At 72.1% G+C, this 57,671-nt stretch carries 51 protein-coding genes (1 of these 51 running past the window's edge); 21 read left to right on the top strand and 30 right to left on the bottom strand.

The genetic code is table 11. The features are described 5' to 3' along the window. Window positions 1–542: the 3' portion of a PfkB family carbohydrate kinase gene (locus ABZS42_RS20390; RefSeq protein WP_355147476.1), read on the top strand. It extends 358 nt beyond the left edge of the window; only the last 542 of its 900 coding nucleotides appear in the window; its start codon lies beyond the left edge, outside the window; it ends in the stop codon at window positions 540–542. Between the two features lie 150 nt (window positions 543–692). On the opposite strand, the gene ABZS42_RS20385 is transcribed toward ABZS42_RS20390, so the two are convergent. Beyond that, window positions 693–1,049, bottom strand: a complete 357-nt coding sequence (locus ABZS42_RS20385) for a DUF3099 domain-containing protein (RefSeq protein WP_355147510.1) — start codon at window positions 1,047–1,049, stop codon at window positions 693–695. A 130-nt stretch (window positions 1,050–1,179) separates the two neighbouring features. Between ABZS42_RS20385 and ABZS42_RS20380 the strand changes: the two genes are divergently transcribed. Together ABZS42_RS20380 and ABZS42_RS20375 are read left to right on the top strand one after the other, a co-directional pair. Beyond that, entirely contained in the window at window positions 1,180–1,467 is a 288-nt protein-coding gene (locus tag ABZS42_RS20380; protein WP_355147474.1) for a hypothetical protein, read from the top strand. A 12-nt stretch (window positions 1,468–1,479) separates the two neighbouring features. Then, window positions 1,480–1,791, top strand: coding sequence for a hypothetical protein (locus ABZS42_RS20375; RefSeq protein WP_076471355.1), 312 nt, complete (start codon window positions 1,480–1,482; stop codon window positions 1,789–1,791). 58 nt (window positions 1,792–1,849) lie between these two features. On the opposite strand, the gene ABZS42_RS20370 is transcribed toward ABZS42_RS20375, so the two are convergent. Then, window positions 1,850–2,428, bottom strand: a complete 579-nt coding sequence (locus ABZS42_RS20370; RefSeq protein WP_355147472.1) for an HhH-GPD-type base excision DNA repair protein — start codon at window positions 2,426–2,428, stop codon at window positions 1,850–1,852. A 216-nt stretch (window positions 2,429–2,644) separates the two neighbouring features. On the opposite strand from ABZS42_RS20370, the gene ABZS42_RS20365 reads away from it, so the two are divergent. Beyond that, window positions 2,645–4,129 (top strand): methyltransferase, encoded by a 1,485-nt coding sequence (locus ABZS42_RS20365; RefSeq protein WP_355147470.1) that lies wholly within the window; start codon window positions 2,645–2,647, stop codon window positions 4,127–4,129. 109 nt (window positions 4,130–4,238) lie between these two features. After that, window positions 4,239–4,661, top strand: coding sequence for a D-aminoacyl-tRNA deacylase (gene dtd / locus ABZS42_RS20360; protein WP_355147508.1), 423 nt, complete (start codon window positions 4,239–4,241; stop codon window positions 4,659–4,661). A gap of 91 nt (window positions 4,662–4,752) precedes the next feature. On the opposite strand, the gene ABZS42_RS20355 is transcribed toward dtd, so the two are convergent. After that, the gene (locus ABZS42_RS20355) at window positions 4,753–5,541 is read right to left on the bottom strand and encodes a sporulation protein (RefSeq protein ID WP_355147468.1); all 789 of its coding nucleotides are present in this window, start codon (window positions 5,539–5,541) and stop codon (window positions 4,753–4,755) included. 256 nt (window positions 5,542–5,797) lie between these two features. Here ABZS42_RS20355 and sigB point away from each other — a divergent pair, with 256 nt between their 5' ends. Then, window positions 5,798–6,802: an RNA polymerase sigma factor SigB gene (gene sigB / locus ABZS42_RS20350; RefSeq protein ID WP_355147506.1), complete on the top strand. Its 1,005-nt coding sequence runs from the start codon at window positions 5,798–5,800 to the stop codon at window positions 6,800–6,802. Window positions 6,803–6,964: 162 nt separating this feature from the next. Next, window positions 6,965–7,372 carry a VOC family protein gene (locus ABZS42_RS20345; RefSeq protein WP_355147466.1) on the top strand — a complete coding sequence of 136 codons (408 nt, stop codon included), beginning with the start codon at window positions 6,965–6,967 and terminating at the stop codon, window positions 7,370–7,372. Between the two features lie 63 nt (window positions 7,373–7,435). On the opposite strand, the gene ABZS42_RS20340 is transcribed toward ABZS42_RS20345, so the two are convergent. The 3 genes from ABZS42_RS20340 to ABZS42_RS20330 all read right to left on the bottom strand — a co-directional run bounded on the left by ABZS42_RS20340 (window position 7,436) and on the right by ABZS42_RS20330 (window position 12,167). Next, window positions 7,436–9,988, bottom strand: coding sequence for a GNAT family N-acetyltransferase (locus ABZS42_RS20340; protein ID WP_355147464.1), 2,553 nt, complete (start codon window positions 9,986–9,988; stop codon window positions 7,436–7,438). Window positions 9,989–10,008: 20 nt separating this feature from the next. Continuing rightward, window positions 10,009–11,190 carry an acetoin utilization protein AcuC gene (locus ABZS42_RS20335; protein WP_355147462.1) on the bottom strand — a complete coding sequence of 394 codons (1,182 nt, stop codon included), beginning with the start codon at window positions 11,188–11,190 and terminating at the stop codon, window positions 10,009–10,011. Between the two features lie 131 nt (window positions 11,191–11,321). Beyond that, window positions 11,322–12,167 carry a sulfurtransferase gene (locus tag ABZS42_RS20330; protein ID WP_355147460.1) on the bottom strand — a complete coding sequence of 282 codons (846 nt, stop codon included), beginning with the start codon at window positions 12,165–12,167 and terminating at the stop codon, window positions 11,322–11,324. Between the two features lie 150 nt (window positions 12,168–12,317). Here ABZS42_RS20330 and ABZS42_RS20325 point away from each other — a divergent pair, with 150 nt between their 5' ends. Next, window positions 12,318–13,016, top strand: coding sequence for a metal-dependent transcriptional regulator (locus tag ABZS42_RS20325; RefSeq protein WP_355147458.1), 699 nt, complete (start codon window positions 12,318–12,320; stop codon window positions 13,014–13,016). A gap of 196 nt (window positions 13,017–13,212) precedes the next feature. On the opposite strand, the gene ABZS42_RS20320 is transcribed toward ABZS42_RS20325, so the two are convergent. The 3 genes from ABZS42_RS20320 to ABZS42_RS20310 form a co-directional block, all read right to left on the bottom strand. Continuing rightward, on the bottom strand, window positions 13,213–13,761 hold the full coding sequence (locus ABZS42_RS20320) for a hypothetical protein (RefSeq protein ID WP_355147456.1): 549 nt from the start codon (window positions 13,759–13,761) through the stop codon (window positions 13,213–13,215). Between the two features lie 88 nt (window positions 13,762–13,849). Next, window positions 13,850–14,134, bottom strand: a complete 285-nt coding sequence (locus ABZS42_RS20315; protein ID WP_355147454.1) for a DUF5522 domain-containing protein — start codon at window positions 14,132–14,134, stop codon at window positions 13,850–13,852. Window positions 14,135–14,162: 28 nt separating this feature from the next. Continuing rightward, window positions 14,163–15,152, bottom strand: a complete 990-nt coding sequence (locus ABZS42_RS20310) for an asparaginase (RefSeq protein ID WP_355147452.1) — start codon at window positions 15,150–15,152, stop codon at window positions 14,163–14,165. A 143-nt stretch (window positions 15,153–15,295) separates the two neighbouring features. Here ABZS42_RS20310 and ABZS42_RS20305 point away from each other — a divergent pair, with 143 nt between their 5' ends. Both ABZS42_RS20305 and ABZS42_RS20300 read left to right on the top strand, forming a co-directional pair. After that, complete coding sequence (locus tag ABZS42_RS20305) at window positions 15,296–16,576, top strand: MFS transporter (RefSeq protein WP_355147450.1); 1,281 nt, start codon at window positions 15,296–15,298, stop codon at window positions 16,574–16,576. A 71-nt stretch (window positions 16,577–16,647) separates the two neighbouring features. After that, window positions 16,648–17,184 carry a dihydrofolate reductase family protein gene (locus ABZS42_RS20300; RefSeq protein ID WP_355147448.1) on the top strand — a complete coding sequence of 179 codons (537 nt, stop codon included), beginning with the start codon at window positions 16,648–16,650 and terminating at the stop codon, window positions 17,182–17,184. A 32-nt stretch (window positions 17,185–17,216) separates the two neighbouring features. Here the strand turns inward: ABZS42_RS20300 and ABZS42_RS20295 are convergent, their stop codons facing one another. Next, window positions 17,217–18,152, bottom strand: coding sequence for a DUF2332 domain-containing protein (locus ABZS42_RS20295; protein WP_355147446.1), 936 nt, complete (start codon window positions 18,150–18,152; stop codon window positions 17,217–17,219). A 186-nt stretch (window positions 18,153–18,338) separates the two neighbouring features. Between ABZS42_RS20295 and ABZS42_RS20290 the strand changes: the two genes are divergently transcribed. Continuing rightward, window positions 18,339–19,451, top strand: coding sequence for an FAD-dependent monooxygenase (locus tag ABZS42_RS20290; protein ID WP_355147444.1), 1,113 nt, complete (start codon window positions 18,339–18,341; stop codon window positions 19,449–19,451). Window positions 19,452–19,605: 154 nt separating this feature from the next. On the opposite strand, the gene ABZS42_RS20285 is transcribed toward ABZS42_RS20290, so the two are convergent. After that, window positions 19,606–22,500 (bottom strand): vitamin B12-dependent ribonucleotide reductase, encoded by a 2,895-nt coding sequence (locus ABZS42_RS20285; protein WP_355147442.1) that lies wholly within the window; start codon window positions 22,498–22,500, stop codon window positions 19,606–19,608. Window positions 22,501–22,536: 36 nt separating this feature from the next. Then, the gene (nrdR, locus tag ABZS42_RS20280) at window positions 22,537–23,037 is read right to left on the bottom strand and encodes a transcriptional regulator NrdR (protein ID WP_355147440.1); all 501 of its coding nucleotides are present in this window, start codon (window positions 23,035–23,037) and stop codon (window positions 22,537–22,539) included. A 625-nt stretch (window positions 23,038–23,662) separates the two neighbouring features. Between nrdR and lexA the strand changes: the two genes are divergently transcribed. Continuing rightward, window positions 23,663–24,448 carry a transcriptional repressor LexA gene (gene lexA / locus ABZS42_RS20275; RefSeq protein WP_355147438.1) on the top strand — a complete coding sequence of 262 codons (786 nt, stop codon included), beginning with the start codon at window positions 23,663–23,665 and terminating at the stop codon, window positions 24,446–24,448. 186 nt (window positions 24,449–24,634) lie between these two features. Here lexA and ABZS42_RS20270 read toward each other — a convergent pair whose 3' ends face one another. Continuing rightward, complete coding sequence (locus tag ABZS42_RS20270) at window positions 24,635–26,362, bottom strand: hypothetical protein (RefSeq protein ID WP_355147436.1); 1,728 nt, start codon at window positions 26,360–26,362, stop codon at window positions 24,635–24,637. Between the two features lie 51 nt (window positions 26,363–26,413). Continuing rightward, entirely contained in the window at window positions 26,414–27,856 is a 1,443-nt protein-coding gene (hflX, locus tag ABZS42_RS20265; RefSeq protein WP_355147434.1) for a GTPase HflX, read from the bottom strand. 272 nt (window positions 27,857–28,128) lie between these two features. On the opposite strand from hflX, the gene ABZS42_RS20260 reads away from it, so the two are divergent. Further along, complete coding sequence (locus ABZS42_RS20260; RefSeq protein WP_355147432.1) at window positions 28,129–29,595, top strand: NAD-dependent malic enzyme; 1,467 nt, start codon at window positions 28,129–28,131, stop codon at window positions 29,593–29,595. 6 nt (window positions 29,596–29,601) lie between these two features. On the opposite strand, the gene dapF is transcribed toward ABZS42_RS20260, so the two are convergent. The 3 genes from dapF to ABZS42_RS20245 are packed head-to-tail and all read right to left on the bottom strand — an operon-like array spanning window position 29,602 to window position 32,169. Further along, a complete protein-coding gene (gene dapF, locus ABZS42_RS20255) occupies window positions 29,602–30,447 on the bottom strand; it encodes a diaminopimelate epimerase (protein WP_355147430.1) in 846 nt (281 codons plus the stop codon). A gap of 7 nt (window positions 30,448–30,454) precedes the next feature. Beyond that, window positions 30,455–31,402 (bottom strand): tRNA (adenosine(37)-N6)-dimethylallyltransferase MiaA, encoded by a 948-nt coding sequence (gene miaA, locus ABZS42_RS20250; RefSeq protein ID WP_355147428.1) that lies wholly within the window; start codon window positions 31,400–31,402, stop codon window positions 30,455–30,457. After that, on the bottom strand, window positions 31,399–32,169 hold the full coding sequence (locus ABZS42_RS20245) for a hypothetical protein (protein ID WP_355147426.1): 771 nt from the start codon (window positions 32,167–32,169) through the stop codon (window positions 31,399–31,401). Before ABZS42_RS20245 ends, miaA begins: the two co-directional genes overlap by 4 nt. Before the next feature lie 152 nt (window positions 32,170–32,321). On the opposite strand from ABZS42_RS20245, the gene ABZS42_RS20240 reads away from it, so the two are divergent. Next, on the top strand, window positions 32,322–33,530 hold the full coding sequence (locus ABZS42_RS20240) for a DUF349 domain-containing protein (protein WP_355147424.1): 1,209 nt from the start codon (window positions 32,322–32,324) through the stop codon (window positions 33,528–33,530). 177 nt (window positions 33,531–33,707) lie between these two features. On the opposite strand, the gene miaB is transcribed toward ABZS42_RS20240, so the two are convergent. Continuing rightward, window positions 33,708–35,186: a tRNA (N6-isopentenyl adenosine(37)-C2)-methylthiotransferase MiaB gene (gene miaB / locus ABZS42_RS20235; RefSeq protein WP_355147422.1), complete on the bottom strand. Its 1,479-nt coding sequence runs from the start codon at window positions 35,184–35,186 to the stop codon at window positions 33,708–33,710. 212 nt (window positions 35,187–35,398) lie between these two features. Between miaB and ABZS42_RS20230 the strand changes: the two genes are divergently transcribed. After that, window positions 35,399–36,307 (top strand): alpha/beta hydrolase, encoded by a 909-nt coding sequence (locus ABZS42_RS20230; RefSeq protein ID WP_355147420.1) that lies wholly within the window; start codon window positions 35,399–35,401, stop codon window positions 36,305–36,307. A gap of 57 nt (window positions 36,308–36,364) precedes the next feature. On the opposite strand, the gene fxsT is transcribed toward ABZS42_RS20230, so the two are convergent. Genes fxsT through ABZS42_RS20205 form a run of 5 tightly spaced genes read right to left on the bottom strand, consistent with a single transcriptional unit; the run spans window position 36,365 to window position 45,452 of the window. Then, window positions 36,365–40,225: an FxSxx-COOH system tetratricopeptide repeat protein gene (gene fxsT / locus ABZS42_RS20225; RefSeq protein ID WP_355147418.1), complete on the bottom strand. Its 3,861-nt coding sequence runs from the start codon at window positions 40,223–40,225 to the stop codon at window positions 36,365–36,367. Continuing rightward, window positions 40,222–41,499, bottom strand: coding sequence for a TIR-like protein FxsC (locus ABZS42_RS20220; RefSeq protein WP_355147416.1), 1,278 nt, complete (start codon window positions 41,497–41,499; stop codon window positions 40,222–40,224). Before ABZS42_RS20220 ends, fxsT begins: the two co-directional genes overlap by 4 nt. Then, complete coding sequence (locus ABZS42_RS20215) at window positions 41,496–42,152, bottom strand: TIR-like protein FxsC (protein WP_355147414.1); 657 nt, start codon at window positions 42,150–42,152, stop codon at window positions 41,496–41,498. The genes ABZS42_RS20220 and ABZS42_RS20215 overlap by 4 nt, the downstream gene beginning before the upstream one ends. A 53-nt stretch (window positions 42,153–42,205) precedes the next feature. Then, the gene (locus ABZS42_RS20210) at window positions 42,206–43,042 is read right to left on the bottom strand and encodes an AAC(3) family N-acetyltransferase (protein WP_355147412.1); all 837 of its coding nucleotides are present in this window, start codon (window positions 43,040–43,042) and stop codon (window positions 42,206–42,208) included. Continuing rightward, entirely contained in the window at window positions 43,026–45,452 is a 2,427-nt protein-coding gene (locus ABZS42_RS20205) for an FxsB family cyclophane-forming radical SAM/SPASM peptide maturase (RefSeq protein WP_355147410.1), read from the bottom strand. Before ABZS42_RS20205 ends, ABZS42_RS20210 begins: the two co-directional genes overlap by 17 nt. A 353-nt stretch (window positions 45,453–45,805) precedes the next feature. Between ABZS42_RS20205 and ABZS42_RS20200 the strand changes: the two genes are divergently transcribed. Then, the gene (locus ABZS42_RS20200) at window positions 45,806–46,063 is read left to right on the top strand and encodes a DUF2277 family protein (protein WP_355147408.1); all 258 of its coding nucleotides are present in this window, start codon (window positions 45,806–45,808) and stop codon (window positions 46,061–46,063) included. Window positions 46,064–46,328: 265 nt separating this feature from the next. Here the strand turns inward: ABZS42_RS20200 and ABZS42_RS20195 are convergent, their stop codons facing one another. Together ABZS42_RS20195 and selD are read right to left on the bottom strand one after the other, a co-directional pair. Next, window positions 46,329–46,808 carry a hypothetical protein gene (locus ABZS42_RS20195; RefSeq protein WP_355147406.1) on the bottom strand — a complete coding sequence of 160 codons (480 nt, stop codon included), beginning with the start codon at window positions 46,806–46,808 and terminating at the stop codon, window positions 46,329–46,331. A gap of 244 nt (window positions 46,809–47,052) precedes the next feature. Next, window positions 47,053–48,042, bottom strand: coding sequence for a selenide, water dikinase SelD (gene selD / locus ABZS42_RS20190; RefSeq protein ID WP_355147404.1), 990 nt, complete (start codon window positions 48,040–48,042; stop codon window positions 47,053–47,055). 196 nt (window positions 48,043–48,238) lie between these two features. On the opposite strand from selD, the gene ABZS42_RS20185 reads away from it, so the two are divergent. From ABZS42_RS20185 to ABZS42_RS20165, 5 genes are all read left to right on the top strand, one after another. Further along, window positions 48,239–48,994 (top strand): amino acid ABC transporter ATP-binding protein, encoded by a 756-nt coding sequence (locus ABZS42_RS20185; protein ID WP_355147402.1) that lies wholly within the window; start codon window positions 48,239–48,241, stop codon window positions 48,992–48,994. Window positions 48,995–49,049: 55 nt separating this feature from the next. Continuing rightward, window positions 49,050–49,934 carry a glutamate ABC transporter substrate-binding protein gene (locus ABZS42_RS20180; RefSeq protein ID WP_355147400.1) on the top strand — a complete coding sequence of 295 codons (885 nt, stop codon included), beginning with the start codon at window positions 49,050–49,052 and terminating at the stop codon, window positions 49,932–49,934. A 41-nt stretch (window positions 49,935–49,975) separates the two neighbouring features. After that, window positions 49,976–50,683 (top strand): amino acid ABC transporter permease, encoded by a 708-nt coding sequence (locus ABZS42_RS20175; protein ID WP_355147398.1) that lies wholly within the window; start codon window positions 49,976–49,978, stop codon window positions 50,681–50,683. Beyond that, complete coding sequence (locus ABZS42_RS20170; RefSeq protein ID WP_355147396.1) at window positions 50,680–51,648, top strand: amino acid ABC transporter permease; 969 nt, start codon at window positions 50,680–50,682, stop codon at window positions 51,646–51,648. The genes ABZS42_RS20175 and ABZS42_RS20170 overlap by 4 nt, the downstream gene beginning before the upstream one ends. 120 nt (window positions 51,649–51,768) lie before the next feature. Further along, window positions 51,769–52,122, top strand: a complete 354-nt coding sequence (locus tag ABZS42_RS20165) for a hypothetical protein (RefSeq protein WP_355147394.1) — start codon at window positions 51,769–51,771, stop codon at window positions 52,120–52,122. Here ABZS42_RS20165 and rny read toward each other — a convergent pair. The 5 genes from rny to ABZS42_RS20140 all read right to left on the bottom strand — a co-directional run. Next, the gene (rny, locus tag ABZS42_RS20160; RefSeq protein ID WP_355147392.1) at window positions 52,103–53,866 is read right to left on the bottom strand and encodes a ribonuclease Y; all 1,764 of its coding nucleotides are present in this window, start codon (window positions 53,864–53,866) and stop codon (window positions 52,103–52,105) included. The two genes, ABZS42_RS20165 and rny, sit on opposite strands and share 20 nt — an antisense overlap. Window positions 53,867–54,844: 978 nt before the next feature. Further along, the gene (locus ABZS42_RS20155) at window positions 54,845–55,546 is read right to left on the bottom strand and encodes a regulatory protein RecX (protein WP_355147390.1); all 702 of its coding nucleotides are present in this window, start codon (window positions 55,544–55,546) and stop codon (window positions 54,845–54,847) included. A gap of 8 nt (window positions 55,547–55,554) precedes the next feature. Further along, on the bottom strand, window positions 55,555–56,601 hold the full coding sequence (gene recA, locus ABZS42_RS20150) for a recombinase RecA (protein WP_355147388.1): 1,047 nt from the start codon (window positions 56,599–56,601) through the stop codon (window positions 55,555–55,557). Window positions 56,602–56,784: 183 nt separating this feature from the next. Then, entirely contained in the window at window positions 56,785–56,985 is a 201-nt protein-coding gene (locus ABZS42_RS20145; protein WP_355147386.1) for a DUF3046 domain-containing protein, read from the bottom strand. Between the two features lie 4 nt (window positions 56,986–56,989). Further along, window positions 56,990–57,671 (bottom strand): MFS transporter (locus ABZS42_RS20140; RefSeq protein ID WP_355147384.1); only part of this gene is annotated, 682 nt, incomplete at its 5' end.

The following is a 57,671-nucleotide window of genomic DNA, read 5'->3' as shown; positions in this document are numbered from 1 at the left end:
GGCACGTCGAGCGCGCACTGGCCGCGGTACCCGACGCGGGACATCTGCACCTGTCCGGGTACACCCTGCTGGACGCCGGGTCGCGCGAGGCCGGGCTGCGGGCGTTGACCGCCGCCCGCGCGCGGGGGCTCACCACCAGTGTCGACGCGGCGTCCGCGGCGCCGCTGCGGCGCGTCGGCGCGATGGCCTTCCTGGCCTGGGTACGCGACGTCGACCTGCTGCTGGTCAACGCGGACGAGGCGACGGTGCTGGCCGGCGGGCTGGAACCGGCGGCCCAGGCGAGGGCGCTGTCGGCGACCGCCCGGCGGGTGGTGGTCAAGCGGGGTGCGGCCGGCGCGGTCTGGGCGGACCGGACGGGGAAGCTCAGCTCGGCGCCCGCCCGCCGGGTTGCCGTGGTGGACGTCACCGGGGCCGGGGACGCGTTCGCCGCGGGCCTGTTGACGGCCTGGCTGGCCGGTGCGGATCCGGATGCGACGCTGGCCCGGGCGGGCGATCTCGGCGCGGTGGCCGTCTCCACCCTCGGCGCCCGCCCGAAGCCCTGATCCCGGCCGTCGAGGTGGGCCGTGGCCCCGACCCCGGCCGGTCTCGCTCGGCGAGGCGGTACCGGCCGGCGGACTCCGCCGAGGCCGTCTCGCCGCGCGATGGCCCGGTCCGCCGCGGCGCTCGTCGCCGCCCTGGCGGCTCGGCCGTGGTCAGAGCTCGGCGTCGATGACCTTGTGCGGCTGTTCCTCGGCGCTGATGCTCATCGGTGGCGAGGCGTCACGCTGCTCGTGCCGGAAGCGGTTGGCCAGCCGGTGCTCCTCTTTCGGCGGCCGATCGTTGGCCAGCAGCACGGCGAGCCACGGAATGAGCACCATGCCGAGGCCGCACAGCGGCAGCCAGAGCCAGAGCAGGGGAGCCTGCGCGCCGACCAGGATCGCACCCACGACCAGACAGGCGACCCTGATGCCCATCATCAGCACGTATCGCCGCTGCCGACTGTTGAGCTGGTCGCCCTGGCTGCGTGAGGCGTCGGTGATCAGGATCGGTTGGTACGCCTGACGCTTCACCACGGACCTCCTCGAGGGGGTTACGCCTCATCCTGTCACTTGACCGCCGTGATCAGCGAAGTTCGGTCCTGGCGGCACTCCGGAAGCACTGTCGGCGGCGTGCGTGTTACGTGCGTGGTACGCTCCGCCCGTGGGCAGCAGGTTCAGCTTCACCGAAGAGGCGCTGGCCAACCTGAAGGTCTACGACGTCACGCCGGGGGAAGTCTGGGAGGCGCTGCACAGCGTCCGGCGGGTGATCCGCCACCTGGGCGACGACGTGATGGTCGTCTACGCCGCCGCCCGGCGGGGCCGCCGGTTGGCTGTGCTGCTCGCGGAGGCCAACGGCACCGACAACGACTGGGACATCCTCTCCGCCCGTGAGCTCAGCGACGCCGAGTCGAAGCGCTACGACGAGGCGGTGCGGAGAGATCGCCGATGAGGAGGCGGTGACATGCACCGTGACGACGCGACCAAGCAGTTCCACAGCGGCGACGACCGGCTCGCGGAACTGATCGACGAGAGCCAGCCGGCGGAGCTGCCAACCCCCGACACCGACGTGCCGATGGTGAGCCGGTCGGTACGGCTGCCGCTGGAGACCTACGAACGGGTGCGGGCGGCAGCCGAGGCGCGCGGCATCGGAGTCACCACGCTGATGCGGCAGTGGATCGAGGCGGGCCTGGCCGACCTCGACGACTCGACCACCGTCTCGCTCGCCGACGTCCGGCGGGCGCTCGCCTCGCTCGCCCACCCCACCGCCGCCTGAGTCCACGCGACGGTCGGCCGGCAACCGCCGCCCCGACCCCGGGCAGGCCCGGCGGCGGTCAGTCGGCAGCCTTCGTCTTGGCCGCCGCCTTCATCTGCTGCTTGTACTCGCGTACCCGGCGCAGCGACTCGCCGTCGGTCACGTCGGCGACCGACCGGTAGGCGTCCGGGTCGCCGTACCCGCCGGCCGCCTCCCGCCAGCCCTCCGGCCGCACGTCGAAACGCTTGCCGAGCAGGGCGAGGAAGATCTGCGCCTTCTGCTTGCCGAATCCGGGCAGCTCGGCGATCCGGTTGAACAGCTCCCGCCCGTCGGTCACCCCGGCCCAGAGCCCGGCGGCGTCGCCGTCGTACCGGTCGACGAGCATCCGGCACACCTCCTGCACCCGGGCCGCCATCGCCTTCGGGAAGCGGTGCAGCGCGGGCGGCTGGGCGAAGACGGCGATCAGCTGTTCCAGGTCGTACCCGGCCAGCTCCCGCGCGTCGAGGTCGTGCCCGAGCCGCTGCGTCAGCACGTACGGCGAGGAGAAAGCCTTCTCCATCGGAATCTGTTGATCGAGGACCATGCCGAGGATGCGCGCCAGCGGATCCCGGTTGAGGAGGTCGTTCGCCGCGGAGTCGATCGGAAGAGCCAACGCCATGTCGCCATGCTGCCAGACGCCGATCGGGTGCCGACGGACACACACGGATGCGCGCGGTGACGCCGCCTCGGCGCGGTCGCGGCCGGCCGATGGCGGCCCGACGGTGACCGCGGAGTCGGCCTCGACTGGGACGGGCGATGTTCGATAGCACCTGCTGGCGGCACTGATGTTCCGGGTGGGCCCGTCCGCTCCGGCGGCAGCAGGCAGGATGGCGAGGTGGCCGAACAAGACATGCTGCTCTCTCCCGCCGGCGTCGAGGCGCTGCGCACCGCGCTGACCCGCGCCCGGTTCACCTCGAACGGCATCGCCGACCGACTCGGTCCGCAGGCGACCGGCGGGGTGGCCCGCAACGACTTCCGCGCCGCCCTCAAGGCGACCGAGGATCGCGACCCGCTCGCCACGCTGATCCGGGTCTTCATCTGCGACCAGACCGAACCGGAGGCCGTGGTGGCCGCCGCGCTCGCGCCGCTCGACATCGCCGAGGCGGTCGACGGCGGGCTGCTCGAACGACACGGCGACGGCCTGCGGGCCGGCGTCGACCTGGAACCGTACGGGGACGAGTGGTGGGTGCTCGCCGACGTGCCGGCCAGCGCCCGCCCGGGTCGCCCGTTGCACTCCGAGCACGTGCTCGGCATCGGCGGGGCGACCCAGACGTTGATCGGCGCGACCATCCGGCGACCGGTCGACAGCGCGCTGGACCTGGGTACCGGCTCCGGCGTGCAGGCCCTGCACCTGTCCACCCACGCGCGCTCGGTCACCGCCACCGACGTCTCCGCCCGGGCGTTGCGCTTCGCCGCCACCACGGCCGCGCTCAACGGCCAGGACTGGGAGCTCCTCCGCGGCGACATGGTGGCGCCGGTGGCGGGCCGCCGGTTCGACCTGGTGGTGAGCAACCCGCCCTTCGTGGTCGGGCCCGGCACCACCACGCACATCTACCGGGACTCCGGCCGGGTCGGCGACGCGATCGGCAGCGAACTCGCCGCGGCCGCGCCCGGCCTGCTCACCGAGGGCGGCACGATGCAGTACCTGGCGAACTGGGTGCACGTCGCCGGCGAGCAGTGGGACGAGCGGGTGGCCGGCTGGTTCGCCGGCACCGGCCTGGACGCCTGGGTCATCCAGCGCGAGGTGGCCGACCCGATGGCGTACGTCAACCTCTGGCTCACCGACGTCGGCGAGGCGGCCGATCCGCAGCGGATGGCCGCCTGGCTGGACTGGTTCGACGCGCACAAGGTCGAGGCGATCGGCTTCGGCGTCATCTCGCTACGCCGCGGCGGGCACGCCGACCCCGTCATCCGGGTGGAGGATCTCCGGCAGCGGGTCGAGCCGCCGATGGGTGACCGCATCGCCACCTGGTTCGACTGCCAGGACTTCCTTCGGGTACGCGACACCGAAGCGCTGCTCGCCGAGCGCTACCGGGCCGCCGAAGGGCTCCAACTGCGGCAGGAGGCGACCATGGGCGACGAAGGCTGGGCCGTGGACCGGCAGGTGCTGGCAATGCCGCGCGGCCTGCGCTGGACCGAGGAGGTCGACCCGCTGGTGTTGGCGCTGGTCGGCGGCGCCGACGGCCGTCTGCCGCTACGCGACCAGCTCGCCCTCCTGGCGGCGGCGCACGACGTGGCGCCCGACGAGCTCGCCGAGGCGGCGGGCCCGATCGTGGCGCACCTGGTGGAGCGCGGCATCATCGAGCCGGTGGCCGGTTGATCAGCTCAGCGGCGTCGCCCTGGCACATCGGGGCGATCCGGCGGAGCAACGAACTTCTGGCGGGCCTGGCCCGGCACGCCGACCGGAACAGCGGATGGAGGACGTGCTGATGCGTGCGGTGGTGCAGACGGTCGGCCGGGCCAGTGTCACGGTCGGCGACGAGGTGGTCGGCGCGATCGACGACGGGCTGCTGGTGCTGCTCGCAGTGACGCACACCGACACCCCGGAGACCGCCCGGACGGTGGCCCGCAAGGTCCACGAGCTGCGCATCCTCGACGGCGAGCGGTCCGCCGCCGACACCGGTGCCCCGGTCCTCGTTGTCAGCCAGTTCACCCTCTACGGCGACGCCCGCAAGGGCCGTCGCCCGAGTTGGACGGCCGCGGCGCCAGCGGAGGTCGCCGAGCCGCTGGTGACGGCCGTGGTCGAGGCGTTGCGCGAGCGCGGCGCCAAGGTGGAGACCGGCCGTTTCCGCGCCCACATGCTGGTCGAGAGCGTCAACGTGGGCCCCCGCACCATCCTCCTGGACCTCTAACCTCCACCCCCGCTCCGCCCCGATGATCATCGAGTGGTCGCCCGTCTGTTCGGCGTGCCGCAGCACCTCATGATCACGGTGGGGGTGGGGGTCAGGAGAAGAGGCCGCGGCGCTGGAGGGACTGGCGCAGCCAGCCGTCGAGCTGGGCGGCCCAGTCCACACGGTCCATCGTGGCGTGGTCGACGGTGAACCGGCCGAACGCGTCCCGCCCCTCCGTGAACAGGCCACCCCGCTTGTCCAGCTCCAACACCACCTGCGTCTGCTGCGGGTCAGCGATGAAGGTGACCTCCAACTGGTTGATCGCCCGGCCGTACTGCGGCGCCGGGTGGAACTCGATCTCCTGGTAGAAGGGGAGCGTCTGCCGCACCCCGTAGATGTGTCCACGTTCCACATCCGCCCGCGCGAAGCGGAAACCGAGCCGCAGCAACGCCTCCAGCAGGCGCTCCTGAGCGGGCAGTGGGTGCACGGCGACGGCGTCCAGGTCACCCTTGTCGACGGCGCGCGCCACCTCCAGCTCCGTACGCAGCCCCATCGTCATTCCGTGCAGGTGCTGCCCGTACAGCTCGGTGACCGGCGTCTCCCACGGCACGTCGAAGCGGAACGGGATCTCGTGCTGCTGCCCCCGCTCCAGCCGGAACGCGCCGGTGACCCGCTGCCGGTGGAACTCCTGGCTGGTGTCGTACTCGTTGTCGCCGCTCTCCACCTCGACCCGGGTGACCAGCCCGAGGGCCACGTACTCGATGTCGACCTGATGGTCACCACCGGTCACCTGGATGCGTCCCTCCAACTGGCCGCCGGGGCGGCAATTCGGGTCGGTCAGCACGGTTTCCACCGACGGGCCACCCACACCCATCGCCTGCATGAGCCGTTTGAAGACCACTGCGCCCCTCCGTAGCCTCGCGGGCCGGCCACGCCGGCCGGTCGAAGGCACGGTAACCGGGCTGGGCAAAGCCGAGCCGGGTCGACACTCCGGCCCTCGATACCTCGCCGACTCCACCGATCCGACCGTATTGCTGTCGGGTCCCCGATCGCCTCACTCCCGTTTTACGCCCCGCCCGCCAAGCTGTTTGTCACCGGCAGCACCGGGCCGGAAACGCACGACACGGACACGGGGAGAGACGAAGATGGCCCTGCAGATGACGGAGCACCAGATGCGCCCGACCGCGGGCACGAACACCGACCCGAGCGCCGAGGTCCTCACCGACCTGGACGCCACCGACGAGCGGGGCGTCTCCACGGACCTCGTCCGGGCGTACCTCAACGGCATCGGCCGGACGAAGCTGCTCACCGCGGCGCAGGAGGTCGAGCTCGCCAAGCGCATCGAGGCCGGCCTGTTCGCCGAGGAGAAACTGGCCACCTGCACCCCGGTCTCCGCGGATCTGGGCGCCGACCTGGAGCTGATCGCCGCGGAGGGTCGGGCCGCCAAGGACCATCTGCTCGAGGCGAACCTGCGACTGGTGGTGAGCATCGCCAAGCGCTACACCGGCCGCGGCATGGCCTTCCTCGACCTCATCCAGGAAGGCAACCTCGGCCTGATCCGCGCCGTCGAGAAGTTCGACTACACCAAGGGCTACAAGTTCTCCACCTACGCCACCTGGTGGATCCGCCAGGCCATCACCCGCGCCATGGCCGACCAGGCCCGCACCATCCGCATCCCCGTGCACATGGTCGAGCAGGTCAACCGGATGGTCCGGGCCCGCCGGGAGCTGTCGGTGACGCTGGGTCGCGAGCCCACCGTCGCCGAGGTGGCTCGGGCGCTCGACGTCCCCGAGTTCCAGGTCATCGAGCTGATCTCGTACGACCGCGAGCCGGTCAGCCTGGACCAGGCTGTCGGCGAGGACGGCGAGAGCGCGCTCGGCGACTTCGTCGCCGCCGTGGACCCGCGCGAGCAGCCCGGCGACGCCGCAGCCAACGGCGAGCTGCGCAACGAGGTACGAATCGTACTGGCCACCCTCTCGCAGCGGGAACAGGCGGTGATCCGGCTGCGGTTCGGTCTCGACGACGGCCGGCAGCGCACGCTCGACGAGGTCGGCCGCGAGTTCGGCCTCTCCCGGGAACGGGTCCGGCAGATCGAGAAGGTGACGCTGCTGAAGCTACGCGCCCCGGAGCGAGCGCAGCGCCTGGAGGCGTACGCCTGCTGAGCAGGGCGCGCGTTCGGGAAGGCCCCGGCGGTTCGCCGGGGCCTTCCGCGCGAGCTGACCAGGCTGCGCCCACCACCACGCCGCCCTGCAGTGGTTGATTCGCCAGGCCGGGCCTGCTAGCAAGACATGACCGGCACCACCCGAAGTGTGAGGGGACGCAGCGTGAACTGGACCTTGGAAGTCGTGGTGGTCCCGGTGTCCGACGTGGACCGGGCCAAGGCGTTCTACGTCGACCAGCTCGGGTTCAACCTCGACCACGACACCGCCGCCGGCGACCTCGGCCGGGTCGTGCAGCTGACCCCGCCGGGCTCCGGCTGCTCGATCGTGATCGGCACGGGCATCGTTCCGGACATGCCACCCGGGTCACTCAAGGGGCTGCAACTGGTGGTGAACGACCTCGAGCGGGCCCACGCCGAGCTGGCCGGTCGAGGCGTGCCGGTCAGCGAGATCCGGGTGCTGGGACAAAGCCCGAGCCCGACCCGGCACCCGCTGGACAACGTCGGCTTCGTCTACTTCTGCGACCCGGACGGCAATTCGTGGGCCGTTCAACAGATCTCCAGCCGCGCCTGACCCCGCTCGGCGTACCTCGGTCCGATCGCCGGCGTGACCTTCCGGTCGCACGGCGAACCGCTCTCACAACCGGCGCGGGCCGGTGTCGGGACGGTCGGCGGCGGCGGCGCCGAGGCGTACGGAGGCGTGCAGCACCGAGAGGCCGTCCGGGCGGGCGAGGACCGGGTTCAACGTGAGGGCGCGTACCCGAGGCTGCTCGTCGGCCAGCCGGCCGACCCGCAACAGCAGCTCCGCCAGGGCGGACCGGTCCACCGGAACGGCTCCCCGGTGCCCCCGGAGCAGGGGGGCGGCCCGTGGCTCGTCGACCAGCTCCTCGGCATCGCGATCGGTCAACGGCACCGCCCGCCACGCCCGGTCACCGAGCAGCTCGGTGGCGACACCGCCGACGCCGAAGCCGACCACCGGCCCGAACGCCGGATCCTCCACCAACTCGATCACGCAGGCCACCCCGGGCGGCACCATCGGCTGCACCAGGACGTCCGCGCCGAAGAGCACGGACATCTCGGCGTACGCCCGGCGGACCGTGGCCGCGTCGGGTAGGTCGAGCCGTACGGCTCCCAGGTCGAGACGGTGCCGCAGCCCGTACGCGGCGGCCTTGAGCGCCACCGGGAAGCCGAGCCGGTCCGCCGCGTCGGCCGCCTCGTCCGCCGAACCCGCCGGCACCGAGTCGACCAGGTCGATCCCGTACGCGGTGAGCAGTCCGGCGGTGTCCACACCGTCGGGACGCAGCGCGGCCCGACCGGCCGCCGAGTCGATGCCGGGCAGCTCCGGCAACATGCCGGGCGACCGGCTGAGCCAGTCCGCGTACCGGTGCACCCGGGCCAGCGCCCGGATCGCCTCCTCGACACCCGCGTACGTCGGCAACCCGGCCAGGGACCGCCCGGCCAGGACGGTCACCACGACGGGCTTGGCGGTGCCGAGCGCGGCGGGCAGCGCGACGGTGAGGTCGGCCTCCGCGGGCTGACCGGGCAGTGGCGGAGCGAGCATCACCGCGAGCGCGTCCACCCCGTCGTCGGCGTCCGCCGCGGCGAGCGCGGCGGCGAACTCGGCCGCGTCGGCGTTCGGCCCGACGTTGCGGGGCCGGCCCTCGGCCAGCGTGAGCCCCTGAGCCGCGCAGGCGCTGGCGGCGAGGCTGCTGAGCGCCGAGGAGTTGCCCACGACGGCCACCCGCGGTCCGGCCGGCAGCGGCTGGTTGGCCAGCAGCACCCCGACGTCCAGCAGCTCGGCGACGGTGTCGACCCGGATCACGCCGGACTGGGCGAAGAGGGCGGCCACCGCCGTCTCGTCCGGGCCGGCGGAGCTACCCAGCCCGGGTGGTCGGGCCGGCGACGCGAGCGCCACCACCGGTTTCTTCCGCCCGATCCGCCTGGCCAGCCGCGCGAACTTGCGGGGATTGCCGAAGGTCTCCAGGTGCAGCATGACCACGTCCGTACCGGGGTCGTCCTGCCAGTACTGGAGAAGGTCGTTGCCGGAGACGTCGGCCCGGTTCCCCGCCGAGACGAAGCTGGACAGGCCGAGGCCACGCCGGTCCGCCTCCGCCAGCAACGCCACCCCGAACGCCCCGGACTGGCTGAAGATCCCGACCCGGCCGGGCGTCGGCAGCACCGGCGCGAGCATGGCGTTGAGGCGTACCGCCGGGTCGGTGTTCGCCACGCCGAGGCAGTTCGGGCCGATCACCCGCATCCCGGCGGCGTGTGCGGCCCGGACCAGTGTGCGTTGCGCGGCGGCACCCTCCGGCCCGGCCTCGGCGAACCCGGCCGAGACCACCACCAAACCGTGCACGCCGGCGGCGGCCGCGTCGGCGACCACGGCCGGTGCCGCGCCCGGCGCGACCGCGACCACGGCCAGATCCAGCGGTACGCCGGCGTCGACCGCGTGCGGATACGCGGGCAGCCCGGCGACGGTCGGAGCGGTCGGATGCACCGGCACGACGTCACCCGTGAAGCCGCCGTCGCGCAGGTGCCCGAGCACGGCCGCACCCACCCCCTGTCCGGTGGCGCTGACGCCGTAGACGGCGACCCCTCGGGGGGCCAGCAGGCGGGCCATCGAGCGGGCCTCGGTGCGATGTTCCCGGCCACGTTGCACGGCCAGGGTCGCCTCGGTCGGTGCGATCGGGAAGCTCAGATGCACCACTCCATCGGCGAACTGCCGCCGCACCTGGTAGCCGAAGTCCGAGAAGACCCTCAGCATCGCACCGTTGGCCGGCAGCACCTCGGCGACGAAGTGCACGATGCCGACCCGGCGGGCCGCGTCGGCCAGGTGCTCCAGCAGCACCGAGCCGATCCCTCGGCCCTGATGGGCGTCCTCCACCACGAAGGCCACCTCGGCCTCGGGGGCCTCCGGCCCGAGCCGCTCGTACCGGCCGACGGCGACGATCCGCCCGCCCGCCAGGACCACGAACGCCTCCCGGTCGTGGTGATCGACGTTGACGAAGCGTCGCAGGTCCCGGTCCGGAATCCGGGGGTACGGCGAGAAGTAGCGCAGGTAGCGGGTGCGCTCGGAGAACCGGCCGTGCATCGCCACGATCTCCGCCGCGTCCTCCGGCCGGATCGGTCGCAGTTGGACGGTGCTGCCGTCGCTGAGCAGGACGTCCACCGGTTGGTCAACGGTCGTCACGGGCCGGCGTCCCGGGTCGTTCAGTCGCGCGGGTCGTACGGGTCGAGCCCGAGCAGCGGGAAGACCGTCCTGCGGGTAGCCGCGATCGCCCGGTCCACCGCGGTCGGCTCGCCGCTGGGCTGCCACGGCTCGTACGACGGGTCGACGTCGTCGGTCATCCGCAGCGGCACCTCGGTGCCGGGACGACGCGCGGCCGCCAGCTCACGCCAGACGGGCGGGGTCAGCGTCGCCGGGTCGAGCGGCTCTCCGGTCGCGACCGCGAGCAGGTGGGTCCAGGCCCGGGGTACCGCCTCGACGAGCGCGTACCCGCCACCGCCGGCGGCCACCCAACGGCCCTCGCACAGCTCGTCGGCGAGCGCCCGCAGTGCCAGGTAGGTGGCGCGCTGCCCGTCGACGGAGAGGTTCAGGTCCGCGAGGGGGTCGAGCCGGTGCCCGTCCGCACCGCACTGGGTGACGAGCACCTGCGGCCGGAAGGCCCGCAGCACCGACGGGACGATCGCGTGGAAGGCGCGCTGCCAGCCCGGGTCGCCGGTACCGGGCGGCAACGCCACGTTCACCGCGCTCCCCGCGGCGCCCGGCCCACCGGTCTCGTCCGGGAAGCCGGTGCCCGGGAAGAGGGCGAGCGGGGTCTCGTGCAGGCTGACCGTCAGCACCCGCGGATCGTCCCAGAAGACGTGCTGTACCCCGTCGCCGTGGTGTACGTCCACGTCCACGTACGCGATCCGCTCGGCGCCGAGGTCGAGCAGGCGGGCGATGGCCACGGCCGGGTCGTTGTAGACGCAGAATCCCGCGGCCTGGGCCGGCATGGCGTGGTGCAGCCCGCCGGCCACGTTCACCGCCCGGCGCGCCTCGCCCCGCCAGACCGCCTCGGCGGCGGCCACCGTGGCTCCGGCGACCAGGGCGCTCGCCTCATGCATTCCGTCGAAGATCGGGTTGTCCGAGGTGCCCAGCCCGAAGCCCGCGAACAACGGGTCGGCCGGCGCCGCCCGAACCGCCGAAAGGTAGCGCCGATCGTGCACCCGGGTGAGGAGCGCGTCGTCGGCCGGCTCCGGCTTGACCAGGCGTACCCGGGGCCGGTCCAGAACGCCGAGTTCCCGGGCGAGCGCCACGGTCAGCTCCACCCGGACCGGGTCGAGGGGATGGTCACCCATGTCGTAGGCGAGCAGCGACTCGTCCCACACCACCACCGTGTCGTCGGACATGCGCACATCGTCGCACGTGGACCGGCCGGTCGCCGTGGACGCGCCGGTCCGACCCGGGTGTCGCCGTGGTGCCGGTCACCTCCGGTGGCTCAGCGTGGCGACGGTCACGACCAACGGCGGCGTGGCGCCGATCACGCGCCGGTGGCCACCGGCCGGTCCTGGTCCGCGACCCAGTTGCTCCACGAGCCGACGTAGAGCGCGGCGTCGGTCCGGCCGGCGAGATGCATGGCGAGCACCGCCTGGGCGGCGGTCACCCCCGACCCGCAGTACGCCCCGACCGCCGTGCCGTCGGAGACCCCGGCCGCGGCGAACCGTTCCCGCAGCGCCTCCACGGCGGGGAAACGGCCGTCCGTGACGTACTCCGGGGCGGGCAGGTTGACCGCGCCCGGCACGTGCCCGGCCACCGGGTCGATCGGCTCGGTCTCCCCCCGGTAGCGAGGCGCGGCCCGCACGTCGATCAGTACGCCGCCGTCCGCTGCCGCCAGCCGGGCGGCCGCCGCCGCGTCGAGCACGGGCAGCGCGCCGGGCCGGACGGACACGTCCCCCGGCTCCGGCGCGGGTACGTCGGCGCTGGTGGGCAGGGCGGCAGCCGTCCAGGCCGGGTAGCCACCGTGCAGCACGCGGACCTGCGCGTGCCCCACCCAGCGCAGCGTCCACCAGGCGCGGGCGGCCGCCATGCCGTCGCCGCCGTCGTACACCACGACGGGGTGACCGGCCCGGACGCCGGCGGCCCGTAGGGCGGCCTGCAACGCCGAGGGGTCCGGCAGCGGGTGCCGGCCGGCGGCACCGGGCGGCCCGCAGAGCTCCGTGTCCAGATCGACGAAGACCGCACCGGGCAGGTGGGCGACGGCGTAGTCGTCGCGGCCGGGCGGCCCGGTCAGCCGCCAGCGGACGTCGAGCAGGGTGGGCGGGTCGGCGGAGTCGAGCTCGGCGGCGAGTCGGTCGGGCTCGACCAGCAGATCGTCGGTACCGGACATGACGACCAGTCAACACCATTCGGTGAACGGCCTCGCGTTTCGGCCTCGGTCGTTACAGGTGCGACGCGGTAACATCGATCACCGGAGGGCCGCTGACGTGAAACACCACCTGGTCGACACGAGCGAGGGTGACGTTACCTCCGGGAAGAGGTGGTAACGATGGCCAAACACGATCTTGTAGACACCACGGAGATGTACCTGCGGACCATCCTCGAGCTCGAGGAGGAAGGGGTGCCGCCGCTGCGCGCCCGGATCGCCGAGCGGCTGAAGCAGAGCGGTCCCACGGTTAGCCAGACGGTCGCGCGGATGGAGCGCGACGGCCTGCTGACGGTCGAGGGTGACCGCCATCTGTCGCTCACCCTGGCCGGCCGCAACGCCGCTGTCTCGGTCATGCGTAAGCACCGGCTCGCCGAGCTGCTGCTGGTGAACGTGATCGGGATGCCCTACGAGGAGGCCCACGACGAGGCCTGCCGGTGGGAGCACGTGATGAGCGACGCAGTCGAGAAGCGGGTCTACGACCTGCTCAACCGGCCGACCCGCTCGCCGTACGGCAACCCGATCCCCGGCCTCGAGGGACTCGGCTCGCCGGAGCCGGAGGACGTCCTGAAGGTCGACGGTGAGCGCAACCTCGCCTTCCCCGGTCTCTCCGGGAAGGTTGTCGTCCGGCGGATCTGCGAGAGCGTGCAGACCAACGCGGACGTGCTCCGCCAGCTGCACGCCGCCGGTGTCGACCCCGGCGCCACGGTGACCGTGGCCCAGGAGCGCGACGGCGTGTCCATCGACCGCTCCGGCGACCGGGTCCGACTCCCCCGCGAGGTCGCCTCCCGGGTGTTCGTCGCCGCCGCCTGACGCTTCGGGTCCGGTCGCGCCCGGCCGTATTCGGCCGGGCGCTCCGGAACCGGTGTCGCCCGCCTGAGCCGTTGAGCGGAGTGAGTGCCGTCCGACCTGCTCACAGGCAACCACCACCGCTGCGTGACGCCCGGCACCACCGCTGTACGGGCGCCCGGCCGGACGTGGGGGCGACGCTCCACCCCGCCGGCCGTCGTCACAGGGCGCGGGTGTCGACCTTCTTGGCCAGGGCCGTCAGCTGTACCGCCACCTTCTCCGTGGCCGACTTGGCGGTGCCCTTCGCGGTGGTCCAGCGCAGCACGGCGAGCCTGCCGTCGGCGGAGAGCCAGCCCACCTCGGCGACCGGCCCGTGCCCGTCCGCCGCGCCGACGGTACGCCGGTAGGCCTGCTCGCCCAGCCCGGAGACCTTGCTGGCCGAATCGGGCATCACGTCGGTGGCGAAGGTGGCCTTGTCCATCGAGGTCTCCGTCGCCGTCAGGGTCAGCTCCGGCAGCGTGGCCCGGCCGCCCCGGACGACACAGGTGTGCGTGTCGCCGCGCTCGCTCGCCGCGGCCACGTCGAACCGGACCTTCACGTGCTGCTCGATCACGGCGAAGTCGAGCAGCCGGCACGCGCCGCCGGAGGAGGCGGCTGCCACGTCCACCGCCATCGGCGCCGGGGGTGGCACCTCCACCGGTTCCCGCTCTGTCGCGCAGCCCGCCGTGGACAGTACGGCCGCGACGACGAGCAAGATCCGGGAACGCACGTGGAACCTCCGCAGTAGTTCGGCGGGGGGTCACCCCGCCGGATGTCCGTCGGACACCGTACGGAACGTCCGGGCCGGGTGGAACCCCTCATCCGTCCCGACGTTCCGGCGTCACCTCCGCGTCACCGGCCGGATCGTCGACGTACGGGCAGTGACGGCAGCCGCGGCCGCAACAGGTGCCCCGGCAGGCCAGGAAACCGGCGGTGAGCACGAAGAGACCGGTGTCCGGGTCGAGGTAACCGGCCTCCCCCGCGTCGAGCGCGGCGGCGTGGACGGCGAGGATGCGCTCCCGGCCAGGGTGATCGGGCGGCAGCCGGGACGGGTGCGGCTCGGTCAGCGGGCGCGCGGCCAACGGTCGTCGCTTCCCGGTCACCGCCGCAGTCTAGGGACGGCACGCCCGGTCAGCGGAACCGGGCCAATGCGACGGCCAGCGCTTCCCCGTCCAGGCCGGCGGCGAGCAGCAGCCGCAACAGCACCCGCGCCTTGTAGGGGTCGAGCAGCCCGCCGTTGAGCAGCCCGCGCCGCTGAAGGTCGGCCTCCGATCCGACCGCCCCGTACGTCTGGCTCAGCACCGATCCGGCACCGGTACGGGAAGTGAGCAGCACCGGTATCCGCCCGGCCAACTTCCCGAGCAGCGGCGCCAGCGCGGCGGGCACGTGGCCCACGCCGAAACCGGCGACCACCAACCCGTGGTGGGTGTCGGCGACGCCGGTGAGCAGCAGGCCGTCGTCGTCCAGGGTGACCGGGTACAGGGCGACCCGGGTGGCGTCGAGCCGCTCCGGGTCGACAGACGGCAACGGGTCGTGCCGCTGCGGGCGCACGAGAACGCGCACCTCCCCTTCGATCACCTGCCCGATCGGGCCCGCGTTCGGTGAGGCGAAGGTCGCGGTGCTGGTGCTGTGCGTCTTACGTACCCAGCGGGCGGCATGCACCTCGTCGTTCACGACCACCAGCACACCCAGGTCACCGGCGGCCGGTGCGGCGGCGACGCGGATCGCCGCCAGCAGGTTCGCCGGGCCGTCCGGGCCGGCCAGCGTGGGATTGCGCATCGCGCCGGTGAACACCAGCGGGGCGGTGTGCGGCCAGACCAGATCTGCCAGGAACGCCGACTCCTCCAGCGTGTCGGTGCCCTGGCTGACCACCACACCGGTCGCGCCGGCGGCAACCGCGGTCGAGGCGACGCCGACCACCTCAAGCAACTGCCGGTAGGTGAGACTCGCACTCGGCACCGCCCGCACGTCCCGCACGTCCAGCCGCACCCAGAGCTCGGCGAGGCCCGGCACGGCCGCCGTCAGGTCGGCGCCGGTGAGCCGGGTGACGACGCCGGGTTGCCCCCGGTCGACCCCGCCCATCGCGATGGTGCCGCCGAGCGTGATGAGCGCGATCGACATCTGTTGGACCTCCGTCCGCCGCGGGTGAGCCCCCGGGACCCTACCGGGGCGATATCGGCTGGCGCGATCGCCGCAGCGGCGGCAGGCTGGGACGACCCCATGATCGTCCGCCACGGCGGCGCACCCCGCAGACAGGCAATCTCTTGAGCCAGCACGTCGCCGACCCTCCGGTGCCCGGGACCGTCCGACCGCCCTCGCTGCTGCGGAGCCGGAACTTCCTGCTGTTGTGGAGCGGGCAGACCGTCAGCGAACTGGGCACCCGGATCGCCGGCGTGGCGGTCCCGCTGCTCGCCGCGGACACCCTGCACGCCAGCGTCTTCCAGGTCTCACTGCTCACCTTCCTGGCGTGGCTGCCCTACCTGCTCGTCTCGCTACCGGCGGGGATCCTCGCCGACCGGGTGGACCAGCGCCGCCTGATGATCCTCTGCGACCTCGGCCGCGGCGCGCTGATGCTGTCGCTCCCGGGCGTCGCGCTGGCCGGACAGCTCACTCTCGGTTACCTGTACGCGGTGGTGGGGCTGTCCGGTGTGCTCACCGTGTTCTTCACCGTCGCGTACAAGAGCATGCTGCCGGGACTGATCCCGGCGGCGCAGCTGGTCGACGCCAACGCCAAGCTCATCATGAGCCAGGACGCGGCCGACTTGGTCGGGCCAACGGCCAGCGGTGTCCTCATCGGCCTCGTCGGAGCCACCCGGACGTTCCTCAGCAACGGGCTGGCCTTCCTGGTGAGCGCGGTGACCCTGCTGCTGATCCGGCCCGCACCGCGGGCGGCGGAGCAGCGCGAGCGGCTGCCGCTACGGGTCGAGATGACCGACGGGTTGCGGTTCATCCGCGGCCAGCCGATCCTCCTGCGCATCCTGGCCTGCACGACCACCTCCAACTTCTTCGTCATGGCGGCCGGCTCGATCGAGGTCACGTTCATGCTGCGCGAGTTGCACGCCACGTCGGTGCAGGTCGGACTGGTGTTCTCGGTCAGCGCGATCGGCGGCCTGGTCGTGGGCGCGCTCGCCGGGCGGCTGTCGGCCTGGATCGGTTCGGCCCGGGTCATCTGGGTGGCCATGGCCGCCCCCGGCCCGTTCTACCTGCTGATGCCGCTGGCACAGCCGGGCTGGGGGGTGCTCCTCTACGGCGTCGGACTGGCCGCGTTCTCCGCCAACGCGGTGCTGTACAACGTCGCGTCGACCACCTACCGGCAGCGGATCACCCCGCCGGCGATCCTCGGCCGGGTCAACGCGGCGTTCCTGTGGATCTGCTTCGGGGTGATCCCGCTCGGCGCGCTGGTCGGCGGTGGGCTCGGCACGGCGCTGGGACTGCGTACGGCGCTCTGGATCTGCGTACTGGGCACGTGGAGCGCATGCCTGTTCGTGGTCTTCTCCCCACTGCGCGGGCTGCGGGACATGCCGGAACCGGCGGTTTCGTCGTAGCCGACGGGCAGACTCGACACCGGATGTCCGACCGGGTGGGAGACGCAGCTATGCGAAGGATCGTCGTGCACATGAGCGTGTCGCTGGACGGCTACTTCGAGGGCCCCGGCGGCGACCTCAGCTGGCACCGGGTCGACGACGAACTGCACGAGCACTTCAACGCCGAACTCCGCACGATGGGCGCCTTCCTCAATGGCCGGATCGCGTACGAGCTGATGGCCGCGTACTGGCCGACCGCGGACCAGGACCCGGCCAGCCCGCCCGCGCTGCGGGAGTACGCACGCATCTGGCGCGAGATGCCGAAGATCGTCTACTCGCGCACCCTGGACCGAGCCGACTGGAACGCCACAGTGGTGCGCGCGGTAGATCCCGACGAGGTGCGCCGGCTCAAGGCCCAGCCCGGCGGTGACCTGGCGCTCGGCGGGGCGGACCTGATGGCCACGTTCATGCGGCACGACCTGGTCGACGAGTGGCGGACCTACGTCCACCCGGTGCTGCTGGGCCGGGGCCGCCCGCTCTTCCCCGCCGGGGCCGAGCCCACCGACCTGCGGCTGGTCGAGAGCCGTGTCTTCGGCAACGGGGTGGTCCTGCTGCGCCATCGGCGCTGAGCAACCGCGCCGCGGGCGCGCTCCCCGTCTCGTCAGCCGAACCAGACCATCGACTGGCCGTGCCCGCGGGCCCAGGCGAGCGGCCTGCCGTCCAGGGCGAGCACGTTGTGCAGCCCCAGCCCCGGCTGCTCCGGGAGCCCGTCGTACGCCAGCACTTCTGGGGCCTCATTGGAGATCCAGTGCCCGGGCAGCCCGCGTACCAGGTCGACGAAGGCGTCCCGCCGGGGCCGCGGCACCTGGTAGAGCACCGAGGTGTGGAACACCACGAGCGTCGCGCCGGCCGGTGCCCGCCCGGCCAGCGCCGGCAGGTCGTCCACCAGGTCACCGCGTACCAGCAGGGGCGGTTCGGCGGTGGCGACGGCAGCGGCCGCCCGCAACCGCTCCCGGCGGTGGCCGTGCTCCGGCCAGATGAGAGCGTCCAGCCACGCCACGTCGGCGGTGCCGGTCACGTCGAGCGGATTCAAATCCAGGCCGGCCCGCCACACCACCTCGGGCAGCCGGGTCGGCGGCACCAGACCATCGGCCGTGCACTCCAGGACCGGTTCGCCCGCGCCGAGCCGCTGGTCGCCGTAGCGGTACGCGTACCGGTCCGGGTAGAGGCACAGCCCGGCGGACGCGCCGACCTCCAGCAACGCGAGCGGCTGCGGCAGTGCGGCGAGCACCGGCAGCAGCACGGCGCAGCGACCGGCCTCGTTCGTCTGGACGGCGCGGACCCGCATCTCCGTCGCCACCGCCGGCCAGTGCGTCACCGCGAAGTCGTGGAACGCCGCCGAATCCTCGACCGGGCCGCCGAGCAGTCGTACGACGCCGAAGAGCAGGTTCGGCTGCCGCTTCGCCGGCGGAAGGGTGCCGAGCAGGGCGAGCAAATCGTCGTCCTTGGAGACCGCGAGCGCCAGGCGTTCGTACGTGGGTGACACGCCGTGCAGCTCTCGGGCGGCGAAGTCGGCGTAGTCGACCGCGATGGACATGCCCCGATCGTCGCAGCGGTCACCACCGGGCGGGAACCCGCCGGACGTGACGGATCGCGCAGTGAGTCGAACGGCACATCCCTGCCGGTGGGAACGACGTGGGGAACCGGCACGAGCAACTCGTAGAGTCTGCGACGGCCGCGGAGGCTCAGCCCCGGCCGAGGCGCGCGATGTGGAGGACTGAACGTGCGGGGTGAGGGTGTCCGGGTACTGATCGTCGGCGGCGGTGTCGCCGGGCTGGCGACGGTTGCCGCACTGCGCGAGTGGGGCGCGACGATCGACCTGGTCGAACGGGCGGAGGCTGGGGCCACCTCCGGCAGCGGCATCTACCTGACCGGCAACGCGACCCGGACCCTCGACGCGTTGGGGCTGTGGGAGCCGGTCGCCGACGTGGCCGTGGAGATCAGGCGACAGCGCAGCGCCAACCAGCGTGGCCGGCGCCTCTTCGACATCGACGTGGCCGCCCTGTGGCAGGGTGTCGGGCCCTGCGTCTCGCTTCCCCGGGCCGAACTGCACCGGGCGCTGCTCGCCGGCGTCGGGGACTTCCCGATCCGGTGGGGCCGCCGGCCGGTCGCGCTCAACCAGGAGGGTGACCGGGTCGCCGTCGAATTCGACGACGGGGTCGCGGAGTCGTACGACCTGGTGATCGGCGCGGACGGGGTGAACTCGACGGTCCGGCGGCTCGCCTTCGACGGCCAGGTGGCCCGGCCCCTCGGCCAGTACGCGTACCGCTGGATCGCCCCGCGGATCGACGCCGAGCCGGTCTGGTCCGTGCTGTTGGGGCGCGGCATCCAGTTCCTCACGATCCCCGTCTCCGACGAGCTGACGTACTGCTACTACAACGACGGCCCGGTCGCCGACCGGCCGGGCTGGCGCGACGAACTCCGGGCGACGTTCGCCGGGCCGGTCGCCACCATGCTCGACGCGCTAGACGCGGACCCGACCACCCTGCACGCCGGCCCGAACCAGGAGGTCGTGCTCGACTCGTGGACGCGCGGCCCGGTGCTGCTGGTCGGCGACGCCGCGCACGCCACCTCCCCGAACATGGCGCAGGGCGGCGCGATGGCCCTCGAGGACGCCGTGGTGCTGGCCGACTCGCTCGCGAGCGCCGGCAGCATCGCCGAGGCGCTGCGCGGGTACGAGGCACGCCGCCGCCCGCGTACCGACTGGGTGGTCGGTCAGACGCACCGCCGGGACAAGGCGAGCGGGTTGCCGCCCGTACTGCGGGACACGGTGATGCGCCGCCTCGGCGAGAAGATGTTCCGGTCCAACTACGGACCTCTGTTCGCCCAACCCTGATCACGACCGTCGACGGCCCACCCGACTTCCTCCGTGTCGGGTTGACCTGTCGTGCCGGAAATCCGCGACCGCCAGGACGTCGAGTCGACCAGGTGGATACGGTGCTGCCCCGACCCCCTACCGGGGATCGGGGCAGCGCCGCGGGTGTCGTACCTCAGCTGCAGCCGCTGGTGGAGCCGCAGCCCTCGCAGACGTAGCAGCTGCCGGCGGGGCGCATCTTCGTACCGCAGGTGAAGCAGAGCGGTGCGTCCGCGACCTGGCCGAGCACGGCCTCCAGCAGTTCGGTGCTGGAGCCGACCGACGGCGCCGGCTTGGCCGCGGCCACCTCGGCGACCTCCTGCGCCGGCTGGGCGACCGGGCCCGGCTTCGGCTCCTCGACCTTGACCTCGACCGGGGCGGAGGCGGCCATCGCGGTGAGGTCCGCACCGTTCGCCTCCGCCTCCGCCTCGGCCTGGAGCTGGGCGGCCCGCTCCTTGGCGGTGAAGATGCCCAGCTCCGCGCGGCGCTCGTACGGCAGGAAGTCCAGTGCCAACCGACGGAAGATGTAGTCCATCACCGAGGCGGCCATCCGCACGTCCGGGTCGTCGGTCATGCCGGCCGGCTCGAAGCGCATGTTGGTGAACTTGCTGACGTACGTCTCCAGCGGGACGCCGTACTGGAGACCGATGGAGATGGCCACCGAGAAGGCGTCCATCACACCGGCCAGGGTGGAACCCTGCTTCGACATCTTGAGGAAGACCTCGCCGAGGCCGTCGTCCGGGTAGGACGACGCGGTGAGGTAGCCCTCGGCGCCGCCGACCGAGAAGGAGATCGTCTCCGATGGACGCTTCTTCGGCAGCCGCTTGCGCACTGGCCGGTACTCGACGACCTTCTCGACGACCTTCTCCACCTCGGCCGGGGCCTCGGCGGTGGCCTTGTTCGGCTTCGCCACGGAGAGCGGCTGGCCGACCTTGCAGTTGTCCCGGTAGATCGCGAGCGCCTTGAGGCCGAGCTTCCAGCCCTCGAAGTAGATCTTCTCGACGTCCTCGACGGTGGCCTGCTCGGGCATGTTGACCGTCTTGGAGATGGCGCCGGAGATGAACGGCTGGACGGCCGCCATCATCCGCACGTGCCCCATCGGGGCGATGGAACGCTCGCCCATCGCGCAGTCGAAGACCGCGTAGTGCTCCGGCTTCAGGCCGGGGGCGTCCACCACGTGCCCGTGGTCGGCGATGTGCTCGACGATCGCCTCGACCTGCTCCTCCGGGTAGCCGAGGCTGCGCAGGGCCCGCGGCACCGTCTGGTTGACGATCTGCATCGAGCCGCCGCCGACCAGCTTCTTGAACTTGACAAGCGCCAGGTCCGGCTCGACGCCGGTGGTGTCGCAGTCCATCATCAGGCCGATGGTGCCGGTGGGCGCGAGCACGCTGGCCTGCGAGTTCCGCCAGCCGGACTTGTCGCCGATCTTGTTGCCCAGCGTCCACTGCTTGGTGGCCTCCCGCTGGATGGCGGTGGCCACAGTGCCGGCCGGCTTGACCTCGTCGTTGGCGGCGGCGTGCTTGCGCATGACCCGCTTGTGCGGCTCGGCGTTGCGGGCGTAGCCGTCGTACGCGCCGACGATGCCGGCCAGTTCGGCCGAGCGGCGGTACGCGGTGCCGGTCATCAGCGAGGTGATCGCGGCGGCGACCGAACGACCCTGCTCCGAGTCGTAGGGCAGGCCGGACGCCATCAGCAGCGCGCCGAGGTTGGCGTAGCCGATGCCCAGCTGCCGGTAGGCGCGGGTGGTCTCACCGATCTTCTCGGTCGGGAAGTCGGCGAAGCAGATCGAGATGTCCATCGCGGTGATGACGAACTCGACGGACTTGACGAACTTCTCCACCTCGAAGCCACCGTCGGCGCGGAGGAACTTCATGAGGTTCAGCGAGGCCAGGTTGCAGGAGGAGTTGTCCAGGTGCAGATACTCCGAGCACGGGTTCGACGCGGTGATCCGCCCGGTCTCCGGGCAGGTGTGCCAGTCGTTGATCGTGTCGTCGTACTGCAGACCGGGGTCGGCGCACTCCCACGCCGCCTGGGAGATGGTGCGGAACAGCTTCTTCGCGTTGATCGACTCGATCACCGCGCCGTCCAGCCGCCCGCGCAGGTCGAAGCTGCCGTCCTTCTCCACCGCGGTCATGAACTCGTCGGAGACCCGAACCGAGTTGTTGGCGTTCTGGTACTGGACGCTGACGATGTCGGCGCCACCCAGGTCCATGTCGAATCCGGCGTCCCGCAGGGCGCGGATCTTGTCTTCCTCGCGCGCCTTGGTGACCACGAACTCCTCGATGTCGGGGTGATCGACGTCAAGGATGACCATCTTGGCCGCGCGCCGGGTGGCGCCGCCGGACTTGATGGTGCCGGCCGAGGCGTCCGCGCCCCGCATGAAACTCACCGGGCCGGAGGCGGTGCCGCCGGAGGAGAGCAGCTCCTTGGAGGAACGGATCCGGGACAGGTTCACCCCGGAGCCGGACCCGCCCTTGAAGATCAGGCCCTCCTCCTTGTACCAGTCGAGGATCGAGTCCATCGAGTCGTCGACGGCGAGGATGAAGCACGCGCTGACCTGCTGCGGCGACGGCGTACCGACGTTGAACCACACCGGCGAGTTGAAGCTGAACACCTGGTGCAGCAGCATCCAGGTCAACTCGTGCGCGAAGATCTCGGCGTCCGCCGGGCTGGCGAAGTAGCCGTACTCCTCGCCGGCGGTCCGGTAGGTGGTGACCACCCGGTCGATCAGCTGCTTGAGCGACCACTCCCGCTCCGGGGTCCCCACCGCTCCCCGGAAGTACTTGGTGGTCACGATGTTCGCCGCGTTGACGCTCCACGACTCGGGGTACTCCACCCCGCGCTGCTCGAAGTTGATCGAGCCGTCTCGCCAGTTCGTCATCACGACGTCCCGGCGCTCCCACGTGACCTCGTCGTACGGGTGGACCCCCTCCGTCGTCCAGACCCGTTCGATCTTCAGGCCTGCGCCTGACTTGCTTCGCGACTTGCTCGTCGTCACGCCGTCGCCCCCCTTGTCTGCGCGGTCACCCACCGCGCGTCCCGATACCGTTAGGAAAAACTCGAAGAGTCAGTTGGGCCGGCCCGCGGCCTCGACCGCGTCGGCCCCGCCGTTGTCCCGGGCGCGCGCCGCGGCCCGCAACGACTCGATCTCGCGCTCGAAGTCGGCCAGCGAGTCGAAGGACCGGTAGACGCTGGCGAACCGCATGTACGCCACCTCGTCGAGGTCCCGCAGCGGGCCCAGGATCGCCAGCCCCACCTCGTGGCTGGGGAGCTCGGCGGCGCCCTTGGCGCGGACCGTCTCCTCCACCCGCTGGGCGAGCAGCGCGATCGAGTCCTCGTCGACCGGCCGGCCCTGGCACGCCTTGCGTACCCCGCCGATGATCTTCGTCCGGCTGAACGGCTCGGTCACCCCGCTGCGCTTGACCACCGCGAGGACGGCCTCCTCGACCGTGGTGAACCGCTTGCCGCACTCCGGGCAGGCGCGTCGCCGCCGGATGAGCTGGCCGTCGTCGGCCTCCCGCGAGTCGACCACTCGTGAGTCGGCGTGCCGGCAGTACGGACACCGCATCGCTGACCTCCTTGATCGACCACGGCCGCACCGGGCACTCCCGGGCACGGCGCACCGCGGCGGCACCATCGCTCGATGGCTGCTCGCCGTGACACTGTACGGGAGTGCGGTCGGTAGTCGGACCCAACCTATGGGCAACTTACGCCCGTGTGACTACTACATCTAGGGGTCGACCGTATGTCGCCAGCAGACCCCGGTCAAGTTGGCGGCGTGTCCCGCGTGTCACTCCACACCCACGACACCCTCGCCCACCCGGCCCGCCGAGCAGGCCCGCCCGAACGGCTCACCCGCAGCGCGACACCGCCCGCCCGAACCGCCGGTGGGCCCAACGGGCCGGACCGCGCGGAGTTACCGCCATCCGGCGAGGATTCCATCAGACCGACCGCCGCGATTCGAACAGACGTGCCAACCGAAGTAACATTTATCAGAACGCCAGTACGAAAGAAGCGCTCTTCATCGCGACACGCCGGTGACAGGTCGTACAGATGTTTGAAAATGGCCGATCTCACCTATACGGTCATGACCAACCGGTCGCGGCGAGTTCCGCCGCACCAGCACGCACACCGGCATCACCGCATGCATCACGGGGCGCCGGGGGCACCCAGCGCCGACAGGGAGGACGGACGTGACCGAGGACCGGGCCAGCCGGCCGAAGAACCCGCAGCAGGTCGCCGAGGCGGGTCCGCCGGCCATTCGGCGCCGGGGCGCCGCGCGCAGCCGGACGGGGCAACCCACCCTGCGGCCTGTCACCCCGGTGGTCAGCAGCTTCCCCGAGCCGGCCACGGTCGACCTGACGGCCCGGCAGCGGCGGATCCTCGAATTCATCCGCACCTGGGTCGAGCGGCACGGCTACCCGCCGAGCGTCCGGGAGATCGGCGAGGCGGTCGGGCTGGTGTCGCCCTCCAGCGTGGCCTACCAGCTGAAGGAGCTGGAGAAGAAGGGTTTCCTGCGCCGCGACCCCAACCGTCCGCGTGCCGTGGACGTCCGCTCCCCCAACGACGGGTTGGACGACGAGCTGACCCGCTCACAACGCCCCACCCCGGCGTACGTGCCGATGCTGGGCCGGATCGCCGCCGGTGGCCCAATCCTCGCCGAGCAGGCGGTGGAGGACGTCTTCCCCCTCCCCCGCGAGCTGGTGGGTGAGGGTGAGGTGTTCATGCTCCAGGTCAAGGGCGACTCGATGCTCGACGCGGCGATCTGCGACGGCGACTGGGTGGTGGTGCGGCAACAGCCCACCGCCGAGTCCGGTGACATCGTCGCGGCCATGCTCGACGGCGAGGCGACCGTCAAGACCTACCGGCGCCGCGACGGGCACGTCTGGCTGATGCCGCAGAACCCGGCGTTCGACCCGATTCCCGGTGACGACGCCACCATCATGGGCCGTGTCGTAGCGGTGCTTCGACGCATCTGACAGCTGTCGGGCATCCCCGTCGACCGGGCAACGTGACAGCCGGCTGACCAACGCACCGCTTGTAACCCGCCGTGGGCGTTCGGTCCACCCACATCTCCGACGCCAGCACAGCCGCGCAGGCGGTTGTGCTGGCGCGGCACAGGTGCCCCCAGCGCCAGGCCGGGGGCGCAACGGGAGCCGAGCCGATCAGTAGCGGTCGCCGCGGTACCGGTCGCGGCCGCCGGGGTACTGGCCGTACGGGTCTTCCTCCTGACGCCGACGACCACCACGTTGACCCTGGTAGTCCGGGTCGGGCCCGCCACGCCGGGGCGGTTCCGCACGACCGCCACCGCCGCCGTACGAGCCACCGCCAGGCTGACCGCCGCCGTACGAGCCACCACCGGGCTGACCGCCGCCGAGCCGTCCACCACCGTGCTGACCGCCACCGGGCTGACCGCCGCCGTACGAGCCACCACCGGGCTGACCGCCGCCGGGCCTTCCACCACCCGGGGGCCGGCCGCCACCGTAGACGCCACCGCCCGGGCGGGGGTCGCCGGCACCGTTCGGACGGGCACCCCCGTAGACCCCGCCCGCGCCGCCGGCCGGACGGCCGCCGCCGCCGCCGTAGACGCCACCACCGGCCGGTGCCGCACCACCACGGCTCGGGCCACCGCCGTAGACCCCGCCACCCCCTGGGCCGGCGTCGCGACCCGGAGTCCCGCCGTAGACCCCGCGACCAGCCGGTCCGGGGCCCGCGAAATCCTCATCCGTGCGGCCGCCGGGCGAGTCGTCGTCGCGACCACCGGCGGAACGGTCCGCGTTGATCGCCTTGCGCTTTCGCGACCGGAGAATGCCGAAGATCCCGGCACCGACCAGCAGCACACCCACCACGCCTACCGCAGCGACCAGATAGGTGATGTCCTGAATGCTCAGGCTGTCGAACCATGAGCGGTTCGAGGCCGAACCGGCGTCGACGCCCGCGGCGACCGGGTCGGCCCCCTTCAGGGAGGGGGTGTAGCTCAGGATCTCGACCTTGGCCTCGTCGTCGCCGAGCTTCGCGACGTCCGAGACCGTGAGAAAGCTCTTCCCGTCCGGCGAGTAGGTGATCGCCTCACCGAACGGATCGGTCAACGGCGTCACCCGGGGCTCGCCGCCGGTGAGCGCCTTGACGATGTCGCCGTCCGTGACGTCGTACTCGAAGGCGTCGGCGTACGTCCGCAGCACCACCTTGCTGCCGTCCGGCGAGCGGGCCGCTCCGGTGATCGCGACCCGGCCCATGACGGCGAGCGGATTCTCCGTCTGCGTCATCGGCAGCTTGAGCGAGCCGACCTTCTCCATGGCGACCGGATCGGCGTCTCCGCTGGTGAGCGCCGCCGTCGGTCGGTAGATGTCGGCCGCGCCCGACGTGACCTTCGTGATGATCAGCGGCAGGTTGTCGTCGCCGATCAGGAGCGCCTCGGCGTCGTGCGGCTTCCCCTCCGGGTAGGAGAGCCGATACTCGGTCGGCTTCTTGGAGCCGCTGGCCGCCATCTTCCAAACCGCCACATGCTTGCGCCGCTCCCCGATGGGTTCGTCACCAGTGTCGGCGATCCAGACCGTCTTCTTGTCCGGGGAGAGCGCCAGGTCCTCCGTGTCGACCGGGCCGTCGCCCGGGTACGACACCTCCTTGGAGATCTTGCACTTGCTGTCCAGGAGGAAGACGCGCCTACGCGACTCGATATCGCTGTCGTCGTTGACGACGACGTAGCCGCTGCTCGTCGCGATCAGACCGGAGAGCTGACGCGGCTGCTCGTCGGTGATCGTGCACCGCTTCTTGCCCGGAACGGGCGCGGTGGCGGACGAGGCGGCAGGAGCCGCCAGCGCGACTCCGGTGAACGCCACCGTCGCCCCGATGAGTCCGAGGGCGACCGTGACCGAGGAAACAGCGCGGCGCATTGCGCAAGTGTCGCATGCCCCGGTTTCCACCGGGTGACGCCGGCAAGGCGTCTAGCGCGCCGCCGTCGTCCGTTCCTCGTAGGGAGCGAGCTCCGCGGCGAGCGCCTGATTGACCCGGACGTGCACCCGGGTGCCTTCCGGCAGATGTGCCGTGCTGAGCACCTCGCCCGTGCGGTGCACCCGGGCGACCAGGTCACCCCGGTCGTACGGCAGCACCGCGCAGACCTCCACCGCCGGCCGGGGCAGCCGGGCCTCGACGGCGCTGCGCAGATCGTCGACGCCGCGTCCCGAATGCGCGGACACGAAGACCGCCTCCGGCCAGAGCCGCTTGAGCCGCAGCAGGGTCTCCTCGTCCGCGGCGTCGACCTTGTTGACCACCAGCAGCTCGGGCAGCCGGTCGGCACCCACCTCGGCGAGCACCTCACGCACCGCCCGGACCTGCTCCTCCGGATCCGGGTGGGCGCCGTCGACGACGTGCACCACCAGGTCGGCGTCGGCGACCTCCTCCAGCGTCGAGCGGAACGCCTCGACGATCTGGTGCGGCAGGTGCCGGACGAAGCCCACCGTGTCGGAGAGGGTGTAGACCCGCCCGTCGGAGGTGGTGGCCTTGCGGATGGTCGGATCCAGGGTGGCGAAGAGGGCGTTCTCCACCAGCACACCCGCCCCGGTCAGGCGGTTGAGCAGGCTCGACTTGCCGGCGTTCGTGTAGCCGGCGATCGCCACCGCGGGCACGGCGTTGCGAGTGCGGCGGGCGCGCTTGGTCTGGCGTACCGTCCGCATGCCCTTGATCTCACGGCGTAGCCGCGCGATCCGGGTGCGGATCCGGCGCCGGTCGGTCTCCAGCTTCGTCTCACCGGGACCGCGCAGGCCCACGCCACCGCCGGCGCCGCCGCCGCGGGCGCTACCACCGGTCTGCCGGGAGAGCGTCTCGCCCCAACCCCGCAGGCGGGGCAGCAGGTATTCCAGCTGGGCCAGCTCGACCTGCGCCTTACCCTCCTTGCTCTTCGCGTGCTGGGCGAAGATGTCGAGGATGAGCGCGGTCCGGTCAACCACCTTGACCTTGGTGCGCTGCTCGAGATTGCGCAGCTGGGACGGGGAGAGCTCGCCGTCGCAGATGACGGTGTCCGCGCCGGAGGCGAGCACCACGGAACCCAGGTCGTCGACCTTGCCCCGGCCGATGTACGTCGCCGGGTCAGGCCGGTTACGGCGCTGGATCAGCCCATCGAGCACCTGCGAGCCGGCGGTCTCGGCCAGCGCGGCCAGCTCGGTGAGGGAGTTCTCGGCATCGCTCTGGGTGCCCTCGGTCCAGACCCCGACCAGCACCACCCGTTCCAGGCGGAGCTGCCGGTATTCGACCTCGGTGATGTCGGTGAGCTCGGTGGAGAGGCCGGGGACCCGCCGCAGCGCCTGCCGTTCTGACAGCTCGAGCTCGCCGGTTGTGGCGTCGAGCTCTTCGTCCTCGAATGGGACTACGACGGTGTCCTGGTCGCGCAAGCCGATCTCCTGTCCGTTCTGCCGGGTAGAAAGCAATCCTGACATGTGGCAACGCCGCACGCACCTGCTATATGCCCGCGTGGTCGTTTCCTAGGCGCGCGGAAGTCGCCGGAATTCGGTGGCCGCGCCACACGACCGCGACCCGGCACCCGGCCGTGCACAGCTCGCGGACGGTGGCCGTACCCACCGGTAGTGGGGCCGGATGCCGAGCGACCTCGGCGGGCGGGTAGAAATGCGAGTCGAGCCGCTCAGCGTTGACGGAGGAAACACCTGTGGCCATCACCCGACTCCCGAGTGCCGGATTCTCCATCACGATCCGGATCGCCGTACCGGCGGACGCCTCGTCGATCGGGCGGCTGACCACCTCCGTCGGCGAGGCCGGGGCGATCGTCACCGCGCTGGACGTGGTCGACTCCGACCCCACCCACGTGCTCGTCGACCTCACCTGCGACACCGCCGACGCCGGCCACGCCGACCAGGTCGTTCAGGCGATCTCCGCGCTCGACGGGGTCGACGTCCGGAAGGTCTCCGACCGGACGTTCCTGCTGCACCTCGGCGGCAAGATCGAGGTCAGCTCGAAGGTCGCCCTGCGCACCCGTGACGAGCTGTCCCGCGCGTACACCCCGGGCGTGGCCCGGGTCTGCATGGCCATCGCCGAGAACCCTTCGGACGCCCGGCGGCTGACCATCAAGCGCAACACCGTCGCCGTGGTCAGCGACGGCTCGGCCGTGCTCGGTCTGGGCAACCTCGGGCCCGCCGCCGCGCTCCCGGTCATGGAGGGCAAGGCGGCGCTGTTCAAGCGGTTCGGCGGCGTGGACGCCTGGCCGGTGGTGCTCGACACCCAGGACACGGACGAGATCGTCTCCATCGTGAAGGCGATCGCGCCCGCGTACGGTGGCATCAACCTGGAGGACATCGCGGCGCCGCGGTGCTTCGAGATCGAGGCCCGGCTGCGCGAGGCGCTGGACATCCCGGTCTTCCACGACGACCAGCACGGCACCGCCATCTGCGTGCTGGCCGCACTCACCAACGCGCTGCGCGTGGTCGGCAAGCAGCTCGAGGACGTCCGGGTGGTCGTCTCCGGCGCCGGCGCCGCCGGCACCGCGATCATGAAGCTGCTGCTGCGCCAGGGCGTCGGCGACATCATCGCGTCCGACCGGCAGGGCGCTCTGCACCGCGGCCAGACCGACCTGAACTCGGCCTGGCAGTGGCTGGCCGAGAACACCAACAAGGACAACTACTCCGGCGACCTGCGCGGGGCGATCCGCGACGCCGACGTCTTCATCGGGGTCAGCGCGCCGAACCTGCTCACCGGCGAGGACATCGCCACCATGGCCAAGGACTCGATCGTGTTCGCGCTGGCCAACCCCGACCCGGAGGTGGACCCGCGGGAGGCGCGCAAGCACGCCGCGATCGTCGCCACCGGCCGGTCGGACCAGCCCAACCAGATCAACAACGTGCTGGCCTTCCCCGGCGTCTTCCGCGGCATGCTCGACGCGCACGCCGAGGAGTTCACCGAGGAGATGGCGATCGCGGCCGCGCACGCCATCGCGGACGTCGTCGGCGAAGACAAGATCAACCCGACGGTGATCGTGCCGAGCGTCTTCGACTCCCGGGTCGCCCCGGCCGTGGCCGCCGCCGTGCGCGCCGCCGCGCACAACCCGGCCCCCGCGCCGGCCGCCGACCCCGGTCCGGCCGACCTTCCGGAGATCGCCGCCGAGGCCTCCGCCAACCCGTGACGGTGGTCAGTCCGGCAGGTTGGCGGCGGCCAGCCTGCCGGTCGCCACGAGGACCGCGGGGCCGGCGAGCCAGCAGGTGTCAGCGGTGACGGTGACGGTGAGACGTCCGCCGGGAACGTCGACCGCGACCAGGCCGGTTTCCCGTTCGAGGTCGCGCAGTGCCACCGCGGCCACCGCGCAGGCGCCCGTGCCGCAGGAGAGGGTCTCCGCCGAGCCGCGCTCGTAGACGCGCATCAGCACATGCCCGTCGACCCCGTCGACCGGTCCCCCCGCAGCGGTGAACTCGACGTTCACCCCGGCCGGGAAGACCACCGGATCGAATTCGGGCGCCCGGGTCAGGTCCAGCGTGGGCAGGTCCAGCCCGGCCGGCAGCGCGCAGACCAGGTGCGGGTTGCCCACGTCCACCGCGGTGCCGGGCAGGGTGAGGCCGCCCAGGGTCGCCGTGGACGCGTCGTACAGCCGCGGGCGACGCATCTCCACCGCGATGGTGTCGCCGTCGACCCGCGCCCGGACGATCCCGGCCCGGGTCGCCACCGGCAACGCCGCGTCGGCGGGGGTGGCCAGCCCGGTGTCGACCAGGTAGCGGACGAACACGCGTGCCCCGTTGCCGCACATCTCGGCGATGGAGCCGTCGGAGTTCCAGTAGTCCATGAACCACTCGGCCTCGCCGGCCAGCGCCACGCCCTCCGGGTGCTTGGCGGCCCGCACGACCCGCAGCACCCCGTCGGCGCCGAGCCCTCGCCGTCGGTCACAGATGGCGGCGACCAGACCGGGTGTGAGGTCGAGCGTCCCGTCCGGGTCGGGCAGGATCACGAAGTCGTTGCCGGTGCCATGCCCCTTGGTGAACTCCACGACTCCATCATCCCGCAGCGGCGGCGACCGACCGCAGGGCCTCGGCGACCAGGCCCGGCTCGGCGGAGTCCAGCCAGTGGATCCGCGGGTCGCGGCGGAACCAGGAGCGCTGCCGGCGTACGAACCGGCGGGTCGCCCGGATCGTCTCCTCGTACGCCTCGGTCTCGGTCAGCTCACCGGCGAGGAAGCGCAGCACCTGCTGGTAGCCGAGCGCGCGGCCGGCGGTACGCCCGTCGGGTAGGCCACGTCCGACCAGTTCGCGGGTCTCGGCGACCAGCCCGTCGGCCCACATCCGGTCCACCCGAAGGCCGATCCGCTCATCGAGCAGCACGGTGTCCAGGTCGACGCCGACCTGCACGGACGGGTAGTACGGGGTCGGTTCGGGCAGCGAGGCCGTGAACGGCGCCCCCGTCAGCTCGATCACCTCCAGGGCACGGACGATCCGGCGGCCGTTGCCCGGCAGGATCCCCTGGGCCGCGGTCGGGTCGGCGGCGCGCAGGCGGGCGTACAGGGGCGCCGGCCCGAACTCGGCCAGTTCCCGCTCCAGCCGCTCCCGGATCGCCGGGTCGGTGCCCGGGAACTCGAACTGCTCCAGCACCGCCCGCACGTAGAGGCCGGAGCCGCCGACCAGCAGCGGCACCCGTCCCCGGGCCAGGATGTCGTCGACCGCCGCCCGGGCCAGCCGCTGGTACTCGGCGACGCTGGCCGGCTCGGTGACGTCCCAGATGTCCAGCAGGTGATGCGGCACACCGTCCCGCTCGGCCGGGGTGAGCTTGGCCGTGCCGATGTCCATGCCCCGGTACAGCTGCATCGAGTCGGCGTTGACCACCTCGCCGTCGAGCGCGTGCGCCAGGGCGATGCTCAGCGCCGACTTGCCGGCCGCCGTCGGCCCGACCACGGCCACGACCACCCCGGTCGGGGGGCGGCTGCCACCGGCCTCGACCGGCCCGCTCACGCCGTCTCCCAGCCGGCCACGAAGTAGGCCACGCCGTAAGGGGCCTCGGCGTAGTGCAGCTCGCCCCGCCAGTCGCCGCCCGCCGCCCGCACCGCGCCGGCGAGCACCTGCCACGGCGCGCGGCCGGCGACCATCAGCTCCGCCGACAACACCGGGTCCAGGCCGAGCAGCGCCTCGGCGTCCGCGGCGGCCAGGGCCGCGCCGACCGATTCGTCGTACGCCTGCGCGCGCGGGTCGTCGTAGCCGGGCGACTTCTCTCCTCGGCAGGCGGACCCGTCCCCCATCACGAGCAGCGCCGTGCGCGCCTCGGCGCGCTCGACCAGTTGCACCCCCATGTCCTCGCAGTCGGCGGGGGCGGCCCGGTCCGCGATCGCCGCCGCGAACCGGGACAGGGGCGTGCCGGTCCGGCCGACCAACCATGCGCCGACGGTCAGGCTGAGCGGCAGCACGTCCGCCCCCGCGCGGTCGGTCCGCCACAGCGGCACCGCCCGGTCGAGCCCGTACCCGCGCAGGGAGCCGTAGTCGGCGGTGCCGAAGCTGCGAGTCTCCGGGCCGCTGCCGACCAACAGGATCACCTCCGGCTCGGCGGCGAGCAGCCGGGCCAACGCGGCGTCGCACGCGGCGCGGAGCGGGTCGAGCTCGGCGGCGGCGGCACCGGCCACCTCGGGCACGAGCAGGGGCGGATGAGGGCAGACGGCGGCGGCGACCAGTGGCACCCGTTCACGGTAGCGGGACGCGCCGGTGAGTCTGTGCGCCGATCCGGTCATCTGGGCGCTAGGACACCGTATGGTCACGGTCGGCGATAGGCGCTCGACGGGGACGGGGTCGTACCTGTGACAATGCCGGGGAGAAACTTGGCTGCGCTGTGGCGGCGATCGGGACACTGCTTCCCCGACGCCGGGAGAACGAGGATGGGCACATGAGCGACTGGACTGCCTTCGGACGGGTGGACGCGGACGGCACCGTGTACGTCAAGACCGCCGAAGGCGAGCGGGTGGTCGGATCCTGGCAGGCAGGAGCACCGGAGGAGGGCCTGGCGCACTTCGCCCGCCGCTTCGCCGACCTGGTGACCGAGGTGGACCTGACTGAGGCCCGGCTCAACTCGGGTGCGGCGGATGCCGGCCACTCACTGAGCACGATCCGCCGGATCCGGGCCTCGCTCGCCGAGGCACACGTGGTCGGCGACATCGACGCGCTGGCCACCCGGCTGGACCGGCTCGCCGGGGTGGCCGAGGAGAAGGCCGGTGAGGCCCGCGCGGCGCGGGACGCGGCGCGTAGCGAGGCGCTGGCCCGCAAGACCGCGCTGGTCGAGGAGGCGGAGAAGCTCGCCGCCGAGTCGACCGGATGGAAGACCGCCGGGGACCGACTCAAGGAGATCCTCGACGAGTGGAAGACCATCCGCGGCGTCGACAAGAAGACCGACGGGGAGCTGTGGAAGCGGTTCGCGGCGGCCCGGGACGGTTTCACCCGCCGCCGGGGCGCCCACTTCGCGTCCCTCGACGCGCAGCGCAAGCAGGCGCAGACGGTCAAGGAGGAGCTGGTCGCCGAGGCTGAGAAGCTCAAGGACTCCAGCGACTGGGCGGCCACCGCCAACCAGCTCAAGGACCTGATGACGCGCTGGAAGGCGGCGCCGCGCGCGTCCAAGGAGGCCGAGCAGCGGCTGTGGGAACGGTTCCGCGCGGCGCAGGACGACTTCTTCACCCGGCGCAGCGAGGTCTTCTCCGCTCGGGACAACGAAATGCGGGGCAACCTGGAACGCAAGCAGGCGCTGCTCGCCGAGGCGGAGGCGCTGGACGTCGACGGTGACCCGAAGGGCGCGCAGGCGAAGCTGCGGGACATCCAGGCACAGTGGCACGAGGCGGGTCGGGTGCCCCGCGAGGCGGCTGCCGGGCTGGAGCGTCGGCTGCGCGCCGTCGACGAGAAGGTCCGCGCGGTGATGGACTCGGCCTGGCGGCGGACCTCCAAGGAGGACAGCCCGCTGCTCGCCCAGATGCGGGCGCAGGTCGCCGAGGCGGAGGAGCGGCTGTCCCGGGCCCAGGCCGCCGGCGACGCGCGCCGGATCCGGGAGGCCGAGCAGGCGCTGGCGTCCAAACGGCAGTTCCTCCAGCTCGCCGAGCAGTCCAGCTGAGCTGACCCCTTTTCCGGCGGCCCCGGTTCCCGCGCGGGAACCGGGGCCGCCGTGCATCCGACGGGCGTGCCCGGCCACAAGATCGCGCTACAAAACGGATGTAGTGCCCTCACGTTGCGGGTGAGAGCACTACATCCCGGTTGCAGTGCGATCTTGCGATGACCGACGCCGGTGTGGTCAGTGCGCGGCGCACCCCGAGGTGGCGGCGGGCGTCGCCGCCGGCGCGCCGACCGTGGGCAGCCCGAGCAGCACCCCCGGCGTACGCGGGGAGCGCCCCGCCTCGAACGCGTCCCCGGCCCTGGTACGCCGGTGAGCCAGCGGCTCGCCGTCGGCGTTCAGGTGGTGCGGGGCGGCGTAGGTGACGGCGGTGTGCACGATGTCACCCGGGCGGATCTGCCCGGCGAGGGATCCCGCGTCGAAGTGCACGAGCCGGCCGTCGCGGGCGCGGCCGGACATGCGCCCGGTGCGCTCGTCCTTGCGTCCCTCGCCGACGGCGACCAGCACCTCGACGTCCTGGCCGACCAGCTTCTTGTTCTCCGCCCAGGTGATCTCCTCGACGCAGGCGATCAGGCGTTCGTAGCGCTCCTGCACCACCTGCTTGGGCAGCTGGCCCTCCATCGTGGCGGCGGGGGTGCCGGGGCGCTTGGAGTACTGGAAGGTGAAGGCCGAGGAGAACCGGGACTCGCGCACCACGTCGAGGGTGCGCTCGAAGTCGGCGTCGGTCTCACCGGGGAAGCCGACGATGATGTCGGTGGTGATCGCCGCGTTCGGCATCGCCGCGCGAACCTTCTCGATGATGCCGAGGTAGCGCTCCGCCCGGTACGACCGGCGCATGGCGCGCAGCACCGCGTCGGAGCCCGACTGCAACGGCATGTGCAGCGAGTGGCAGACGTTCGGCGTCTCGGCCATGGCCGCGATCACGTCGTCGGTGAAGTCCTTCGGGTGCGGGCTGGTGAAACGTACCCGCTCCAGGCCGTCGATCTCGCCGCAGGCGCGCAGCAACTTGCCGAAGGCGAGCCGGTCACCGAACTCCACCCCGTAGGAGTTGACGTTCTGCCCGAGCAGGGTCACCTCCAGCACGCCCTCGTCGACCAGCGCGCGGACCTCGGACAGGATGTCGCCGGGGCGACGGTCCTTCTCCTTGCCGCGCAGCGACGGCACGATGCAGAAGGTGCAGGTGTTGTTGCAGCCCACCGAGATCGACACCCAGCCGGCGTACGTCGACTCGCGGCGGGTGGGCAGCGTCGACGGGAAGACGTCGAGGGATTCCAGGATCTCCACCTCGGCGGCGGCGTTGTGCCGGGCCCGCTCGAGCAGCACCGGCAGCGAGCCGATGTTGTGCGTGCCGAAGACCACGTCCACCCAGGGGGCCTTGCGGACGATGTCGCCGCGGTCCTTCTGGGCCAGGCAGCCGCCGACGGCGATCTGCATCTCCGGGTGCTTGTCCTTGACCGGGCGCAGCCGGCCGAGGTTGCCGTAGAGCCGGTTGTCGGCGTTCTCCCGGACCGCACAGGTGTTGAAGACGACGATGTCGGGGGTCTCGTCGCCCCCGGCGGCGCGCACGTAACCCGCCTGCTCCAACAGGCCGGAGATGCGTTCCGAGTCGTGCACGTTCATCTGGCAGCCGTACGTCACGACGTTGTAGGTCCTAGCCACCTGCTCGGCGCCCCTTTCCTCGGGCTACCAGGGTAGCGGCCCACTCGGCTGACCCGATCGCCCGGCATTGACCCGGCGGCCAATGGCGGGGTCACCCAGCGGGCAGTACGCTGCACAACAGGACGATGTTCTGGGTGGTTTCGGGGGCTTTGCACTCAAGACCGACAGGTGTGCGTTCGGAGAAGCACATGAAAACGCCGCGGGAGGCCACCGTGACGCTAGAGAACGCGGCACAGCACACCGTAGTCACCCGCGACGGGCGACGCCTCGCGGTGGAGACCTCCGGCGCGCCGGACGGCCTCGCGGTCTTCCTTCTGCACGGCACTCCCGGCAGCCGCAGCGGCCCCCGGCCCCGCCCCGTCGTCCTCTACCGCCTGGGCGTGCACCTGATCTGCTACGACCGGCCCGGGTACGGCGACTCGGATCGGCACGAGGGCCGTCGGGTGGCCGACACCGCGGCCGACGTCGCGGCGATCGCCGACGCCTTCGGTATCGACCGGTTCGCACTGGTGGGCCGTTCCGGCGGCGGTCCGCACGCGCTGGCCTGCGCCGCGCTGCTGCCCGACCGGGTGACCCGGGCGGCGGTGCTGGTCGGGCTCGCCCCCGCCGACGCCCCCGACCTCGACTGGTACGGCGGCATGACCGACGAGAACGTCGACGAGCACACCCTCGGTGACGCGGACACCGCCGAACTGCGCGACATGCTCACCGTGCGGGCCAAGGACGTCCAGCGGGACCCGATGACCCTGCTGGAGTTCCTGCGCCCGCAGCTCACCGAGCCGGACATCCGGGTGGTCGACGACGTAGTCATCCGCCGCCTGCTCACCGACATGTACGCCGAGGCGCTGCGGCACGGACCCGAGGGCTGGATCGACGACGTGCTCGCCGTCCACCGGTCCTGGGGCTTCGACCTCGGCGCGATCCGGCTACCCGTCCGCCTGTGGCACGGCGAGCAGGACCGGTTCTCTCCGGTCTCGCACTCCCGATGGCTGGCCGCGCGGATCCCCACCGCCGAGGTCCAGGTCCAGCCCGGCGCCGCGCACTTCGGTGCGGTGGAGATCCTTCCGCAGACCCTCGCCTGGCTGACCACCCCGGCACTGGCGGCGGCCCCGCGGCTCTGACTCCGGTCGGCCGCGGCGCCCTGCGCGACCGACCGGGACGACGAGCAGCGCCGACCGTCAGAACGGGTTCGGGTCGATGACCCGGGCCACCAGCCGACCACCCCGCAGTGTCTGCACGCTGGGATGCTCGTGGCCGATCACGTCGGCCAGCCGATCCACCGCGGCGCCGGCGTCCGCCTCCGGCCCGGTACCGCCGGTCCGGCGGGTGACCACTGCCACGTCGCCGAGGCAGCGCAACGTGTCGGGGTGATCGGCGCCGACGGTCACCACCAACCGTTCGGCGGTGTCCCTCAGCCGTTGCCGCGCCGACTCCCACTCCCCGTCCTCGGCCAGGCAGACCGCGTGGTTGACCTCGGCCGCCAGGGTATGCGGATGTTCCGGGCCGAGGACCTTGCGCAGTTCGTCGGCGGCGTGGGCGGCGGTGGCCCGGGCGGCGGGCAGCTGGCCGAGGGACCGTTCGGCCGCCGACCGGTTGCTCAGCGTGGCCAGCGTGTGCGGGTGCGCCGGGCCGAGACGCAGCACGTCTTCGTACGTCCGGCCGACCGCGACCATCTCGCTGAGTGCCCGGTTCGCGTCGCCGATCGCGAGCAGGTTCGCGGCCCGGCTCGCCCGGCAGGCCACCGTGTCCGGGTTGTTCGAACCGAACCGCTCCTCCAGCCTCCGGTATGCCTCCTCGAAGAGCGGCGTGGCGTCGGCGGGCCGGCCGACGCTGCGCAGCGACACCGCCACGTTGACCTGGGCGGTGAGGGTCAGCAGGTCGTCGACGCCCAACACCTCCAGAAAGCTGTCGTACACCCCGCGCAGTAGCGACACCGCCTTCTCGTACTCGCCGGCCTCCCGCAGGTCGCTGCCGAGCCGCACGGCGGACTGCAGCGTGTACGGGTCGGTGGGGCCGAGGACGGCCCGCCGCCGCTGGTGCACGTCCTCGTCCCACCTGCGGGCCGAGCGGTAGTCGCCCACCAACCGGAACGACACGGCGAGGTTGTTGGCCGCGCTCAACGTCCGGGGGTGCTCCTCGCCGAGCAGGTCGACCCAGGAGGCGTAGGTGGCGCGGTCCCGCTCCAGCGCCTCGGCGTACCGCCCGAGGGCCCGCAGGTCGGCGCCGAGGCTTCCGGCGGTCATCAAGGCGTGCGGGTGGCTCGGACCCAGGCGTCGCTGCTGGTCCTCGAGGACCTGCTTGTCGAGTTCCCAGGCCTCGGCGAACCGGCCCATGGTGCGCAGGATGTTCGCCCGGTTGAAGCGCAGGTGCAGCAGGTGCTGGTCCGGCTCGAACCCGCCGTCTGCCCCGGTGAGCTGCGCCGACCAGATCTCGTCGACGCGCCGGCTGAACTCCTCGGCCTGCGCCAGACCACCGCGCTGCCACAGGTACCGGGCCCGGTCGATGAGCAATTGGCGCACCGACTCCTCCCGGCAGGTCAACGCGTCGGACACCTCCAGGTGCGGCCAGAGCATCCGCAGCCGCGGCCACGTCGTGGGGTCGTCGACGTTCTCGCGGGGCCGGGACGCGGCCAGCACCAGGTGGACCTGGTGGCGCGCCTCGGCGATCTCCTCGGCGTCCATCCGATCCCGGACCACGGCCTGCAACAGCCGGTGCACCTGGATCCGCCCGCCCTGCACGTCCAGCTTCAGCAGCGCCAGCCGGTTGATCTGCTGGACCAGGGCGCCACGCACCAGCCGCTCCGACACCGACGGGTCGTACGGCACCAGCGCGGCCGCCATCTCGTCGCTGTAGATGAGGTCCAGCGCGATCTCCGGTGCCAGCACCGAGCAGAGCTGCAGGAGCCGGTACGCGGCCGGCGCCTGCGCCCGCAACCGGTTGAGGGACAGGTCCCAGGTGGCCTCGACCGACAGGGCGCTGGGCCCGTGCCGCTCGATCAGGCGCAGGTAGTCGGGGATCGGCGTGCCGGTGTCGGCCAGCCAGGCACCGGCCGCGGCGACGGCGATCGGCAGGTCGCCCAACGCCTCGGCGACCCGGTCGGCCTCCTCGCGGCTGATCGCCGGCACCCGCTGGGCGAGGTGCGCGACGCTCTCGGCCCGGTCGAAGACGTCCACCTGGATCGGGTTCGCCCGCTCCCCCCACGCCCGGTTGCGTGAGGTCAACAGCACATGCCCGGGGCCCTGCGGGAGGAACTGCTCGACGTGTTCGAGTTCCTCGGCGTTGTCGAAGACGACCAGCCACCGCTCGTACGGCTCGCCACGGCCAAGGGCCTGCAGCACCGTCTGCACCGTCTCGGGCAGCGCCGGACCGGCTGGCAGGCCGAGGCGGGCGCCCAGATCGGACAGTGCCGTGTCGACGAACTGCGGCGGGTCCGCCACGACCCACCAGACCACGTCGTACGCCGACCGGAACCGGTGCACGTACTCCAGCGCGACCTGCGTCTTACCGACACCACCCATGCCCTGCAGGGCGACGGGGAGCACCACCGCGCTGCCCCCGCTCTGCAGCTGCCGGCGCAGCTCGGCGAGGTCGTCCTCGCGGCCGGTGAACCGGGCGTTGCGGTTGGGGGCGTTGAAGATCAGCGGTTCGGTGCCGGGGAAGCGTGTGGCACCGGCCGGGGCGCCCTGCGCGGCCGGCGGCACCGGCCGGCCCACCAGTCGCAGCACCCGCTCGACCGCCGTCTCCGCGGTCACGTTGACCAGGTGGGCGGAGACCTGTGCGGGGAACTCCGCCAGCGGGCGCAGATCCGCCACGTAGACCGCGAGCGCGGTCGAACCGGTACTCGACTCCCTCGGTGGCAGCCCGCCGGTCGGGGTCGCCAGGTAGGCCGGCGAGATCACGGTCAGCGTCCGCGGGGCCGGGGTGGCCGCCGAACCGACCGCCGCGGCGGGGGAAACGACCTGCATCCCGGCCGCGCTGAGCACCCGCTCCAGCCACTCCGCCCAGACCGCGTCCTCGGGGGCGTGCCGGAGCACGATCTGGTCGTCGACCGCCTCGGCACGTCGGCGGAACCGGGCCTTGCCGCGCTCGCGGACCGACTCGTCCATCACCGGCAGCGCGCTCACCTCGCTGTCGGTGAGGATCCCGGTCAGCGTCTCGAACGCGGACAGCAGCGAGGTCGGCGAGCCGGGCGGGTCGCCGAAGGTGGCGAGTGTCTCCTCGTACGCGTAGAACGGCCGGTACGGCACCTCCACCGCGGCCCAGTAGCGCCGACGCTCCGCCTCGGTCATACCGGTGGGCAGGCCGGCGAAGCGGCGCATCGCCAGCGAGCGACCGGCCTCCGCCTTCTCCTTCTCCGCCTGGTCGACTCGCATCGGCACCGGCAGGATGCGGATGTCGCGGCGGCGGAACCGGTCCCGCACCGAGTGGGCCACCCGGGCCGCACCCTCGATGCCCTGGTCGCTGAGGGTGAAGCAGTCGACGAGGGTGTCCGGCAGGTGCAGGGTGCAGATGTCGGCGACGTCGCTGAGCCCCGTCCGGCTGTCGATGAGCGTGTAGTCGTACTCACGCTTCATGTCGGCGCGCAGCGCCTCGAAGAACTGCGCGCCGCCCAGCCGGTTGTAGAAGTTGTCCCAGTCCAGGCCACTCACCGAAACCGCGTAGTCGCTGTTCTGCCGGCCGGCGGAGAGGAAGTCCAGGCTGCCGCCGTCGGGGAAGTTCCAGCGCAGCGAGAAGGCGTGCCGCCGGACGCGGGCGAACTGCTCGACCCAGCGGTCCGGCCGGTCCACGGTGCGGGTGGTCTCCCACTCGTAGTCGCGGATCATGTCGATGACCCCGCTGGTGCTCTGGATCGCCTCGGCGTCCAGGAACGGATGGAAGAAGCGGTGCAGGCCGGGGGATTCCAGGTCCCAGTCGGCGACCAGCACCCGCCGGCCGTTGGCGGCCAGAATCCAGGCGACGTTCGCCAGCGCCATCGTCCGGCCCGTACCACCCTTGAACGAGTAGAACGTGACGACCTGACCTTCACGATCGTTGCTCATCGGTTCTCTCCGTGGGGACGCGGCGACGCCGGATCGTCGTGGGCGGGCGGCGGGTCGAACGACGCGCCGGGGCGCGGGCGGGGCTCCGGCCCGTGCCGCAGGCTGGGTGGCGGTTCGGCCTCGGGGAACTCCGTCACCGGGCCGTGTTTCAGATACTGACGGCGGGCTTCGGTCACCAGGGCCGGCATGAGGTCCACGAACTCCTGGACGCTCCTGGCCCTCTTGACCTGCGGTACGCCCGCATTCTGCAGCAGGTCGGCGACGGTCTCGGCGTGCCGCGCGGCGTCCTGCGGGTCGTCGCCGTCGGTGACGACGATCGGCACCACCCAGGGGCGCAGATCGCGTACCGCCTCGGCGAGGTTTTCCGCCGCATCGGGGACCGCCGCCACCCACGGATCGATCAGCAGTACGGTGGGCCGGCGCTCCAGCAGGTCGGCCCCGCCCTCGAAGTCGGCGGTGCGGGCCGCCAGCCCCAGCCGCTCGGCGGTACTTGCGACGTACTCGGCCGCCGGCAGCTTCTGCCGACCGCCGAAGGGCCGCCACTGGCGGGCGCTGCTCGCGTACCCGCTCTTCGCCCGGCCTGCCGGCAACCGGCCCCGAGTGGGCGCCAGCACGGCCACCACGAGGTCCGGGTCGGCCGGCGCCGGTCGGGTCACCTCGTCCAGGCCGGGTGCCCGGGACGGACCGAGCGGATGCCGCTCCGCGGCCTCCACGATCCGGTGGGCGAGCCGTCCGAGCAGGCGGTCGTACTGCTCCCGGTAGGCGGCGAGCATGCACAGCGCGCGCAACCCGTTCTCGGCGTACTCGGGAACGTCCCGGCCCAGTTCCAACGCCTCGTCGAGCTCGGAACGGCTCTCCCAGCTCGGGAACGGGATCCACAGCACCGGCAGGACGTGCCCGGCGGTGTCCGGCTTGTCGGCGGCGGCCAGCCGACCGCGGAAGGATTCCTGCTCACCGAGCGCCCAGGGACGCCGGAAGTAGCCCGGCGAGTAGAGCGGTACGAAGACCTCGACGCCGCTCAACGCCTCGGCCAGCGCGGCCTTCCAGTCGGCGTCGGGCGGGATCTGCTGGTCGAAGAAGCCGATCCGCATCCCGGGCACCAGCTCGGCCTGGCGGGCCACCTCCGCCGACAGGTCGGCGAAGAACTGCCCCACCCACACGTCGGCGTCGGCCCGCGCACCCGGTTGCGGGGCCGAGTGGGCGTAGCTGAGGAAGAAGTAGGTCCCCCGGGCCCCCGGCCTCGCCGTCCGCGGCACCGCGCCGGTCCGGCTCACCCCGACTCCTCGGCGAACAGGTTGCGCAGCTCGCTCACGCCCGCCGGCACCAGCGGCTCGACCCGGTACGCCCGATGGATCGCGACGATGCGCTGGGCGAGCCGCCACACCACCGCCCGGTACGCGTTCTCCAACTGCAAGGTCAGCAACCCGTAGACCCCCTCCCGCTGGTACTGGGCCACGATCTCCGCCGGCATCGGGGTGGGCGAGAACCGCTGGATCTCGCGGACCACTTTCGGCAGCCGGGCACCCTCCGTCGGCGACCAGGTGACGGGGACGATCGCCGTCTCGTGCGCCGAGACGTCGTCGCGTCGCCGCTCGATACGCCGGCGCGAGAAGGCGTGCCACTCCATCCCGCACCAGTCGCTGCCCAGCAGCGCGCTGGACAGCAGGGGCACGAAGACCTGGCAGGTCCCGGCGGCGCGCAGCAACTCCGGCGTCCACCGCTCCCCACCGGTCATGGCGGTGTCCATGAAGCCCGGATCGACCCCGGTCTCCGGACCGACGAGCTCGCTGACGTGCCCCGAGAGGTCCTCGTAGAAGCGGAGCAGGTATTCCGAGGGGCCTGCGGCGGCCCGGCGGGCCGGTGAGCGGGAGTGGCTCAGGAAGAACAGCGGGGCCCGCATGCCGGCGGGCATGTCCACTGTGCTCACCCGTGTGCCTCCGCCCCTCCCCGCGCGGCCAAACCATCAGCCTAGTCCCCACGTCAACGCCCCAGCTGTGGTCGATGGGCGCTGAACCAGCCGACCGCGAAGTCCACTGTGTCACGCACCGGCATCAATCGGGCCTCGGCGCTCCCGACCTGACCGTGTCGGACGAAGGGTGCCTCGTCGAGGGCCTGCCCAGCTGCGGGGAAGTCGCTGTCGTCCAGGTCGAGCGCGTCGAAATCCAGGCGTACCCGCCGACCGGCGAGCAGGCGGTAGCAGCTGTAGGGCCGGCGGGGAGGAGGTATCGGCAACCAGTACTCCGCCAGGTGCAACGCCGTACACGCCTGGTAATCCACACCGAGCAGCAGGATCCAGCCGGCGGCCGCGTACAGCCGGCCCAACGGCGACCGCTCTCCCAGGTGACAGTCCAGGTCGTGGCGTTCGGTCAGCTCCCGGGCGCGGGGGCCGAGCGCGGCGAAGGAGGTCTGCGGGTGGTCACTGCGCAGCGCGCCGGGAGTCAACCGGACGTGTTCGGCGAACGCACCCGTGCCCTCCGACGGCGTGCCGGCCCGGTCCCAGCCGGGCATCGCCGCGTGGTAGTCGGCGAGCCGCCTCCCGTCCATCCCCCGGGTCGCCGCCCGGTAGGCCCGCGAGCTCGTCGAGTTGCCGGCGTTCTCGGTCGGTACGAGCAGCGTGCCGGTCGGGCCGAGGACCTCCCGCAGCGCCGACGCCAGAGCCGCCGGGCCGCCCTCAGGCCGGCCGAGCCGTCGCAGCGAGCAGTGCACCAGGACGTCCCGACCGGCGGTCAGGCCGAGCGCCCGCAGGTCGGCGACGAGGCGCGCCGCGTCGACGTGCCCGTGCAGCACTTCGGCGCGGCCGTCAGCCCTGGTCGGCACGGAACTCCTCCAGAGCGTGCCCCATCCGTCCGACGAACCGCTCACCGAGATCGGTGAGCGCCCCGGCCCCGAGCAGGGCGTCGAGGGCTTCGCGGGTCCAGTCCCGGTAGCGCACCAGGTGTCCGCGGGCGAGCTGCGCGTCCGGCCGGTCGGCCGTGGCGCGGGCATGCCAGACCTCGGTCACCGCCAGGTGCGCGTACGCACCCTGGAGCACGCCCTCGACGGGGCGCGGATCGGGCCGCCAGGCCACCGGGATCCGCACCGACGACGCCGGATCGACCAGGTCGTAGAGATCGAGCAGCGCACCGAGTTTGCCGTGCTGCCACTCGTGCACCAGGAGCACGGCCATCGCGTCCGCATCGGGCATCTCGGTCACGGCGATCGCGCCGAAGGCTTGCCGGGCGGTGGCGCTGCGCCAGGGTGCCCCCGGGTCCGGCGCCAACGGCACCACGGCCCGCAAACCGGCGGCGAGCGCGACGCCGTGCGCCGGCACGTCACGGTGGACGGCCAGCCAGGCGCGGGCGAGCGCACCTCCCAGGGCGTCCGCCGCGTCGTCGTCCATCGTCGGCGCCACCGGTTGGCCGTAGCAGTCGCGTTCCGGGTCGACGTCCTCGATGAGGATCGCCGCGTCGGCGACGGGCACGCGACGGACCGGCTGCCACCCGGTCGGCGCCGCACCGGCACCGTCCAGCGGGACCATCCGGGACACCGACCCGACGCGGATGTGCAGCCCGCCCGGGACAGTGCGCACCTCGCCGGCCCGCTCATCGCCGACCGTCAACCGGCCCAGCGCGGGCAGCACCAGCGCACCACCTCGCACCGGTACCTCCACCACCGCCTCGACGCCGGCCCGCACGGCGGCCACGACGGCGAGCGCCGGCAGGAGGTCGACGTCGGGTACGCCGGGCCGGGCCAGCCGACGGACCAGCCAGGGGCGGACGAACGGGTACGTCAGTACGGCACCGACCGCGTCGCCGGCGGTGGCGTCGAGCTCGGCGAGCAGATCCCACGCGGCGCTGCCGCCGGCGGTGTCCCGCCAGGTCCCCAGCAGCGTCCGGGTGATGGAGAGCTGGGTCTGCGCGAGCACGTCCAGCGCCCACCGGTCGCCGTGGCCGCCGGCGATCTCGGCCAGCAGCCGGTCGGTGGCGGGGTCCACGTGCTGGTCCCCGGTCCTCTGGGCGGACCGGGGCGCGGGGATGCCCGGTCGACGCGGCGGCCGGTCGTCGGCGCCGGCCCGAGCCGGGCCGGCGCCCGGGGTTCGAGCGCCGGCCCGGTCGGGCGCTGGGCGGCTTGCCACGGTGGCGATGATCGCCTGGAGGTCGGCGCAGTAGACCGAGGGGTTGTCGAAGCCGGTGCCGGTTCGCCAGCGGTGCGGGTACAACCCGCCGCCACACCGGCTCACCACCGGGCAGGCACGGCAGGTGGCGCAGAGCCCGGTCAGCCCTTCCTGGCGGATCGCCACACCGGGATGGCGGGCGGCCTCGTCGACCGGATGGGCGAAGACGTCCAGGTCGGTACCGGCCGCGCCGTGGAAGGCGACCTTCAACGAGTCGACCTGCTCCCAGCTGCCGTCGGTCTCCACGACGAGCAGGTCGGCCGGGGCGAGTCCGACGGCCTCGGTGCCGCCGCCGTCCCCGGAGGTCAGGGCCTCGAAGAGCCGGATCGGTACGGGCCGCCCGTCGTCCACCCAGCGCCGGTGGATCCGGCCCAGCCAGTCCGCGTACGGAGTGGCCACGCCCGGCGGGCGCCAGGGCGGCCGGTCCCAGGTGGCGTGGGGCAGCAGCAGGTCGAGCCGGGGCGGGTCCTCGGCCAGCAGGGCCGAGTAGACCCGGTCCGGGTCGTTGCGCACGTCTATGGTGCACAGGATGCCCGCGTAGCTGCTGCGGAACTCCGGGCGGCGGAGCAGCGCCAGCGCTCGCCGGGCCTGCGCGTGGCTGCTGCCACCGTGGGCGAAGTTCCGGTGCCGGTCGTTGGCCGCACGGTCACCGTCGAGCGACACCCCGACCTTCACGTCGTACGCCACCAGCAGGCGGCACAGCTCCTCGTCGAGCAGCACACCGTTGGTCTGCATCCGCAGGTCGAGCACGACGCCGGGGGTCAGTGCGGCACGCAGCTCGGCGAGCACCTCGCGCAGCCCCGCCGGACCGAGCAGCAGCGGCTCGCCACCGTGCAGCACCACGTGCACGACGGGGAGGTCGTGTGCCCGGGCGTGCTCGGCGATCCGGGCGGCCGCGGCCCGGACGGTCGATCCGGCCATCCGCACCGGCCTGGCCCGCCAGGTCTGGTCCGCCTCCTGGTAGACGTAGCAGTGATCACAGCTGAGGTCACACCTGCTGTGCACCTTGAGGACGTACTGGCTGATCGGCCGGCAGGGCGCGGCCGGACCGGCGGCACCGCACCGACACGCCATACCTCAGATGGACGAGTTGAACGCGGCGACGGGCACGGTGCCCGGAGGGGTGCCTTGGCCCGGTAGGACGCGCCGCCGGACGAGCGCGAGCACCTCGGGGTGCTCCGCGGCCACCCGACCGAGCGGTGTCCGCAGGCTACGCGTCAGAACGTCGATGGACGGTGGGCTGTGACGAGGGGCTGTCTGGTCCACAATGAGTCTCCGGGGGCCCGGGGCGCGACGGCGCGAGCGGCAGCATGGCTCGAAGGGCTCTGATCCGTGACCAGAATAGACAAGTCTCGACCGCTTGTCACCGTCGGTGCCGCATCGGGCACCAGGTGTGGTGATCCCGGTCGGGCAAGGAGGAGCAGAGCATGTGCCGGAGCATCAAGACCCTGCGGGAGCCGTACGTCCCGGAGGTGACGCCCGCGGACATCGACGCCGCCGCGTTGCAGTACGTCCGGAAGATCTCGGGCTTCCGGACCCCGGCGCCGCACAACGCGGAGGCCTTCCACTCCGCGGTCGCGGCCGTCGCCGCCGCCACCGCCACCGCCACCCTGCTCGACCAGCTCGTGGTGCGCGGCGGACGATCGGGCGGGGCCACCCCCGAGGTCCCGGCCCGACCGGCCTGAGCTCATCCGAGCCTGAGCGGTCCAGGTCTGAGCCCATCCAGCCTGAGCGGTCCGAGCCTGAGCTCATCCGAGCCAGAGCGGTCCAGGTCTGAGCCCATCCAGCCTGAGCCGTCCGAGCCTGAGCCGTCCGGGCCTGAACGGCCGGGGGCCCGAGCCCGCCCGAGTCTGGGCGGTCCCGTCCTGAGCGGTCCGGGCACGGTCGCCGCCGTGCCCGCTGCCGGTCCGCCCAGGACCCGCCCGGGCCAGGAACGGCCGAGCCCGCCCGTCAGGCCGCGGCGAGCGCCGGGGCGACCGTGTCGGGGGCCCACCGTGAACGGTGACACTGCGACCAGCCACGGCAGGCGGGGTCGGCGTCGGTGCAGAGGCGCTGATTGCCGAGCACCTCGCCGTCGTCGGTCTCCCGGACGTCGAAGTGCACCGGACGGATCGTGCCGTCGGGCGCGACCAGCAGGTGCCGACCGGCGTCGAGGGTGTCGTCACGCAGCACGCAGTTGCGATTCAGCAGCCGGGCCAGCGCGGCGATGCTGGCGTGCTCGGAGAGCCGCTCGGGCACCCCGTAGCAGTCCACGATCGTGGCGAACTCGCCCGGCGCCTGCCAGACGTCGCTGATCACCGCGTACGTCGGCAGTCGGGCCGGGTCGGCGATCGCCAGGGGCATCACCACCCGACCGAGCGCCTCCGCCAGCGCCGGGTAGACCTCCACGGGTCGTACCTGGTCGATTCTCCAGTTCCACAGCTCGGTCATGCCGCCTCCTCGCTGCGTTCGTCCCACCGGCCTCCGGATCGGGCCTTACTGACGATGGTGCGGTGCATTTGCCCCCAGCCGGGGGCAAGTTACCGGTCTGTGACCAAACCGGGCAAAAAAACCTCCCAGCCAATAGCTCACAGTGGCGGGAAGATGACAGTTTATCGGGTACGGTGCCGCATCCCGATGCGCCGCACCGGACCGGACGGCGCCGGAACGACGCCGTCCGAACCCGCGACAGGACTCAACGGACGACGACCATGTGCTCGCCACGCGGCAGGAGCTCACCGATCACCGGGGCGCCGGGCAACTCCCCGGCCACCAGCAGGCCGCCCGAGGTCTGCGCGTCGGCGAGCAACAATCTCTCCTCCTCGCCCGCCGCACCGAAGTCCGTCCACGGGGTCACCCAGTCCAGGTTGCGACGGCTCCCGCCGCTGACGTACCCGTCCCGTACCGCCTCGCGGGCGCCCGCGAGGTACGGCACCCGAGCGGCGTCGATCGCCACCGTGAGGCCACTGGCGCGAGCCAGTTTCGAGGCGTGCCCGAGCAGACCGAAGCCGGTCACGTCGGTACCGCAGCGGATCCCGGCGGCGACCGCGGCGCGGGCCGCGTCCCGGTTCAGCGCGCTCATCGAGGCCACCGCCTCGGCGAACACCTCGCCCGTGGCCTTGTGCCGGGTGTTCAGCACCCCGACGCCGAGCGGTTTGGTCAGCGACAACGGCTGCCCCGGCCGGCCCGCCTCCAGCGTGATCAGCTCTTCCGGCCGGACCACCCCGGTGACCGCCAGCCCGTACTTCGGGCCGTCGTCGTCGACGCTGTGCCCGCCGGCGAGATGACAACCGGCCTCGCGGGCCACGTCCTGCCCGCCGCGCAGCACCTCGCGGGCCAGCTCCATCGGCAGTACGTCCCGGGGCCAGCAGAGCAGGTTCAACGCGACCAGCGGGGTGCCCCCCATCGCGTACACATCGGATAGTGCGTTCGCGGCCGCGATGCGCCCCCAGTCGTAGGCGTCGTCGACCACCGGGGTGAAGAAGTCGGCGGTGGCGACCAGGCCCGTCCGCTCGTCGAGGCGGACCACCGCGGCGTCGTCGCCGTGGTCCAGCCCCACCAGCAGGTCGGCGGTCCCGGTCGCGGCGCCGAGGCCCGCCACCATCAACTCGAGCTCACCAGGCGGGATCTTGCATGCGCAGCCGCCACCCCGGGCGTACCGGGTCAGCCGTACCGGTTCGGTCATACCCATATGTTCGTCGCACGGAAAGGTCACCCGCTACCGTCACCGGACAAGTCGCCCGGTCGAAACCGGACACTCGACACCCGCCCCGGTGGGTGTTACCGCTCCGTGACCAACTGGGTTGCGTCCTGCCACAAGTGGCCGCCTACAGTTGCCCAACCAGGGGTCAACCGGCCCCGAGTGGGAGACGACAGGGACGGTGGACGACGTGACGACGGGCGAACCGCTCATCGTGCTGGACTCGGTCAACAAGTGGTTCGGGCCGCTGCACGTGCTCGACGACGTCTCGCTCTCGGTCGGCCGCGGCGAGGTGGTCGTGGTGATCGGCCCGTCCGGCTCCGGCAAGTCGACGTTGTGCAGGACCATCAACCGGCTGGAACCGATCAACTCCGGCACCATCACCTTCGACGGGCAACCCCTGCCGGCCGAGGGCAAGGCCCTCGCCAGGCTGCGCAGCGAGGTTGGCATGGTCTTCCAGTCGTTCAACCTCTTCGCGCACAAGACAATCCTCGAGAACGTGACCCTCGGCCCGATCAAGGTCCGCAAGGAGAAGCCGGCGGCGGCCCGCGAGCGGGCCTTGGCGCTGCTCGACCGGGTCGGCATCGCCAACCAGGCCGACAAGTTCCCGGCCCAGCTCTCCGGCGGCCAGCAGCAGCGGGCCGCGATCGCCCGCGCGCTGGCCATGCAGCCCAAGGCGATGCTCTTCGACGAGCCCACCAGCGCACTCGACCCGGAGATGGTCGGCGAGGTGCTGGACGTCATGACCTCGCTGGCGAGCGACGGCATGACGATGGTCGTGGTCACCCACGAGATGGGCTTCGCGCGGCACGCGGCCAACCGGGTCATCTTCATGGCCGACGGCCAACTGGTGGAGGATGCTCCGCCGGCGGAGTTCTTCGCCAACCCACGCAGCGAGCGGGCCAAGGACTTCCTCTCCAAGATCCTCACGCACTAGGCGTCCAAAGGAGCGCGCCATCCCCCGGCGGGCTTCGTCGAAGAAGGAGAAGAGTATGCGTATGAAGCGCGTGGCGGCGGTCGCGGCGGCCGCGACCCTCGCCCTCGGGCTGGCCGCCTGTGGCGACAACGGGTCCGACGAGGGCACCGGCAGCGGCGGGGAGAGCAAGTCCTTCGCGGCCGGCAGCACGATGGAGCGGCTCAACAAGGCCCAGGCCATCAAGATCGGCACCAAGTTCGACCAGCCCGGCTTCGGCCAGAAGGGCCTGTCGGGCAAGCCGGAGGGCTTCGACGTCGAGGTCGCGAAGATCATCGTCAAGGAGCTCGGCATCCCCGAGGACAAGATCGAGTGGGTCGAGGCCCCCTCGAAGGTCCGCGAGGACGTGATCGTCAACGGCACCGTCGACCTGGTCGCGGCGACCTACACCATCAACGACAAGCGCAAGGAGCGCATCGCGTTCGCCGGGCCGTACTACGAGGCCGGCCAGAACATCATGGTGAAGAAGGACGACGCCGCCATCACCGGGCCGGACTCCTTCGCGGACGGCACCAAGAAGGTCTGCTCGGTCACCGGCTCCACGCCGGCCGAGGAGATCAAGAAGCACGTCAAGGACGTCGCCACCCAGCTGGTGCTCTTCGACACGTACGACAAGTGCCGGGACGCCCTCAAGGGCGGCCAGGTTGACGCGGTGACCACCGACAACGTGATCCTGCTCGGCTACATCGCCAAGGACGAGGCGTCGTTCAAGCTGGCCGGTGCCAACTTCACCAAGGAGCCGTACGGCATCGGTGTGAAGAAGGACGACACCGACTTCCGCAACTTCGTCAACGACACGCTCGAGAAGGCGTACAGCGACGGCAGCTGGAAGAAGGCCTGGGACGACACCGCCGGCAAGTTCGGCGCCGAGCTGGGCAACCCGCCGGCCGTCAACCGTTACTGATCTGACCCGTTGATCCGGAGGGTGGGGAGGAAGTCCGACCCGTGAGTGTGCTCATCGACAAGTTCGACGTCTTCGCGGGGGGCTTCTGGCTCACCCTCCAGATCTGCGTACTGGCCGCGATCGGCGCCCTGATCCTGGGCGCCGTCGTGGCGGTGCTGCGAATCTCGCCCGTACCGCCGCTGCGGGCCGTCGGCACCGCGTACGTGAACATCTTCCGGAACATGCCGCTCACCGTGGTCATGTTCTTCGCGGCCTTCGGCCTGCCGGCGCTCGGGTCCAACGCGGACTTCCTGCGGATCCCCGGGCTCGACTCGATCTTCACCCGGCTCGGCACCGACCTGCCGTACTTCCGCTTCGCGCTGATCGCCCTGGTGCTCTACACCGCGGCGTTCGTCTGCGAGGCGCTGCGCTCGGGCGTCAACGCCGTACCAGCCGGACAGGCCGAGGCCGCCCGGTCACTGGGACTCACCTTCGGCCAGAACCTGCGCTACGTGGTGCTGCCGCAGTCCTGGAAGGCCTCGATCGTGCCACTCGGCTCAGTGATCATCGCGATGATCAAGAACTCCGCGCTGGTCGGCTTCTTCGGCGTGGTCGGTGACCTGTCCCAGACCGCCGACCAGCTCACCTCGGCCGAGGGCTACGCGTTCGTGCCGGTCGCCATCGGCATCTCGATCGGCTACCTGATCATGACCGTTCCCCTCGGCGCTCTCCTCGACCGGATCGAGAAGCGACAGGCGGTGGCCCGATGAGCCAGCAGAGCGTCCTCTACGACGTCCCCGGTCCACGGCAGCGCCGGGTCACCCTGATCAGCAGCCTGGTCGCCACCGTACTGGTGCTGGTCGGCGCGTACTTCCTGATCTACCAGCCGCTGGACGACAAGGGACAGTTCTCGCTGGACCTCTGGGGCCCGCTGATCGACCCCTCCGACGAGAACTTCTCGCTGGTCTGGGAACGGATCGGCACCGGCTTCAAGAACACCCTGATGGCCGCCACGCTGGCCATCCTCTCCTCACTGGTGGTCGGCACCCTGCTGGCGATGCTGCGGATCCAGCTCAAAAGCCTCGCCATGCGCCGCTTCACCGGGCTGGCCACCCCCGTGTCGTACCTGCTACGCGGGCTGACCTGGCTGCTCTCCGCGGTCACCCGGATCTGCGTCGAGGTGTTCCGCGGCCTGCCCGTGGTGATCACGATCTTCTTCGTCGCCCGCGGCTTCCCCGAGTTCGGCGTCACGTTCGACACGCTCTGGTACCTGGTCATCGGCCTGACCATCTACAACTCGGTGGTCATCGCGGAGATCCTCCGCTCCGGCATGGAGGGTCTGCCGGGCGGGCAGTCCGAGGCGGCCGCCGCGATCGGGCTCGCCCCGTGGCAGACCACCCGGATGATCCTGCTGCCGCAGGCGTTCCGGATCATGCTGCCGGCGCTGATCAGCCAGCTGGTCGTGGTCCTGAAGGACACCTCGCTCGGCTTCATCATCAGCTACGAGGAGACGCTCAGCATCGGCAAGCAGATCATCGGCGCACTGGACAACCCCATCCAGGTGTACGTGGTGATCGCGGTGATGTTCATCGTCGTCAACTACACGCTGTCGAAGCTGGCCCAGTACGTCCAGCGCCGGCTCTCGCGGGGCCGGAAGACGGCGGGCACCCCGGCCCAGAACCCTCCCCCAGCCGCGCTCATCTCGCAGGCCGAGGGCGCGGGCGGCGGCGCCTGAGCCCCGCCGCAACGACCACGAAGGGCCGCCCCGACTATTCGGGGCGGCCCTTCGGCCATCTGCTCCCGGCCATCCGCGTCGCGTCGCGGCACGGCGAGCGACCGGGCAGACTCTCGATCGATGAACAACGTCTTCCGGGTCGTCGTCGGGACGGTCGTGGTGCCGTCCACGGCCGGCGCCGTCTACCTGCACGGACTGTGGGCGGGGCACTTCCTCGACCTGCGTGCCACCAGCGTCTACTGCCCCGCCAAGCCGTTGGACTCCACCGCGACCAGCGCCGACTGGATGCCACTGCGGCACCAGTGCCGCTACGCGGACGGCACCACCACTGATCTGGTTCCCGCGTACGTCAACCCGCTGCTGTTCCTCTGTCTGGCCGTCACGGTGAGCTGCACGGCACTCGCCCTGCGGTCCGCCCGCCGCCTGCGCGGCGAGCCCACGAGCGCGAGACCGGTCAACGGGCGATCTCGGTGACCCGGGACTCGCGGACCACCGTCACCCGGATCTGACCGGGGTACGTCAGTTCCTCCTCGATCTGCTTGGCCACGTCCCGGGCCAGCACGGCTGCGCCGATGTCGTCCACGTGCTCCGGCTTCACCATCACCCGGATCTCGCGGCCGGCCTGCATGGCGAAGACCTTCTCCACGCCGCCCTTGCCGGCGGCGATCTCCTCGATCCGCTCCAGGCGCTTGACGTACGCCTCCAGGCTCTCCCGCCGGGCGCCCGGCCGACCGCCGGAACAGGCGTCGGAGGCCTGGGTGAGGACGGCCTCCACGGTCTGCGGCTGCACCTCGTTGTGGTGCGCCTCGATCGCGTGCACCACCTCTTCGCTCTCGCCGTACTTGCGGGCGAGGTCGGCGCCGATGATGGCGTGGCTGCCCTCGACCTCGTGGGTGAGCGCCTTGCCGATGTCGTGCAGGAACGCGGACCGCTTGATGAGCGGCACGTCCAGGCGCAGCTCGGCGGCCATCACGCCGGCGATGTGGGCAGTCTCGACGAGGTGCTTGAGCACGTTCTGCCCGTACGACGTCCGGTAGCGCAACCGGCCCAGCAGAGTGATCAGCTCGGGGTGGATGTCGGTGATGCCGACCTCGACGAGCGCGTCCTCGGCGGCCCGCCGACAGAGCTGCTCGACCTCCTGCCGGGCCAGGTCGTAGACCTCCTCGATCCGGTGCGGGTGGATCCGCCCGTCCAGCACCAACTTCTCCAGGGTGAGCCGCCCGACCTCGCGGCGGACCGGGTCGAAGCAGGAGAGCAGCACCGCCTCGGGGGTGTCGTCGATGATCAGGTTGACCCCGGTCACCGACTCGAAGGCGCGAATGTTGCGCCCCTCCCGGCCGATAATCCGGCCCTTCATCTCGTCCCCGGGCAGGTGCAGCACGCTGACCACGCTCTCCGCGGTCTGCTCGCTGGCCACCCGCTGGATCGCGTCCACCACGATGTGGCGGGCCCGATGCTCGGCGGTACCGCGGGCCTCGGCCTCGATGTCGCGGACCAGCAGCGCCGCCTCCCGCTTGGCCTGCCCCTCGATCGCCTCGATCAGCTCCGCCCGGGCGGCCTCGGCGGTGAGCCCGGCGACCCGCTCCAGTTCGCACCGGCGCTTTGTCTCGGCCTCGGCCAGCTCGGCCTCCCGCTGGTCGAGCGCGGCGGACCGAGCGGCCAGCGCGGCGCTCGCCGCGCTCAGTTGCCGTTCGCGCTCGGCGAGCCGCTCGACCTCCTCGGTGTGCAGGCGCTCCCGCTCGTCCATCCGGGCCGCCCGCCGGTCCACCTCGGCGGCCTGCTCGCGGGTGGTCGCGGCGAGTACCGCCACCTCGCGCTCACCGCCGCGCCGAGCGGCCGTACGCAACTGCTCCGCGTCGGCTTCGGCCTGCTTGTGCGCACGCTCCAGGAGCGTGTCGGCCTCGGCGCGGGCATCGTCGAGCACCCGGCGGGCCTCCGCCCGGGCCGCCTTCGCCTCCGCCTTCGCCGCGGCGGCCTCGGCGCGCGCCGCCGCGGCCGCGGACTTCGCCACGTCGATGGTGCTGTTCGCCTCGTCGGCCGCGCTGCGTAACGCGGCGAGAGACTGCTCCTGCCGATCCTTCTCGGCGATGAAGGCCGGGTCCGCGGTGGGGGTGCTGCGCATCCCGCGCAGTGTCCGCAGGCCGATCGCCAGCGCGCCGATGACCACCAGGATCAGGATCAGGACCAGGACGAGGAGCACCGTGTCGAAGGCGCTCATGCGGGGACTCCGCGCGGACCACTGGTCAACCTGTGCCGTCCCGCCATGGCCGCCTCCCCTGAACGTCGGCGCCGCAGCAACCGTGCCATAGGCACACTCCTGCGGCTCTGGACGCCCGACCGGAGCGACTGGCCGTGGGTAGGTTCCTACACCGGCGGTGCCCGCGAGCATCGCCGGTGGCCGAGTGCAGTTGTCGCGTCAGCCCCGGACCGGCCTGTCCGGAGCTGGCGCATTAGGCCGGCGAGCCGACCAAAAGCGTTGCCGTTCTGTTACGCGATCTATGTTGTGCGCTTAGCCTGCGCTGGTCGGGCAATGTGAGCCTGTATGGCGAGGCTAGGTCGCCGGGGGCACTCCGGTCAAGAACTCATGATCAAACCCCCCGAACGGAGAGAAGTTACCTCGTCACCCAGTGCTGATGCATCTGCGGACATGCCGGGACAAACGCCGCGACGACCGAGGTCGGCGGCCCTTGGTCAACTCGACCTCCATGAAGTCGGGGCATTCCAGCTCGGCTGATGCCCCGACTTCATTGACCTCGAGTTGATCGTGGCCCGTCCGTCCCGGTCGGCCAACTGTCCCCGACCGGGCGGGTCGGGCGGAGGGCCGAAGCGGCCGGACCGAGGACCGGCCCGCCAAGGACCGGGAAACGGACCACGCCGGAGACCGCCACGCCGAGAGCCGGAAGCACCGCAGGTCGGGAGACCGGAGGCGAGGCGGTGGCCGGCCGACCGGCCGGCCGACCGAGGACCGGAAACCGGTCACGCCGGAAAACCGGAGGCGTGGCCGGGGCCGGAGGCGAAGCCGTGGCCGGGGCCGGAGGCGAAGGCGTGGCCGGGGCCGGAGGCGAAGCCGTGGCCGGGGCCGGAGGCGAAGCCGTGGCCGGGGCCGGAGGCGAAGCCGTGGCCGGCCGACCGGCCGGCCGACCGAGGACCGGAAACCGGCCACGCCGGGGCCGGAGGCGAGGCCGTGGCCGGCCGGTCAGTCAGCCGATCGGCCGTCGCGCTCGATCTCGCTCTCGGACTCGGCCAGGGCGTCCGCGTCGATCTGCTCGGCGAACTCGGCGGCCTCGGCGCTCTGGGCGGCGAGTGCGTCCTTCACCGCTCGGATCGCCACGCCCGGCGGGTAGCCCTTGCGGGCCAACATCCCCACCAGCCGACGGAAGACCGCGTTCGGCTCGCCCCGGGCGGTACGCAGCTTCCGATCGACGAGCGCCCGGGCGGTCTCCGCCTCGGTCTCCTCGCTGAGCTCACCGAGCGCCTCGCTCGCGACGTCGCCGTCGACGCCGCGCTGCCGCAGCTCGTTGGCGAGCGCCCGGCGAGCCAGTCCCCGCCCGGTGTGCCGGCTGCTCACCCACGCCCGGGCGAACGCGGCGTCGTCGATGATGCCGACCTCGTCGTAGCGGTCGAGGACCTGAGCGGCCGTCTCCTCGGAGATGCCCCGCTTCGCCAGGGCCCCGGCCAGCTCGGCGCGGGTACGCGGCCGCACGGCGAGCTGCCGCAGGCAGATCTCCCGGGCCACCTCGGCCTCGTCCCGGGGCGGGACGGGGGCGGTGGCCTCCGTCGGGTCAGACTCCTCGGCCCTCCCGCGGTGCCCACGGCGGGGACGAGGCGTGGTGGCGTCGCCCGAGCGCGGTGGGCTGGCATCCCAGCCTCGCCCCGCGCGGGCTCGTCGTCCTGCCACAGGTCAGATCAGAAGTCGACCGGCGGCAGCTCCGGGCCACCGGCGGCGTCACCCGCGCCGACTCCGACGCCGAGCTTCTCGAGGATCTTCTTCTCGATCTCGGCCGCCACGTCCGGGTTCTCCTTGAGGAACTCCCGGGCCTTCTCCTTGCCCTGACCGAGCTGGTCGCCGTCGTAGGTGTACCAGGCGCCGGACTTGCGGATGATCGCCTGCTCCACACCGACGTCGATCAGCGAGCCCTCGCGGGAGATGCCCTTGCCGTACATGATGTCGAACTCGGCCTGCTTGAACGGCGCGGCGACCTTGTTCTTCACGACCTTGACCCGGGTGCGGTTACCAACCACGTCGGTGCCGTCCTTGAGGCTCTCGATGCGGCGGACGTCGAGCCGGACCGAGGCGTAGAACTTCAGCGCCCGACCACCGGTGGTGGTCTCCGGGCTGCCGAACATCACGCCGATCTTCTCGCGGAGCTGGTTGATGAAGATCGCCGTGGTGCCGGTGTTGCTGAGCACACCGGTGATCTTCCGCAGCGCCTGGCTCATCAGCCGGGCCTGGAGACCCACGTGGCTGTCGCCCATCTCACCCTCGATCTCGGCGCGCGGCACTAGCGCCGCCACCGAGTCGATCACGATGATGTCGAGCGCGCCCGAGCGGATCAGCATGTCCGCGATCTCCAGCGCCTGCTCACCGGTGTCGGGCTGGGACACCAGCATCGCGTCGGTGTCGACGCCGAGGGCCTTGGCGTACTCCGGGTCGAGCGCGTGCTCGGCGTCGATGAAGGCCGCGATGCCACCGGCCCGCTGGGCGTTGGCTACCGCATGCAGGGCCACTGTGGTCTTACCGCTGGACTCCGGGCCGTAGATCTCGATGACCCGGCCACGGGGCAGGCCGCCCACACCGAGCGCCACGTCGAGCGCGATGGAGCCGGTCGGGATCACGGCGGTCTGGATGACCGGCCGCTCCCCCAGACGCATCACCGAGCCCTTGCCGAACTGCTTGTCGATCTGAGCGAGAGCAAGGTCGAGTGCCTTCTCCCGGTCAGGCGCTGCCACCATCGTTGCCACCCCTGCCTTCGCCGGCGTCTTTGCTGAGCTTCGCGTCACGCGGACACGCTAGGCGCTGGGTCCGACAGAAAACCAGCCGACGGGCCGCGAGCTGTGGACGAGCACCCCGCTGTGGACAATAGCCGAACAGGTGTACGACTAGGCAAGCGACACGCGGATCGGCAGAGTCGCTGCTCAGCGTAGTCGCGCCGGCACCCGGTCGGGGTAGGCCGCGCAGACCGCCCGCCACACCACGTGCGTCTCCTCACCCGCGGCGAGGGCCTGCTCGATGGTCCGTCCGCCGAGCTGGGCGAGCACCTGGTCGCTGGCGATGCTGGCCGAATAGCCGGGGCCGAAGGCCTCCTCCAGCCGCGCCCAGAAGTCGGTCAGCCGCACGTGATCAGTCCTCCTCATCCGGTGCCCCTGCCGGCACCGGCCGCAACGCTAGCGCCACCAGGGGCACGGTGGCGACCGCGGCGAGCAGGGTCAGGACCGGATAACCGGCGGCCCGCATCACAAACCCGCTGACCGCCGCGGCCACCGCGCCGGCCAGCCCCATCGTCAGGTCGGAGAAGCCCTGCACGCTCGGCCGGATGGCCGCCGGCACCGACTCCGACAGCAGCGTGGAGCCCGCCACCATGGTGCCGGACCAGCCCAACCCGAGCAGGACCAGACCGGCCGAGAGCCGCGGCGTGTGGTGCCCGGCGGTCCCTGCGACCGCGCACGCGGCGAGCAGCAGCACGACGCCGAGGAGGATCACCGCCCGCCGCCCGAGCCGATCGGTGAGCCAGCCCACCACCGGGGAGAGCGCGTACATGCCCGCGATGTGCAGGCTCAGCACGATGCCGACCACCCGCAGCACGTCCGCGTCGCCGTGCGACTCACCGAGCCGCACCGGGGTCATCGACATGACCGCCACCATCACCGTGTGGCCCACCGCCACCGCGGCGATGCCGAGCCGGGCGGCGGGCAGCCCGCGTACCACCTGCCAGGCCGCGCGCATCCCGGCACCGCGCCGGGCGGCCCCGGCCGGTGGGGTGACGGCCCCGGCCGGTGGGGTGACGGCCCCGGCCGGTGGGGTG

The organism is Micromonospora sp. NPDC005367, from assembly GCF_040606825.1.
Taxonomy (GTDB): Bacteria; Actinomycetota; Actinomycetes; order Mycobacteriales; family Micromonosporaceae; genus Micromonospora.
Note: the sequence above shows the minus strand (reverse complement) of the source record. Positions and strands in the feature narration are given on the sequence as shown.

What these genes read in the sequence shown, in the direction of transcription:
- ABZS42_RS20300 (WP_355147448.1), top strand. Translation starts at nt 16,648, where the DNA reads ATGAGCGTGTCGCTGGACGGCTACTTCGAGGGCCCCGGCGGCGACCTC.
- ABZS42_RS20270 (WP_355147436.1), bottom strand. Translation starts at nt 26,362, where the DNA reads ATGCGCCGCGCTGTTTCCTCGGTCACGGTCGCCCTCGGACTCATCGGG.
- ABZS42_RS20205 (WP_355147410.1), bottom strand. Translation starts at nt 45,452, where the DNA reads ATGGCGTGTCGGTGCGGTGCCGCCGGTCCGGCCGCGCCCTGCCGGCCG.
- ABZS42_RS20245 (WP_355147426.1), bottom strand. Translation starts at nt 32,169, where the DNA reads ATGACCGGATCGGCGCACAGACTCACCGGCGCGTCCCGCTACCGTGAA.
- ABZS42_RS20370 (WP_355147472.1), bottom strand. Translation starts at nt 2,428, where the DNA reads ATGGCGTTGGCTCTTCCGATCGACTCCGCGGCGAACGACCTCCTCAAC.
- ABZS42_RS20200 (WP_355147408.1), top strand. Translation starts at nt 45,806, where the DNA reads ATGTGCCGGAGCATCAAGACCCTGCGGGAGCCGTACGTCCCGGAGGTG.
- ABZS42_RS20195 (WP_355147406.1), bottom strand. Translation starts at nt 46,808, where the DNA reads ATGACCGAGCTGTGGAACTGGAGAATCGACCAGGTACGACCCGTGGAG.
- ABZS42_RS20240 (WP_355147424.1), top strand. Translation starts at nt 32,322, where the DNA reads ATGAGCGACTGGACTGCCTTCGGACGGGTGGACGCGGACGGCACCGTG.
- ABZS42_RS20165 (WP_355147394.1), top strand. Translation starts at nt 51,769, where the DNA reads ATGAACAACGTCTTCCGGGTCGTCGTCGGGACGGTCGTGGTGCCGTCC.
- recA (WP_355147388.1), bottom strand. Translation starts at nt 56,601, where the DNA reads ATGGTGGCAGCGCCTGACCGGGAGAAGGCACTCGACCTTGCTCTCGCT.
- sigB (WP_355147506.1), top strand. Translation starts at nt 5,798, where the DNA reads ATGACGGAGCACCAGATGCGCCCGACCGCGGGCACGAACACCGACCCG.
- ABZS42_RS20335 (WP_355147462.1), bottom strand. Translation starts at nt 11,190, where the DNA reads ATGTCCGACGACACGGTGGTGGTGTGGGACGAGTCGCTGCTCGCCTAC.
- ABZS42_RS20170 (WP_355147396.1), top strand. Translation starts at nt 50,680, where the DNA reads ATGAGCCAGCAGAGCGTCCTCTACGACGTCCCCGGTCCACGGCAGCGC.
- ABZS42_RS20295 (WP_355147446.1), bottom strand. Translation starts at nt 18,152, where the DNA reads ATGTCCATCGCGGTCGACTACGCCGACTTCGCCGCCCGAGAGCTGCAC.
- ABZS42_RS20375 (WP_076471355.1), top strand. Translation starts at nt 1,480, where the DNA reads ATGCACCGTGACGACGCGACCAAGCAGTTCCACAGCGGCGACGACCGG.
- dtd (WP_355147508.1), top strand. Translation starts at nt 4,239, where the DNA reads ATGCGTGCGGTGGTGCAGACGGTCGGCCGGGCCAGTGTCACGGTCGGC.
- ABZS42_RS20330 (WP_355147460.1), bottom strand. Translation starts at nt 12,167, where the DNA reads ATGTCCGGTACCGACGATCTGCTGGTCGAGCCCGACCGACTCGCCGCC.
- fxsT (WP_355147418.1), bottom strand. Translation starts at nt 40,225, where the DNA reads ATGAGCAACGATCGTGAAGGTCAGGTCGTCACGTTCTACTCGTTCAAG.
- ABZS42_RS20310 (WP_355147452.1), bottom strand. Translation starts at nt 15,152, where the DNA reads ATGTCGATCGCGCTCATCACGCTCGGCGGCACCATCGCGATGGGCGGG.
- nrdR (WP_355147440.1), bottom strand. Translation starts at nt 23,037, where the DNA reads ATGCGGTGTCCGTACTGCCGGCACGCCGACTCACGAGTGGTCGACTCG.
- selD (WP_355147404.1), bottom strand. Translation starts at nt 48,042, where the DNA reads ATGACCGAACCGGTACGGCTGACCCGGTACGCCCGGGGTGGCGGCTGC.
- rny (WP_355147392.1), bottom strand. Translation starts at nt 53,866, where the DNA reads ATGAGCGCCTTCGACACGGTGCTCCTCGTCCTGGTCCTGATCCTGATC.
- ABZS42_RS20180 (WP_355147400.1), top strand. Translation starts at nt 49,050, where the DNA reads ATGCGTATGAAGCGCGTGGCGGCGGTCGCGGCGGCCGCGACCCTCGCC.